The sequence below is a fragment of the Streptomyces sp. NPDC029152 genome (assembly GCF_055564355.1).
The window spans coordinates 332,909-389,403 of record NZ_JBVHWR010000004.1 but is presented as its reverse complement, the minus strand read 5'-3'; the positions used below and the strand labels follow the sequence as shown (position 1 = coordinate 389,403).

48 protein-coding genes (2 of these 48 running past the window's edge) are annotated in these 56,495 nt (G+C 74.0%); 28 read left to right on the top strand and 20 right to left on the bottom strand.

Annotation, left to right across the window (positions count from 1 at the left end):
* From paaD to ACZ4V6_RS11235, 6 genes are all read left to right on the top strand, one after another.
* A protein-coding gene (gene paaD / locus ACZ4V6_RS11260; RefSeq protein ID WP_467825625.1) for a 1,2-phenylacetyl-CoA epoxidase subunit PaaD crosses the window boundary here: on the top strand, positions 1–505 show its 3' portion. Its footprint begins 17 nt before the window's first position; the window shows 505 of its 522 coding nt (coding positions 18–522); its start codon lies off the left edge, out of view; its stop codon occupies positions 503–505.
* 8 nt (positions 506–513) lie between these two features.
* Entirely contained in the window at positions 514–1,647 is a 1,134-nt protein-coding gene (locus ACZ4V6_RS11255; protein WP_467825173.1) for a 2Fe-2S iron-sulfur cluster-binding protein, read from the top strand.
* 77 nt (positions 1,648–1,724) lie between these two features.
* The gene (locus ACZ4V6_RS11250; RefSeq protein ID WP_467825171.1) at positions 1,725–2,501 is read left to right on the top strand and encodes an SDR family oxidoreductase; all 777 of its coding nucleotides are present in this window, start codon (positions 1,725–1,727) and stop codon (positions 2,499–2,501) included.
* A 25-nt stretch (positions 2,502–2,526) separates the two neighbouring features.
* Positions 2,527–3,375 carry a tryptophan 2,3-dioxygenase gene (locus ACZ4V6_RS11245; RefSeq protein WP_467825169.1) on the top strand — a complete coding sequence of 283 codons (849 nt, stop codon included), beginning with the start codon at positions 2,527–2,529 and terminating at the stop codon, positions 3,373–3,375.
* Positions 3,365–4,213, top strand: coding sequence for an alpha/beta hydrolase (locus ACZ4V6_RS11240; protein WP_467825166.1), 849 nt, complete (start codon positions 3,365–3,367; stop codon positions 4,211–4,213). The genes ACZ4V6_RS11245 and ACZ4V6_RS11240 overlap by 11 nt, the downstream gene beginning before the upstream one ends.
* A complete protein-coding gene (locus tag ACZ4V6_RS11235; protein WP_467825163.1) occupies positions 4,210–5,469 on the top strand; it encodes a kynureninase in 1,260 nt (419 codons plus the stop codon). The genes ACZ4V6_RS11240 and ACZ4V6_RS11235 overlap by 4 nt, the downstream gene beginning before the upstream one ends.
* Before the next feature lie 232 nt (positions 5,470–5,701).
* Here the strand turns inward: ACZ4V6_RS11235 and exaC are convergent, their stop codons facing one another.
* The 5 genes from exaC to xylB all read right to left on the bottom strand — a co-directional run bounded on the left by exaC (position 5,702) and on the right by xylB (position 12,605).
* Positions 5,702–7,225: an acetaldehyde dehydrogenase ExaC gene (gene exaC, locus ACZ4V6_RS11230; protein WP_467825160.1), complete on the bottom strand. Its 1,524-nt coding sequence runs from the start codon at positions 7,223–7,225 to the stop codon at positions 5,702–5,704.
* Positions 7,226–7,359: 134 nt separating this feature from the next.
* On the bottom strand, positions 7,360–8,619 hold the full coding sequence (locus tag ACZ4V6_RS11225) for a GAF domain-containing protein (protein WP_467825157.1): 1,260 nt from the start codon (positions 8,617–8,619) through the stop codon (positions 7,360–7,362).
* A gap of 108 nt (positions 8,620–8,727) precedes the next feature.
* Positions 8,728–9,336, bottom strand: coding sequence for an N-acetylmuramoyl-L-alanine amidase (locus ACZ4V6_RS11220; protein WP_467825154.1), 609 nt, complete (start codon positions 9,334–9,336; stop codon positions 8,728–8,730).
* A gap of 371 nt (positions 9,337–9,707) precedes the next feature.
* Positions 9,708–10,919: an ROK family protein gene (locus tag ACZ4V6_RS11215; protein ID WP_467825151.1), complete on the bottom strand. Its 1,212-nt coding sequence runs from the start codon at positions 10,917–10,919 to the stop codon at positions 9,708–9,710.
* A gap of 240 nt (positions 10,920–11,159) precedes the next feature.
* The gene (gene xylB / locus ACZ4V6_RS11210) at positions 11,160–12,605 is read right to left on the bottom strand and encodes a xylulokinase (RefSeq protein ID WP_467825149.1); all 1,446 of its coding nucleotides are present in this window, start codon (positions 12,603–12,605) and stop codon (positions 11,160–11,162) included.
* 197 nt (positions 12,606–12,802) lie between these two features.
* Here xylB and xylA point away from each other — a divergent pair, with 197 nt between their 5' ends.
* Both xylA and ACZ4V6_RS11200 read left to right on the top strand, forming a co-directional pair.
* Positions 12,803–13,966: a xylose isomerase gene (gene xylA, locus ACZ4V6_RS11205; RefSeq protein ID WP_467825147.1), complete on the top strand. Its 1,164-nt coding sequence runs from the start codon at positions 12,803–12,805 to the stop codon at positions 13,964–13,966.
* A 110-nt stretch (positions 13,967–14,076) separates the two neighbouring features.
* Positions 14,077–14,520, top strand: a complete 444-nt coding sequence (locus ACZ4V6_RS11200) for an NUDIX hydrolase (protein ID WP_467825144.1) — start codon at positions 14,077–14,079, stop codon at positions 14,518–14,520.
* A 144-nt stretch (positions 14,521–14,664) separates the two neighbouring features.
* Here the strand turns inward: ACZ4V6_RS11200 and ACZ4V6_RS11195 are convergent, their stop codons facing one another.
* Both ACZ4V6_RS11195 and ACZ4V6_RS11190 read right to left on the bottom strand, forming a co-directional pair.
* Positions 14,665–15,978, bottom strand: coding sequence for an SWF or SNF family helicase (locus tag ACZ4V6_RS11195; protein WP_467825142.1), 1,314 nt, complete (start codon positions 15,976–15,978; stop codon positions 14,665–14,667).
* Positions 15,975–18,809, bottom strand: coding sequence for a DEAD/DEAH box helicase (locus tag ACZ4V6_RS11190; protein WP_467825140.1), 2,835 nt, complete (start codon positions 18,807–18,809; stop codon positions 15,975–15,977). The genes ACZ4V6_RS11195 and ACZ4V6_RS11190 overlap by 4 nt, the downstream gene beginning before the upstream one ends.
* A 289-nt stretch (positions 18,810–19,098) precedes the next feature.
* Here ACZ4V6_RS11190 and ACZ4V6_RS11185 point away from each other — a divergent pair, with 289 nt between their 5' ends.
* Entirely contained in the window at positions 19,099–19,281 is a 183-nt protein-coding gene (locus ACZ4V6_RS11185) for a hypothetical protein (protein ID WP_467825138.1), read from the top strand.
* 16 nt (positions 19,282–19,297) lie between these two features.
* Here ACZ4V6_RS11185 and ACZ4V6_RS11180 read toward each other — a convergent pair whose 3' ends face one another.
* Together ACZ4V6_RS11180 and ACZ4V6_RS11175 are read right to left on the bottom strand one after the other, a co-directional pair.
* Complete coding sequence (locus ACZ4V6_RS11180; protein WP_467825135.1) at positions 19,298–20,215, bottom strand: hypothetical protein; 918 nt, start codon at positions 20,213–20,215, stop codon at positions 19,298–19,300.
* Between the two features lie 139 nt (positions 20,216–20,354).
* Entirely contained in the window at positions 20,355–20,651 is a 297-nt protein-coding gene (locus ACZ4V6_RS11175) for a hypothetical protein (RefSeq protein ID WP_467825133.1), read from the bottom strand.
* 96 nt (positions 20,652–20,747) lie between these two features.
* Between ACZ4V6_RS11175 and ACZ4V6_RS11170 the strand changes: the two genes are divergently transcribed.
* Entirely contained in the window at positions 20,748–21,644 is an 897-nt protein-coding gene (locus ACZ4V6_RS11170) for an oxygenase MpaB family protein (RefSeq protein ID WP_467825131.1), read from the top strand.
* On the opposite strand, the gene ACZ4V6_RS11165 is transcribed toward ACZ4V6_RS11170, so the two are convergent.
* Entirely contained in the window at positions 21,630–22,154 is a 525-nt protein-coding gene (locus ACZ4V6_RS11165) for a PadR family transcriptional regulator (protein WP_467825623.1), read from the bottom strand. The two genes, ACZ4V6_RS11170 and ACZ4V6_RS11165, sit on opposite strands and share 15 nt — an antisense overlap.
* A 143-nt stretch (positions 22,155–22,297) precedes the next feature.
* On the opposite strand from ACZ4V6_RS11165, the gene ACZ4V6_RS11160 reads away from it, so the two are divergent.
* Positions 22,298–23,053 (top strand): alpha/beta fold hydrolase, encoded by a 756-nt coding sequence (locus ACZ4V6_RS11160; protein ID WP_467825128.1) that lies wholly within the window; start codon positions 22,298–22,300, stop codon positions 23,051–23,053.
* A 4-nt stretch (positions 23,054–23,057) separates the two neighbouring features.
* Here the strand turns inward: ACZ4V6_RS11160 and ACZ4V6_RS11155 are convergent, their stop codons facing one another.
* Positions 23,058–23,657 (bottom strand): class I SAM-dependent methyltransferase, encoded by a 600-nt coding sequence (locus ACZ4V6_RS11155; RefSeq protein WP_467825126.1) that lies wholly within the window; start codon positions 23,655–23,657, stop codon positions 23,058–23,060.
* Positions 23,658–23,809: 152 nt separating this feature from the next.
* Here ACZ4V6_RS11155 and ACZ4V6_RS11150 point away from each other — a divergent pair, with 152 nt between their 5' ends.
* The 5 genes from ACZ4V6_RS11150 (at position 23,810) to ACZ4V6_RS11130 (ending at position 28,914) form a co-directional block, all read left to right on the top strand.
* Positions 23,810–24,583 carry an MHYT domain-containing protein gene (locus tag ACZ4V6_RS11150; protein WP_467825123.1) on the top strand — a complete coding sequence of 258 codons (774 nt, stop codon included), beginning with the start codon at positions 23,810–23,812 and terminating at the stop codon, positions 24,581–24,583.
* Between the two features lie 69 nt (positions 24,584–24,652).
* Positions 24,653–27,283 carry a sensor histidine kinase gene (locus ACZ4V6_RS11145; RefSeq protein ID WP_467825120.1) on the top strand — a complete coding sequence of 877 codons (2,631 nt, stop codon included), beginning with the start codon at positions 24,653–24,655 and terminating at the stop codon, positions 27,281–27,283.
* The gene (locus ACZ4V6_RS11140; RefSeq protein WP_467825117.1) at positions 27,280–27,717 is read left to right on the top strand and encodes a roadblock/LC7 domain-containing protein; all 438 of its coding nucleotides are present in this window, start codon (positions 27,280–27,282) and stop codon (positions 27,715–27,717) included. The genes ACZ4V6_RS11145 and ACZ4V6_RS11140 overlap by 4 nt, the downstream gene beginning before the upstream one ends.
* Positions 27,718–27,739: 22 nt before the next feature.
* A complete protein-coding gene (locus ACZ4V6_RS11135) occupies positions 27,740–28,153 on the top strand; it encodes a DUF742 domain-containing protein (protein ID WP_467825114.1) in 414 nt (137 codons plus the stop codon).
* A gap of 155 nt (positions 28,154–28,308) precedes the next feature.
* Entirely contained in the window at positions 28,309–28,914 is a 606-nt protein-coding gene (locus ACZ4V6_RS11130) for a GTP-binding protein (RefSeq protein WP_467825112.1), read from the top strand.
* Between the two features lie 150 nt (positions 28,915–29,064).
* Here the strand turns inward: ACZ4V6_RS11130 and ACZ4V6_RS11125 are convergent, their stop codons facing one another.
* A complete protein-coding gene (locus tag ACZ4V6_RS11125; protein ID WP_467825109.1) occupies positions 29,065–29,493 on the bottom strand; it encodes a PPOX class F420-dependent oxidoreductase in 429 nt (142 codons plus the stop codon).
* A 106-nt stretch (positions 29,494–29,599) separates the two neighbouring features.
* On the opposite strand from ACZ4V6_RS11125, the gene ACZ4V6_RS11120 reads away from it, so the two are divergent.
* Both ACZ4V6_RS11120 and ACZ4V6_RS11115 read left to right on the top strand, forming a co-directional pair.
* Positions 29,600–30,013, top strand: a complete 414-nt coding sequence (locus ACZ4V6_RS11120) for a roadblock/LC7 domain-containing protein (protein ID WP_467825107.1) — start codon at positions 29,600–29,602, stop codon at positions 30,011–30,013.
* A gap of 187 nt (positions 30,014–30,200) precedes the next feature.
* A complete protein-coding gene (locus ACZ4V6_RS11115) occupies positions 30,201–31,214 on the top strand; it encodes a DUF6397 family protein (RefSeq protein ID WP_467825105.1) in 1,014 nt (337 codons plus the stop codon).
* 1 nt (position 31,215) lies between these two features.
* On the opposite strand, the gene ACZ4V6_RS11110 is transcribed toward ACZ4V6_RS11115, so the two are convergent.
* Together ACZ4V6_RS11110 and ACZ4V6_RS11105 are read right to left on the bottom strand one after the other, a co-directional pair.
* Entirely contained in the window at positions 31,216–32,082 is an 867-nt protein-coding gene (locus tag ACZ4V6_RS11110; RefSeq protein WP_467825103.1) for an acyl-CoA thioesterase, read from the bottom strand.
* Positions 32,083–32,101: 19 nt separating this feature from the next.
* The gene (locus tag ACZ4V6_RS11105) at positions 32,102–34,615 is read right to left on the bottom strand and encodes a DEAD/DEAH box helicase (protein WP_467825100.1); all 2,514 of its coding nucleotides are present in this window, start codon (positions 34,613–34,615) and stop codon (positions 32,102–32,104) included.
* A 157-nt stretch (positions 34,616–34,772) separates the two neighbouring features.
* Between ACZ4V6_RS11105 and ACZ4V6_RS11100 the strand changes: the two genes are divergently transcribed.
* The gene (locus ACZ4V6_RS11100; protein ID WP_467825097.1) at positions 34,773–35,567 is read left to right on the top strand and encodes a metal-dependent hydrolase; all 795 of its coding nucleotides are present in this window, start codon (positions 34,773–34,775) and stop codon (positions 35,565–35,567) included.
* Positions 35,568–35,638: 71 nt separating this feature from the next.
* On the opposite strand, the gene ACZ4V6_RS11095 is transcribed toward ACZ4V6_RS11100, so the two are convergent.
* The 4 genes from ACZ4V6_RS11095 to ACZ4V6_RS11080 form a co-directional block, all read right to left on the bottom strand.
* Positions 35,639–35,917: a type B 50S ribosomal protein L31 gene (locus ACZ4V6_RS11095; RefSeq protein ID WP_467825095.1), complete on the bottom strand. Its 279-nt coding sequence runs from the start codon at positions 35,915–35,917 to the stop codon at positions 35,639–35,641.
* Positions 35,918–35,980: 63 nt separating this feature from the next.
* Complete coding sequence (locus ACZ4V6_RS11090) at positions 35,981–36,451, bottom strand: DUF5709 domain-containing protein (protein ID WP_467825090.1); 471 nt, start codon at positions 36,449–36,451, stop codon at positions 35,981–35,983.
* A 354-nt stretch (positions 36,452–36,805) separates the two neighbouring features.
* Complete coding sequence (locus ACZ4V6_RS11085; RefSeq protein ID WP_467825088.1) at positions 36,806–38,587, bottom strand: ABC transporter ATP-binding protein; 1,782 nt, start codon at positions 38,585–38,587, stop codon at positions 36,806–36,808.
* Positions 38,584–40,440, bottom strand: a complete 1,857-nt coding sequence (locus ACZ4V6_RS11080) for an ABC transporter transmembrane domain-containing protein (RefSeq protein ID WP_467825086.1) — start codon at positions 40,438–40,440, stop codon at positions 38,584–38,586. Before ACZ4V6_RS11080 ends, ACZ4V6_RS11085 begins: the two co-directional genes overlap by 4 nt.
* A 219-nt stretch (positions 40,441–40,659) precedes the next feature.
* Between ACZ4V6_RS11080 and ACZ4V6_RS11075 the strand changes: the two genes are divergently transcribed.
* Positions 40,660–41,418 (top strand): hypothetical protein, encoded by a 759-nt coding sequence (locus ACZ4V6_RS11075; RefSeq protein ID WP_467825084.1) that lies wholly within the window; start codon positions 40,660–40,662, stop codon positions 41,416–41,418.
* A gap of 23 nt (positions 41,419–41,441) precedes the next feature.
* Here the strand turns inward: ACZ4V6_RS11075 and ACZ4V6_RS11070 are convergent, their stop codons facing one another.
* Entirely contained in the window at positions 41,442–41,915 is a 474-nt protein-coding gene (locus ACZ4V6_RS11070) for a MarR family winged helix-turn-helix transcriptional regulator (RefSeq protein ID WP_467825082.1), read from the bottom strand.
* A 123-nt stretch (positions 41,916–42,038) separates the two neighbouring features.
* Between ACZ4V6_RS11070 and ACZ4V6_RS11065 the strand changes: the two genes are divergently transcribed.
* Positions 42,039–43,841 carry an ABC transporter ATP-binding protein gene (locus ACZ4V6_RS11065; protein WP_467825080.1) on the top strand — a complete coding sequence of 601 codons (1,803 nt, stop codon included), beginning with the start codon at positions 42,039–42,041 and terminating at the stop codon, positions 43,839–43,841.
* Positions 43,842–44,053: 212 nt separating this feature from the next.
* Positions 44,054–44,812, top strand: coding sequence for an endolytic transglycosylase MltG (mltG, locus tag ACZ4V6_RS11060; protein ID WP_467825077.1), 759 nt, complete (start codon positions 44,054–44,056; stop codon positions 44,810–44,812).
* Between the two features lie 12 nt (positions 44,813–44,824).
* On the opposite strand, the gene ACZ4V6_RS11055 is transcribed toward mltG, so the two are convergent.
* Positions 44,825–45,904, bottom strand: coding sequence for an NAD(P)-binding domain-containing protein (locus ACZ4V6_RS11055; protein WP_467825075.1), 1,080 nt, complete (start codon positions 45,902–45,904; stop codon positions 44,825–44,827).
* A gap of 88 nt (positions 45,905–45,992) precedes the next feature.
* Between ACZ4V6_RS11055 and ACZ4V6_RS11050 the strand changes: the two genes are divergently transcribed.
* The 6 genes from ACZ4V6_RS11050 to ACZ4V6_RS11025 form a co-directional block, all read left to right on the top strand.
* The gene (locus ACZ4V6_RS11050) at positions 45,993–46,415 is read left to right on the top strand and encodes a secondary thiamine-phosphate synthase enzyme YjbQ (protein ID WP_467825073.1); all 423 of its coding nucleotides are present in this window, start codon (positions 45,993–45,995) and stop codon (positions 46,413–46,415) included.
* A 518-nt stretch (positions 46,416–46,933) separates the two neighbouring features.
* The gene (locus tag ACZ4V6_RS11045; protein ID WP_467825070.1) at positions 46,934–50,233 is read left to right on the top strand and encodes a DUF4132 domain-containing protein; all 3,300 of its coding nucleotides are present in this window, start codon (positions 46,934–46,936) and stop codon (positions 50,231–50,233) included.
* An 8-nt stretch (positions 50,234–50,241) separates the two neighbouring features.
* Positions 50,242–51,339, top strand: a complete 1,098-nt coding sequence (locus ACZ4V6_RS11040; RefSeq protein ID WP_467825068.1) for an ATP-binding protein — start codon at positions 50,242–50,244, stop codon at positions 51,337–51,339.
* Complete coding sequence (locus ACZ4V6_RS11035; protein WP_467825066.1) at positions 51,336–53,669, top strand: DUF5682 family protein; 2,334 nt, start codon at positions 51,336–51,338, stop codon at positions 53,667–53,669. Before ACZ4V6_RS11040 ends, ACZ4V6_RS11035 begins: the two co-directional genes overlap by 4 nt.
* Positions 53,666–54,826 (top strand): VWA domain-containing protein, encoded by a 1,161-nt coding sequence (locus ACZ4V6_RS11030; RefSeq protein ID WP_467825063.1) that lies wholly within the window; start codon positions 53,666–53,668, stop codon positions 54,824–54,826. Before ACZ4V6_RS11035 ends, ACZ4V6_RS11030 begins: the two co-directional genes overlap by 4 nt.
* Positions 54,823–56,495: the 5' portion of a hypothetical protein gene (locus tag ACZ4V6_RS11025; protein ID WP_467825060.1), read on the top strand. 286 nt of this gene lie beyond the right edge of the window; only the first 1,673 of its 1,959 coding nucleotides appear in the window; the start codon lies at positions 54,823–54,825; its stop codon lies off the right edge, out of view. Before ACZ4V6_RS11030 ends, ACZ4V6_RS11025 begins: the two co-directional genes overlap by 4 nt.

Here is a 56,495-nt window from a genome sequence, read left to right as displayed (position 1 = left end):
GCCCGCACCGGTCACAGCCCGCCGCTCCGCCCAGGAGGTGCGCGAGCGGGTGGCCGCGCTCCCGGACCCGGAACTGCCGGTGATCGGCCTCGGCGACCTCGGCGTGGTGGGCCGTGTCGCCCCCGGCGCCGACGGCGCGCTGGAGGTGGAGATCACGCCCACCTACCTCGGCTGCCCCGCGCTGCCCGAGATCACCGCCGCCGTGCGGGAGGTCCTGACCTCCTGCGGCCACCCGGACGGCCGCGTCCGGCACGTCCTGTCGCCCCCCTGGACGACGGACCGCATCACCCCCGAGGGGCGAAGCGCCCTCGCCGCGCACGGCATCGCGCCACCCGTGACCCCGGCGCCCGACAGCCCGGTCCCCGTCGCGCTGGGCGCCGTGCCGTGCCCGCACTGCGGCTCGAGGGCCACCCGGCCGCACAGCGCCTTCGGCCCGGCCCGCTGCCAGTCGGTGCTGTGGTGCACCGCGTGCCGCGAGCCCTTCCCCCACCTGACCGCGTTGTGAGGCACACCGTGGACACCGCCCCGCCCGCCCTCCTCGACGAGGCACCGGCCGGCCCGCCCCGCCGCTTCGGCTGGCACCCGCTGGACGTCCGCGAGGTCCGTCACCTGAGCGCCGACACGGTCGCCGTCACCCTGCACGTGCCCGCCGGCCTGCGCGATGTCTTCGCCCACCACCCCGGCCGGCACGTCGTCGTCCGGCACCGGCAGGCCTCCGGCACCGAACTGCGCCGCAGTTACTCGCTCTGCCCACCACCGCACGCCCCCTCGGCGCTCCGCCTGGTGATAAAACGCTCCGGCCCGGGCGGCTTCGGCGAGTACGCCACCACCCGGCTCGTACCGGGCGCGCGCCTGGAACTCTCCGCGCCCACCGGCGCCTTCGCCCTGCCGCGGCTGCCGGGCGCCCATCATGTGCTCCTCGCGGGCGGCACCGGCATCACCCCCCTGGCCCCGATGGCCACCCACGCGCTGCGCCGGGACCCGACCTGCCGCGTCAGTCTGGTCCACTCGGTGCGCACCTCCGCCGACGCCGTGCTGGCCGATGAACTGGCGCAGGTCAAGGACGAGTTCGTCGACCGCTTCACCGTCCTGCACGTGCTGACGCGGGAGGACCGGGGGATCGGGGGCGGTCCGCTCGCACGGCGGCTGGACGCGTCCGGAGTGCGCCGGCTGCTGGCCGCCGTGGACGCCCGGCCGGGCCCGGACACCACGTTCGCCCTGTGCGGACCGCCCGGCCTCGTCGCCACCGCCCGGCACGTGCTGGCAGGCCTCGGCGCGGATCCCTCGCTCGTCCGCTGGGAGCTGTTCACCGCCGAGGACAGGCAGCCGCCGGAGCCGGAGCCGGTCGGGCGGGCGCCGAGGGCGGGGGAGTACCGGGTCACGGCCCTGCTCGACGGGCGCCGCCGTGCCGCCACCGTCCTGCCGGACGACCCGGTCCTGCTCGACGCACTGCTGCGCAGCCACCCCGACGTGCCCTACGCCTGCCGGGAGGGCGTCTGCGGCAGCTGCCGCGCGAAGGTCGTATCCGGACAGGTGACGGCGGACGGCCAGCACGCCCTGGACGAACGCGACCGCGCCGCCGGCTACACGCTCGTCTGCCGCGCCAGGGCCCGCACTCCCGAGATCACCCTCGACTTCGACGCCTGATCGGCCATCCCGAGCACGTTCGGCTTCGACGCCTGATCCGTCAGCGTCACGCCACCCCTCAGCGAAGGAGACCCACGATGACCGCCACCGCCCGCCACACGGGGAAGACCGCCCTGGTCACCGGAGGCAGCCGGGGCATCGGCAGAGCCATCGGCCACCGCCTCGCCCGCGAAGGCGCCCTCGTCGCGGTCCACTACGGCCACGACCTGACGGCAGCCGAGCGGACCGTCAAGGAGATCCAGGCCGACGGCGGCCGCGCCTTCCCCGTCCACGCCGAACTCGGCGTCCCCGGCGACGCCGACACCCTGTGGTCCGCCTTCGACGACGCCCTGGCGCAGCAGGACGCCCCGGCGGGCCTGGACATCCTCGTCAACAACGCGGGCATCACCGTCCCCCGCCCCATCGCCCAGGTGACGGAGGCCGACTACGACCGCGTCTTCGCCATCAACGCCAAGGCGCCGTTCTTCATCATCCAGCGCGGACTGGACCGCCTGCGGGACGGCGGCAGGATCGTCAACATCTCCTCCGTCGCGACCCGCGTCGCCTTCCCGGCGATCGTCTCCTACACCATGACCAAGGCCGCCCTCGACCACCTCACCCTCTCCCTGGCCCAGGAGCTCGGCCCGCGGGGCATCACCGTCAACGCCGTCGCACCCGGTTACACCGAGACGGAGATCAACCCCACCCTCGCCGTCCCGGAGATCCGCCGCCGCTACTCCGAGGCCTCCACGTTCGGCCGGCTCGGCGACCCGGTGGACATCGCGGACGTCGTCTCCTTCGTCGCGAGCGACGACGCCCGCTGGGTGACCGGTCAGTGGATCGACGCCTCCGGCGGCGCCCACCTCGGTGTGTGACCCCTACGCACTCCTGGGAGATGTGATGAACGACCGCACGACCACCCTTGACGCACCGGCCACCGACTCCACCCTGACCAGCCCCTTCGAGGGCGCCAGCCCCTACGACACGTATGTGCACGCCTCGGTCCTCAACACGTTGCAGCACCCGCTCACCGAGGCCCCGGACGAGATGGGCTTCCTCGTCACCACCCAGGTGATGGAGCTGTGGTTCACCCTGATCGTGCACGAGTGGCGCACCGCCAAGGTCGCCTTCGCCAAGGACGACCTGCCCGCCGCCATGGACGCGCTGGTGCGCAGCCGCCGCGCGCTGACCGCTCTGAGCGGCGCCTGGCAGCCCATCGCCGCCCTGACGCCTGCCCAGTTCAACGGCTTCAGGGCCGCGTTCGGCCGGGCCTCGGGCTTCCAGTCGGCGATGTACCGGCATATGGAGTTCCTCCTCGGCGACAAGTCCGCCGGGCTGCTGCGCGCCCACCGCGGCGACCCGGCCGTCCACGAGGCGCTCACCGAGACCTACCGCGAACCGTCCCTGTACGACGACGTGCTCGCCTACCTCCACCGCCAGGGCCTGCCGGTCCCGGCCCATGTCCGCGAACGGGACGTGATCCGCCCCTACGAGGCAGACCCCGGCGTGGTGGAGGCGTGGAGGCACGTCTACGCCGGTCCGCAGCACCACCCCCACCTCGCCCTGGGCGAACTGCTCACGGACATCGCCGAACTCGTCACCCGCTGGCGGTTCGACCACGTCCTGGTGGTCCGCCGCGCCATGGGAGCCAAACCGGGCAGCGCCGGATCCGCCGGGCTCGCCTGGCTCGAACAGCGCGCGGCCCGGCCGGTCTTCCCCGAACTGTGGGAGGTGCGCGGTGACGTCTAGGCCGATCTCCGCCTTCGCGGCCGAGGAGGAGCGACGGGTCCTGAGCCTGAAGCCGGTCCTGGCCCCGGTGCACGGCCGCTACGGCGACCACCCCCACCAGTCCTACGACGCCTGGCCGTCCGAGGACCCGGACGCCCCGCTGGTGATTCTCCTGCACGGCGGCTACTGGCGCTACGACCGGCTGCACCTGACCCCCTTCGCGGACTGGCTGTCCACGCAGGGGTTCGATGTGCTGCTCCCGGGCTTCAGACGGTCCGGCGGTGCGGGCGGTTACCCCGAGACCTTCGACGACATCGCCCGCATCGTCGACACGCTGCCCGAAGGCCGCCCCCACGTCCTGGCAGGCCACTGCTCCGGCGGCCACCTGGCCCTGTGGTGCGCCGCCCGGGGCCTGCTGCCGCCCGACTCCCGCTGGTACACCCGCACCCTGCCGACGAGTGTGCTCGCCCTCGCTCCGATCACCGACCTCACCGCCACCCGCCGCGACCGCCTCAGCGATGACGCCGCCTTGCAACTCCTGGGCGGCGAGGAGCACTTCACGGCCCGCCTGCCCGAGGTCGACCCCCTCACCCTGCTGCGCGGCACAGGGGCCACGGGCGTGCCCACCGTGCTCCTGCACGGCGCCGCGGACGAGGAGGTCCCCCTCACGCAGTTCAGCGATTACGCGGCCGTGCACCAGGACCTCAGGACGGTCGTCCTGCCCGGCACGGGCCACTACACCCTCATCGAACCCGGGGCACCTGGCGCCCGCGCGGTCGCCGACACCCTCCGGGACATGGCGGCCGCCCACTTCCCGGCGGACGCCGGCCGCGCGGACGAGGAGGCCGCACACCGATGACCACCGCACCCTCCGCAACCGCCACCCTGCACGAGCAGGCCGCACGGCTGGACGCCGACGACACCCTGGCCGGCCTCCGGGCCCGCTTCCTGCTCCCGCCGGACGTCGTGTACCTCGACGGCAACTCCCTGGGCCCGCTGCCCGCCGCCGTGCCGGCGGCCCTGGACGACGTCGTACGGCGCCAGTGGGCGACCGGCCTCATCGGCTCCTGGAACGCGGCCGGCTGGTGGGAGGCGCCGCTGCGCGTCGGCGATGCCGTCGGAAGGCTCATCGGGGCGGCGCCGGGGCAGACGATCGTGGGCGACTCCACCAGCGTGCAGCTGTTCACCGCCCTCGACGCCGCCGCCGCTCTCCGCCCGGACCGCCCGCTGCTGGTCACCGACCCCGGGCACTTCCCGACCGACCGCTACCTCGCCGACGCGGTCGCCCGCCGCCGCGACCTGGAGGTACGGCACGTGCGTCCGGGGGACCTTCCGGACTTCCTCGCCGCCGAGGGCGAACGGGTCGCCGTCGTCAGCTACTCGCCCGTCGACTACCGCACCGGCGAGCTGTACGACATGCGGACGCCGACCCGGGCCGCGCACGACGCCGGGGCCCTGGCGCTGTGGGATCTGTGCCACGCCGCCGGCGCCCTGCCCCTGGACGTCGACGGCCTGGGCGTGGACCTGGCCGTCGGCTGCGGCTACAAGTTCCTCTCCGGCGGCCCCGGCGCTCCCGCCTTCCTCTACGTCGCCCGACGCCACCACACCACGCTGGAGACCCCGTTGCCGGGCTGGACCGGCCACGCCGATCCTTTCGCCCTGACCGACTCCTACACGCCTGCCCCCGGCATCGCCCGCGCCCGCATCGGCACTCCGCCGATCCTCTCCCTGCTCGCCCTGGAAGCGGCCCTCACCGCCTTCGACGGCGTCGACCTGGCCCGGCTCCGTACCAAGAGCCTGTCGCTGACGGGCTTCTTCCTGCGCTGCGCGGACGAACTCCTGACCCCTCTGGGCTTCACCCCCGTCACCCCGGCCGAACCCGGCCGCCGCGGCAGTCAGGTCACCCTCCGCCACGCCCACGCCCGCGGCCTGGCCGTCGCCCTCGCGGAGGTCGGGGTCATCGCGGACATGCGCGCGCCCGACCTGCTCCGCTTCGGCGTCAACGCCCTCTACACCAGCCACCGGGACATGCTCACCGCCGCAACGCGCCTGCACGACCTCACCGAAAAGGCCGACTACGATCCGGCACCGCCCACCCCGGGCCCGGTGACCTGAACGGGGCGGACCGGACGTGTGGTCAACACCCTCGGCGTCGCCGCGCACGAGCGGTTCCGGTGCCGGACCGGCGCCCGGACCGACCAGGGCGCCGACCGACGTCCGCCAGGCGGGCGCTGCTCCCGCCACGGGCACGTCAGGTGGACGAGGTGCGACGGCCGACGGCGTCGGTGTCCGGACGCGTCGGCGCGAGCACGGGCGACATCGCCTCCAGGCAACCCGACTTCAGGCTCTAGAAGAAGCCAAGTTTCTGAGGGCTGTAAGAACAAAGAATGTTCTTCGTCTGCTGGTAGTGCTCCAGCATCATCCGGTGGTTCTCCCGGCCGATCCCCGACTGCTTGTAGCCGCCGAACGCGGCGTGCGCCGGGTAGGCGTGGTAGCAGTTCGTCCACACGCGCCCCGCCTGGATCGCGCGGCCCGCGCGGTACGCGGTGTTCATGTCGCGGGTCCACACCCCGGCGCCGAGGCCGTACAGCGTGTCGTTGGCGGTTTCGATCGCGTCGTCGAAGTCGTCGAAGGAGGTGACCGACACGACCGGGCCGAAGATCTCCTCCTGGAAGATCCGCATGCGGTTGTGGCCCTCGAAGATCGTGGGCTGGACGTAGTAGCCGCCCTTCAGCTCGCCCTCGTGCTCGATGCGTTCGCCGCCGGTGAGGACCTTGGCGCCCTCCTGCCGGCCGATGTCCAGGTAGGAGAGGATCTTCTCCAGCTGGTCGTTGGAGGCCTGGGCGCCGATCATCGTCCCGGTGTCCAGCGGGTGGCCCGGTGTGATCAGCTCGGTGCGGGCGACCGCGGCCTCCATGAACTCGGCGTAGTGGCCGCGCTGGATCAGCGCCCGCGACGGACACGTGCACACCTCGCCCTGGTTGAGCGCGAACATGGTGAAGCCCTCGAGCGCCTTGTCGCGGAAGTCGTCGTCCCGCGCCCAGACGTCGTCGAAGAAGATGTTCGGCGACTTGCCGCCGAGTTCCAGGGTGACCGGTTTGATGTTCTCCGAGGCGTACTGCATGATCAACCGCCCGGTGGTGGTCTCTCCGGTGAACGCCACCTTCGCCACCCGCGGGCTCGACGCGAGCGGCTTGCCCGCCTCCGCCCCGAAGCCGTTGACGACGTTCACGACACCCGGCGGCAGCAGGTCCGCGACCAGGCTCAGCCAGAAGTGGATCGAGGCCGGGGTCTGCTCGGCGGGCTTCAGGACCACCGCGTTGCCGGCGGCGAGAGCGGGGGCGAGCTTCCAGGTCGCCATCAGGATCGGGAAGTTCCACGGGATGATCTGCGCGACCACGCCCAGCGGCTCGTGGAAGTGGTACGCGACGGTGTCGTCGTCGACCTCGCCGATCGAGCCCTCCTGGGCGCGGATCGCGCCCGCGAAGTAGCGGAAGTGGTCGATGGCGAGCGGGATGTCGGCCGCCAGCGTCTCGCGCACCGGCTTGCCGTTCTCCCAGCTCTCGGCGACCGCCAGGCGTTCCAGGTTCGCCTCCATGCGGTCCGCGATCTTCAGCAGGATGCCGGAACGCTCGGTGACCGAGGTGCGGCCCCAGCCCGGGGCCGCACCGTGCGCCGCGTCGAGCGCCCGCTCCACGTCCTCCGCCGTACCGCGCGCGATCTCCGTGAACGGCTGCCCGTTCACCGGGGACGGGTTCTCGAAGTACTGCCCGCGCACCGGCGGTACGTACTCGCCGCCGATGAAGTGGTCGTAGCGCGATGCGTAGGAGACGATCGCGCCCTCGGTGCCGGGCGCCGCGTAACGGGTCATCCTGATCTGCCTCCCTCGTCGTGCGCCGCCCGCCGTCGGGCAGCTCTCCGGGAGGTTAGGGAGCGCGAGGTTGCGGGGACGTTGCGTGAGAGGCGGCGGCCCCGGAGCGGTGTCCGCCGTTCACCGGCGGGCCGTCACCACGCGCGTGGCGCGGCGAGCTCGGACTCCAGCGCGGCGAGCCGGGACAGCACCGCGGCGGTGGGCCGGACGGAGGCCAGCGCACGCCAGACGTCCAGGTCGTCCTCGCCCCACGGCGCGTGCGCCCAGTCGGCCAGGAGGTCGGGGTCACGGCAGGCGATCAACGCGGCGCGCAGGTCGTCGGCGAGCCGACGCCGGTGCCGTGCCACCGCCGGGGCCAGGGAACCGGGCAGCAGGGGGCCGGCGTACGCCGCCGCGGCCGCCGTCACGCCACCCGCCCGCAGGCGGCGCTCGACCACGGCGGCGTCGGACTCGACGGGTACCGTGAGCCGGTACGGGCGGGAGGCCAGCACGTCCGGCCCCAGCACCCGGCGCAGGCGCGCCAGTTCGGCTCGCAGGGTCACCGGGGGCACCGTCTCGTCCTCGTACAGTGCGCACAGCAGTTCGTCACCGGTCAGGCCCTCCGGGCGGTGTGCCAGCAGCACCACGATCTCGCTGTGCCGCCGGCTGAGCCGGATCCTGCCGCCGCCGTGGCTCAGCAGTGCCTCGTCATGGCCCAGCGCGGTCAGTTCGGCCGTGCCGGCGGCGGGCCGCTCCGGCGTGAGCAGCGCCGGCTGGGACTCCGCGGCACGGGCCACGGCCTGGACGAAGCCCAGGCTGTGCGGATGCGCTAGCCCGTCCCCGCCCGTGATGTCCACGGCGCCCAGCACCCGCCCGGTACGCGGATCGTGCACCGGAGCCGCCGCGCACGTCCACGGCTGGACCCGCCGGATGAAGTGCTCGGCCGCGAAGACCTGTACCGGCCGGCCGAGGGCCACCGCCGTGCCCGGCGCGTTCGTCCCCACCGCGGACTCCGCCCACCGGGCACCCGGCACGAAGTTCATCCGCTCCGCCCGCCGCCGGGCGACCGGATGCCCCTCGACCCACAGCAGCCTGCCGTGCGCGTCGCACACCGCCAGCAGATGCTCGCCGTCGGCCGCGAACGCGCCCAGGAGTTCACGGAACAGCGGCATCACCCGTGCCAGCGGGTGCTCGGCGCGGTACGCGCCGAGGTCACCGTCCATGAGCTCCACGCTCGCGGTGCCGTCCGGGCCGACACCCGCCCGGACGGACCGCCGCCACGACTCCGCCACCACGGCGCGCACGGGCCGCGACACCGTGCCCGCCTCGGTGAACGTCTCGTGCGCGCGCCGTAGCGTCCGCGCGCGCTCGACGGGATCGGCCCCAGGTTCCAGAGCCAGCCATGAATCGGTCAACTCGGCCTCCCCGGAGAGCGGTACGACGGGGACATCGTCACTCCGTGGGCGGGCTCGGACAACCACTTCGACCGGCCCGATCGCCCGAACGTGGCCGTCCGCCGCGTGTCAGGCGAAGTTGACCAGTCTGATGTACCGCGTCCAGTCCCACAGCGGTCCCGGATCCGTGTGGTCGCTGCCCGGTACCTCGTGGTGCCCGATGATGTGCGCGCGGTCCCTGGGGATGTCGTACGTGGCGCAGATCGCCGCGGTGAGCCGCGCCGACTGCTCGTACAGGGCGTCGGTGAGGTACTCCGGCCGGTCCACCCAGCCCTCGTGCTCGATGCCGATGCTGCGGGTGTTGTAGTCCCAGTTCCCGGCGTGCCAGGCGACGTCGGACTCGCGGACGCACTGCGCGACGTGCCCGTCGGCGGACCGGACGACGTAGTGGGCGGACACCCGTCTGTCCGGATCGCGGAAGATGGAGAGCGTGTCGGCGTACGTCTCCTGCGTGACGTGGACGACCACGTGATCGACGGGATAGGTGAGGGGGCGGTCCGACCGGCTGTAGTTGGACGTGCTCGCCGGCTGCCACTCGGCGGACGGGTAGTCGGCGGCGGCCCGGGGTCGTGCGGCGGCTCGCGTACCGGACAGCAGTGCGGAGGAGACGGTGGCGAGCGCGGCGCCCTGCAGGAGCCGCCGCCTGGTCGGGGGAGATGTCGTCCTTTCCGTTTCCACGGGAGGACCGCCTTTCGTGGGTGGGGGTGCGCGGGTGGGGGTGCGCGGTGCCACGGCGCGGTGCCGTGTCGCGCACGGTGGCCAACGGCGGGGCGACGGCTTGGTTGCGAGGAGCGGGGCCGAACGCCGAGGGGCGGGCAGGAGGTCGCGGCGCCCTTGTACCGCGGACACGAAGGGCTTCGCGTGAACCACCGTACGAGGGAGTCGGGTTGGGCATAAGTACGCGTCGCGGTTCGGTGGACGACCGCGATGTTGTGGACACGGCGCTCACTCGATCGAGTGAGCGCCGTGGGCTCCGGGTACTGCTCTCCGGCCCTTGCCGCTCTGCGGCTCCTGCTGCTCCTGCCGCCCGCCGCCCGACGTGGCCGGTCTCAGGCCCGCTCGGCCACCGCGGCCGCCGGATCGTCCAGGACGCCCCGGATCACGGAGTGCGCCGCGCCGAGCAGCGGTCCCTGTGGACCGAGCTCCGACACGGAAACGGGGCAGGCGGGACCGGCCGTGCGCCGGGCCAGCTCGTCCCGCAGGGACGGCAGTAGCCAGGGCGCGAGTCCGGCCAGCGCGCCGCCCAGCACCACGCCCTCGGGATCCAGCAGGTTGACCGCTCCGGTCAGCGCGATGCCGAGCGCGGTCCCCGCCTCGCGCAGGGCGCGCCGTACGGCCTCGTCGCCCTCGGCGGCGCGCCCCGCGAGCAGCCCGACACGGTCCTCGACCGGTTCCACGCCGGCCGCGCGCAGCACCGCCCTCTCGCCGGCGTACTGCTCCAGGCAGCCACGCCCCCCGCAGGGGCACTCCGGCCCGTCCGGATGCACCGGCACGTGTCCCAGCTCGCCCGCGAAGCCCCGGGTGCCGCGCAGCAGGCGGCCGTCGACGACGACGGCCGCACCGATGCCGATCTCGGCGGAGACGTGCAGGAAGTCCCGCGGGGTGCCCTCGCCGAGCCAGAGCTCGGCGAGGGCACCGAAGTTGGCCTCGTTGTCCACGGCCAGCGGGACGTCGGAGGGCAGCAGCGCGCCGAGGTCGGCGTCGTGCCAGTCGAGGTTCGGGGCGTGGACGACGGTCCGTCCGTCCCGTGCCACGAGACCCGGCACGGCCACGGCCAGCCCGGCCGGCCACAGGCCCTCCGCCTCCGCCTCCGCGGCGACCGTCCGCACCAGGCCGGTGAGCTGCTCGACCACCGGCTCCAGCGAGCGGCCGCGATTGCTGCCGTACCGCACGGCCCGCGCCCGTACCCGGCCGCGCAGGTCGACCGCGCAGACCGCGAGGTGGTCGACGCCGACCTCCGCGCCGATCCCGGCCGGGCCCTTCGCGCTGACGGCGAGCGCCGATCCGGGCCGGCCCACCCGCCCGGGACGTTCGGGCCCCAGCTCCTCCAGCAGACCCGAGCGGATGAGTTCGTCCACGAGGGACGACACGGCCGCGCGCGTCAGCCCGATCCGGGAGGCGACGGCCGCCCGTGACAGCGGCCCCTCGGCGCCGACGGTGTGCATCACCCGGGAGAGGTTGCGACGGCGCATGCCCTGCTGGGTGTCCGGCAGGGCGCGCCCGGGGCGGGCCGGACGCGCTTCGTGCGGGGGTGCGGTCATGCCTCCGTCAGTCCTCGGTCGGTACGTGTGCGGTGCTCGGTCGGTGCTCGTCGGTCCTCCGGCCGGTCCCGGCCGCCCCTGGCCACGTCGTCGTCCGCGGACGACCGGTGGACGCCTCGGCCGGGGCCCGGCGCGGAGGCCGTGCCGGGACGGCCCCGTCGGCGCGCGCCCGGAGGCGTACCGCGGGGACGGCTCGTGACGGTGTCCGTCCGTGACGCCGCCGCCCGCGCGAGCACGTCGTCAGCGGGTGCCCCCGTCCCGCTCCAGGAGCGGCGCCGAGTCGGAGACTACCCCGGCGATCCTGGTCAGCGTCGCCTCGTCCCGTTCCACGGCGTCGAGCACCGGTCCGGCGGCCGTGTCCCAGCGCCGGGCGACGGCCGCCGGATCCTCCCCGGTGAGCAGGCCGGCCGCCTGCGCCGCGGCGCCGAGCGCCACCAGTTCCCGGGCCTCGGGGATCTGGACGGGACGCCCCGAGAGACGGCGCACGGTCTGCTGCCACGCCGTCCCGCGTGCGCCGCCGCCGATCAGCAGCAGCGGCGCGGAGGGGTCCGCGTCCGCGTCGAGGACCAGGTCGAGCGCGCCGAGCAGCGAGTGGACGGCGCCGTCGTACGCGGCCTGGAGCAGCTGGCCGGCGGTCGTGTCGTGGCGCAGCCCGTACAGCAGACCGGAGGAGTGCGGCAGGTTCGGGGTGCGTTCGCCGTCCAGGTAGGGCAGGAGGGTGACGTCCGTGCCGGGTTCGACGGCCTCCCGGTCCAGGCCCAGCAGGGCCGCCACGCGGTCGACGGCGAGCGTGCAGTTCAGGGTGCAGGCCAGTGGCAGCCAGTCGCCGCGCGCGTCGGCGAAACCCGCCACGGTGCCGGTCGGATCGGCGGGCCGCCGCTGTGACACGGCGTACACCGTGCCGGAGGTGCCGAGGCTCATCACCGGCACACCGGGGCGCACTCCGAGGCCCAGCGCGGCGGCAGCGTTGTCGCCGGTGCCGCCGGCGACCAGGGTGCCCTTGGCGAACGGCAGGTCGTGGCCGTCGCGCACGGTGCCGGCCGGTTCGCCGGGCCGGACGATCCGGGGCAGCAGCGCCGGATCGAGCCCCACGCGCGCGAGGGTCTCCGCGTCGTACGACTCCGTCCCGGACGCCCACCAGCCGGTGCCGGACGCGTCACCGCGGTCGGTGGTCCCCTCGCCGGTGAGCCGCTCGGTGAGGTAGTCGTGGGGGAGGCGCACGGCCTTGACGGCGCGGACCGCCTCCGGCTCGTGCTCGGCCAGCCAGGCCCACTTGGTGACGGTGAAGGAGGCGCTGGGCACGCTGCCCGTGCGCTCCGCCCAGGCCTTGGCCCCGCCCAGTTCCTCGATCAGGCGGCGGGCCTGCGGCGCCGAGCGGACGTCGTTCCAGAGCAGGGCCGGGCGCACCGGGTCGCCCGCGGCGTCCAGCGTGACGAGGCCGTGCTGCTGTCCGCCGATCGACACGGCGGCGGCTTCGCGGGCCGCGTCGCCGCACTGGTCCAGGGCCGCGCACAGGGCGTCCCACCACTGTCGCGGGTCGCTCTCGCGGCCGGCTCCAAAGGACACGGTGTGGGGCGCCTGGCCGCCGGCGACGACCCGGCCGGTGGCCGTGTCGACGACCAGCGCCTTGGTGGACTGGGTGGACGTGTCCACGCCGACGACGAGCGGACCCTCGGCTGCTGACATCGGACTACTCCCTCTTCCGGGACGGTGCGGCTCTGTGGCTCGGTCGCGTCCGAGCCGGGGTTCTGTGCGGACCGGGTCGCCTGGGACCCGGACGCGATCCGCCGGGAGGCACCTTGTTCCCTTCCCCGGACCGCGTGTGCATACTAATTTGTAAATCGCCATGACGAAATAGTCGCCAGCGAGCAAGGAGCCGTGGAATGAACTACCAGCCCACTCCCGAGGACAAGTTCACGTTCGGTCTGTGGACGGTCGGCTGGCAGGGCCGGGATCCGTTCGGGGACGCCACCCGTCCGGCACTGGACCCCGTCGAGTCGGTGCAGCGACTGGCCGAGCTGGGCGCGTACGGCGTCACGTTCCACGACGACGACCTGATCCCGTTCGGCGCGAGCGACACGGAGCGGCAGGCCACGGTCAAGCGGTTCCGGCAGGCGCTGGACGCGACCGGCATGAAGGTGCCGATGGCGACGACGAACCTGTTCACCCACCCGGTGTTCAAGGACGGCGCCTTCACCGCGAACGACCGTGACGTGCGCCGGTACGCGCTGCGCAAGACGATCCGCAACATCGACCTCGCGGTGGAACTGGGCGCCTCGGTGTACGTGGCCTGGGGCGGCCGCGAGGGCGCGGAGTCCGGGGCCGCCAAGGACGTGCGGGACGCGCTCGACCGGATGAAGGAGGCCTTCGACCTGCTGGGCGAGTACGTCACCGGGCAGGGCTACGACATCAGGTTCGCGATCGAGCCGAAGCCGAACGAGCCGCGCGGCGACATCCTGCTGCCCACGGTGGGACACGCCCTGGCGTTCATCGAGCGGCTGGAGCGCCCCGAGCTGTACGGCGTGAACCCCGAGGTCGGGCACGAGCAGATGGCCGGCCTGAACTTCCCGCACGGCATCGCGCAGGCCCTGTGGGCGGGCAAGCTGTTCCACATCGACCTCAACGGCCAGTCCGGCATCAAGTACGACCAGGACCTCCGTTTCGGCGCCGGTGACCTGCGTGCCGCGTTCTGGCTCGTCGACCTGCTGGAGCGGGCCGGGTACGCGGGGCCGCGGCACTTCGACTTCAAGCCGCCGCGCACCGAGGACTTCGACGGGGTGTGGGCGTCGGCCGCCGGCTGCATGCGCAACTACCTCATCCTCAAGGAGCGGGCCGCCGCCTTCCGCGCCGACCCCGCCGTGCAGGAGGCCCTCGCCGCGGCCCGCCTGGACGAGCTCGCCCAGCCCACCGCCCCCGACGGGCTCAAGGGCCTCCTCGAGGACGCCACGGCCTTCGACACCTTCGACGTCGACGCCGCCGCCGCCCGCGGCATGGCCTTCGAGCAGCTCGACCAGCTCGCCATGGACCACCTCCTCGGCGCCCGCTGAACGCTCCCGGGATCCGCTCCGGCACCCACCGCGCTCCACGGGGCGGGTGCCGGAGCGGACGGCGCCAGGGCCTCGTCGTCGCTGCCCGGGCGCCTGCGAGGATGACGGACATGACACAAGAGCGTGGAGTGACGGTCGCCCCGGGCTCCGGTGAGGGCGAGTCGCTCGCCGTCGTGGCGGCGGCGATCGTGCAACGGGGGCGGCTGCTGGTCGTGAGCAAGCGGGCCGCCCCCGACGTCTTCTACCTGCCCGGAGGCAAACCCGACGCGGGCGAGACGCCGTTGGAGGCCCTGGTCCGCGAACTGGACGAGGAACTGGGCGTCGAGCCGCGGCAGCCCCGCCTGCTGGCCCGCGTCGAGTCCGTCGCGGTCCTGGAGGGAGTGCCGATGCGGCTGACGCTCTTCGAGGCGCACATCGACCGCCCGCCCCGGCCCGCGGCCGAGTTGGCGGACATGAGGTGGATCTCCGGACACGAGGACGGCATCCGGCTCGCGCCCGCGGTCACCGACCACGTCCTGCCGCTGCTCCGGCAAGCCGGTTCCCTGGCCCCGTGACGGCCGGGACGGGGCCAGGACCCGGCTCGCGGCCCGGCGGGACACAGCCCCGCCGGGCCGCGTGGCGACCGTAGGGCACCGGCGTGCCTGCCCGACGCCCGCACCGCCGCGGCGGTCACGCGCACCGCCACGGCGGTCACGGCGTCACGGCTCGTCCCCGGCCGTGAGTGCCGCCGAGGCCAGGGCCGTCGCCGGGTCCCGGGCCGGGCCGCCCGCGGGGACCCAGTGGCCGCCTTCCTCGCGGAACGGCCACCAGCGGCCGTTCCGGTCCAGGCGGATCTGGTGCGGCGAACCGACGACGGTCCAGCGGTTGGCCCGTGCCCGCAGGGACGGCCTCTCGTCCCCGTCCCAGGTCGCGTCCAGCGCCGCACGCGCGCGGGAGAGCGTGTCGCCCCGCACCGTCCACTCCTCCTCGAGCACCGACAGCGCGGCCGCGCCTCCCAGCCGCCACGCGCGTACGGCGGCGGCCAGCGCCTCGTGGCCGCGCCCCGAGCCGTCGCCGAGACGCTCCCGCACGGCCGCCTCGGGGTCGCCCGCGGCCAGGCGAACGGCGTCCTGCGCGGCCGTCGGCTCCGCAGCGGCCGGCTGCCGGTCGTGTCCGGCGCGCAGGGCGTCGGCGAGCAGACGGTGCGCCTCCGCCGCGGTACGGGAGGCCAGGAAGGACAGCGCCGCCGGGTCGACACCGGGCGGCGGCGCCGCCTCGGTGTCCAGGGCCGGCGGTTCGCCGGGCCCGTCCGGAAGGAGGGGAGGCGGAGGCGGGGGAGGCAGCAGCTGCCCCGCCGCGTAGGCCTCGGCCGCGTCCACCCCCTCCGGCCGGGAGGCCGTCCCTTCGACGGGCGCGCCGTCGCGTGACTCCAGGGCGGACAGCACGGCGCTCTCGCCGCGCCCGCGCATCAGCAGCAGGACGAGGGGATCCCGGTCCAGCAGCCGCGCCACCTGGTAGCAGAGCGCCGCGGTGTGCCCGCAGTGGTCCCAGGTGCCGCAGTCGCACTCCGGTTCCAGGTCGCCCAGGCCGGGCAGCAGGTCGATGCCCGCCGACGCGGCGTCCTCGACCAGGTGCGGGGGCATCTCCCGGTCCAGCAGAGCCGCGACGTGGCCGGAGCGCTCGACCGCCATGTCGACGAAGCGGTCCCACTGCTCGTCGGACAGCTCCTCGAGCAGGACGTCGGCGCGGTGCGCCGTACGGTCCCGGTCCTGGACCACCGCCGTGATGCGGCCCGGCCGCACCGAGACGGCCCCGACCGCTCCCGCGCGCGCGAGACGCCGTCCCTCCTTCACCTGCGCGCCGTCCATGGCCGCGTCCTCCAGGGCCTTCAGCCAGGCCCGCCCCCACCAGGTCCGCGCGAATCCCCTGCCGGGCGAGGGCGGCAACGGGGCGAACGTCCGTTCCTCGCCGCGGCCGGCGCCGTTGTCGCCGCCGTCGAACCCGTCGCCGTCATCGCCGTCGTACCGAGTCATCGCACACCCCCGCGCAGGTCGACCAGATCGGCCAGTTCCGCGTCCGTCAGTTCCGTGAGTGCCGCCTCGCCCGTTCCCAGCACGGCGTCGGCCAGCGCGCTCTTGCGGTTCAGCAGGGCCGCGATGCGGTCCTCGACGGTCCCCTCGGCGATCAGCCGGTGGACCTGCACCGGCCGGGTCTGGCCGATGCGGTGGGCGCGGTCGGTCGCCTGGGCCTCGACGGCCGGGTTCCACCAGCGGTCGTAGTGCACGACGTGCTCCGCGCGCGTGAGGTTCAGCCCGGTGCCCGCCGCCTTCAGGGACAGCAGGAAGACGGGGACCTCGCCGTCCTGGAACCGCCGTACCAGCGCCTCCCGTTCGGTGACCGGCGTACCGCCGTGCAGGAACAGCGACGGCACGCCGCGGGCGGCCAGGTGCCGTTCGAGGATCCGTGCCATCTGCACGTACTGGGTGAACACGAGCACGCTCGCGTCCTCGGCGAGGATCGTGCCGAGCAGTTCGTCCAGGAGTTCCAGCTTCCCGGAGCGACCGGCGATCCCCGGACCGCCGGAACGGTCCTCCTTGAGGTACTGCGCCGGGTGGTTGCAGATCTGCTTCAGGCTCGTCAGCAGCTTCACGATCAGCCCCCGCCGCGCCATGCTGTCGGCTCCGGAGATCTCCGCGAGCGCCTCGCGCACCACCGCCTCGTACAGGCCCGTCTGCTCCGCGGTCAGCGACACGGGATGGTCGGTCTCGGTCTTCGGCGGCAGTTCGGGCGCGATCCCCGGGTCCGACTTGCGGCGCCGGAGCAGGAACGGCCGCACGAGCCGGGACAGCCGCTCCGCCGCGGCCGGGTCCTGGCCGCCCTCGACGGCCTGCGCGTAACGCCTGCGGAAGGTGCCGAGCCGGCCCAGCAGCCCCGGGACGGCCCAGTCCAGGACGGCCCACAGCTCCGACAGGTTGTTCTCCACCGGCGTGCCGGTGAGCGCCACGCGCGCGCGTGCGCCGATGGAACGCAGCTGCCGCGCGGTCTCCGAGTACGGGTTCTTCACGTGCTGGGCCTCGTCCGCCACGACCATGCCCCACTCCACGGCGGCCAGCCGTTCCGCGTCCAGACGCATGGTGCCGTAGGTGGTGAGCACGAACTCGCCGTCGGCCGGGTCCGTCAGGTCGCGCCGGGGGCCGTGGAAGCGCCGCACGGGCGTGCCGGGCGCGAACCGCTCGATCTCGCGCTGCCAGTTGCCCATCAGGGACGTCGGGCAGACGACCAGGGTGGGACCGGCGGCCGACGCGTCGGTCTGCCGGTGCAGGTGCAGGGCGATCAGCGTGATCGTCTTGCCGAGGCCCATGTCGTCGGCGAGACAGCAGCCCAGGCCCAGGGAGGTCATGCGGGCCAGCCAGTTCAGGCCCCGCCGCTGGTAGTCGCGCAGCGTGGCGTCGAGGGCGGCCGGCTGGGCGACGGCGTCCTGCCCCTCGGGATCGGCGATCCGCTCCCGCAGGGCCGCCAGCCATCCGGTGGGCCGCACCTCGACGCGGCGTCCGTCGACCTCCGTCGAGCCCGTCAGGGCGGCGGCGAGCGCGTCGACGGGCGTGACCTTGTGGTCCTGCCGGGCGCGGGCCCGGCGCACCTCCTCCGGGTCGACGAGGACCCACCGGTCGCGCAGCCGCACCACGGGCCGGCCGGCCTCGGCGAGCCGGTCCAGTTCGTCGCGCGTGAGCCGCTCGTCGCCCAGGGCGAACCACCAGTCGAAGGCGAGCAGCGCGTCGGCGGACAGGAACGACGGCCCGCCGTCCCCGAAGGCGGCGCCCGGCACCGGTTCGCCGTCGGGCGGTCCGACCTCCGCGCGGGTGGTGAGGTCACGGACCAGCTCCCGCGGCCAGTGCACGTCGACGCCGGCGCCGGCGAGCGCCCGGGTGCCCGCTCCGAGGAGCTCGGCGACCTCCTCGTCGGCGAGTTCGACGGCCTCCGGCACGGTGGCCGACAGCAGCGGGGCCAGCGGCGGCCAGGCCCGTGCCGCACGGCGCAGCGCGAGCAGGGCGTCCGTCCGCGCGCGCGTGCCGAACGCGTCGCCCACGGCGCCGGACCACACCTCGGCGGTGTCCGCGACGCGCGCGGGATCGCTCACGCTGTGCACCTGGGGCACGGCCCGGAAGGCCGGTGACGCGTCCCCGGAGGCGGCCGTCAGGTTCCGTACCTCGACGCGCAGCGACAGCCGCACGCCCGTGTCGTGTCCCGCGGCGACGTCGGCGGCCCAGGCGCGCAGCTCGGGCAGCTTCCGCGGCTCCGCCGCCGCGTAGGCGGGTCCGCCCGTCACCAGCGTGGCGGCGGGGGAGCGGGGCAGTGCGTCGGCGACGGCGTCCAGGAAGGCGCGCACCAGCCGTTCCGGGTCCGGCAGCCGGGGCGGCCCGGCGTCGCCCACCGGGACGGCGTGCGCCTCGGGGGGCATGGCGGCGGCGAGGTGGCGGACCCGTTCGGTGTCCCGCGCGTCCAGCGGGCCCGCGCGCCACGCGTCGTGGTCGGTCCCGGTCAGGCCGGGCAGCAGCAGTCCCCGTGCCACCAGGTGCAGGGCCTCCACGGCGACGGCGCCCCAGAACACGGCCGCCCGGTGGCCGGACGCGCCGGCACGCGCACGCGTGAGGACCGGCAGCGCCTCCCGCACCGGCAGCAGGACGGCGGGCGCGTGGACCGCTTCCACCCCGCCGCCGTCCGGTACCAGGACCGTCAGGTCCGTCACGGACGCCGAGGGGACGGGCGGCGGGTCCTCGCCGTCGGGCCGCCAGAAGGCGACCGTGCCGGTACGGGCCGGGTCGCCGGGCACGAACACGGCGCAGCACCGGGCGAGTTCTGACATGGAGGAGATGGTTGCGGGAAGGGCCGTCTGCGCAGCGATGACGTATTCCTCAAATTTGACTAGTGGAAGTCGCGGTCGCCGATTATACATGAGCTACGATGCTGCGGGTGCCGTCTCACTGTGTTCCGGGCCACTGCCGACGGGACGCCCCGAGTACGGTCACCGACGGCTTCTCGGGGTTGGACAAGGGTCAGGTCTCAGGGTCGTCTCAGGGGCGAGGTGCGGAACTGCGGGAAGCGCGGGCCCGTTTCCCGGACAGAGGCGGCAGTCGCCGCGAAGGAGGCGCACCATGTCGAAGAACGCCAAGATCGCCGCGGGGGGTGCGGCGGCCGGACTGATCCTGCTCATCTGGCTGCCCTGGTGGGCCGCCCTGCTGATAGTCCTCGGAGTCCCGGCCGCCGCGTACCTCACGCTGGACCCCTCGCAGCGGCGCAGGCTGCGCCGCGTCACGCGCAAGGAGCTCGGTCGCTGACGCGCTGACGCCCGGATCAGCCGGGCCGGACGGCCATCGCGTCGAGGGCGTCCAGCAGGCCGGGCAGCTCCGGGCCCCGGCCCACCGGCAGCACCTCACCGGGTTCCTCGTCCAGCAGGACGAAGGCGATGTCGTCGGTCCTGGCCACGAGGGACCAGCCGGGGCCGTCGGCGCGCAGGGTCCGCGCGTCGCCCGGCGCGAACGACGACCGGACCCGGCCGAGCGGCGGAGGCGTGTCGACGTAGGCGCGGGCCTCCGCGAGCACCCGCCGGACACCACCGTGTCCCGGTGCGCCGGCCGCGGCGCCGGCGGTCCCTGTGACGGCGTCGGTGTCTTCCGCGTCCGCGTTCTCCGCGTCCGCGTCCTCCGCGTCCGCCCCGCCCTCCCGCTCCGCACCGTCTCCCGGGCCGGCGTCCCCGGCCGGCGCCGGGAAGTCGGCGTCGTCGACCTGCTCCCGCCACCGCGCCCACTGGAGCGCGATCTCGTCGGCGCCCAGGCGCCGCTGGGCGGGCCCCCACACCGCGGTGTCCGGCGGGGCCAGCGGGGGCCGGCCGGACAGCTCGGGGTCGGGGTCGTGCGGCGCGGGCACGTCCGGGGCCGCCACGGCGACCGCGAGGGGCCAGCCGGGCAGGGCGGCGACGACCGTACGCTCGTCCGGCGACAGGTCGTACTCCATTCCGCAGTCCCAGGAGGCCACGGCGACGGCGACCAGCGAGACGTCGTCGATGACGACGGTCCACCGGGCGCCGTCCCCGTCCTGGCCGAGCACCAGCCCGTAGCCGTCGGCCAGCGGAGGGAGACCCAGCGCGGCGCACGCCTCCGGGTAGTCGTCGCCCAGCACACTCGGGAACTTCGCCGGTGTCAGCAGCACCGCGGTGAGCACATAGAGCGCATCGTCCGCGGCGGCGACGGTGTCCTCGTCCGTCCCTGCCATCCCAGCCTCCCCATCGGTTCGTCCAACGGCGCGCACCCTAGTGCGACCAGGAGGCCCTTGTCACGGGCTCCGCACCCGGCCGAGCTGCGGTTCTCCGGGCGGTCGGGGGCGAATCGACCGGATTCCGGGGCGGCGCGCGTCACACCGCCGGAAGCCCGAGCAGCGCACGGGCCACGTCCCGCGGCGACTCGCCGCGTTCCCGTGCGAGCGCGACGACCGCCCGGCACGCCAGCTCGTTCACCCCGAAGGACAGGGCCTCCGGCGACACCCACCCCGCCGCCTCGTCGATGCCCTCCTGGTCGTCGTCCGCACACGCCGAGACGTACGCGGCGGCCGCCTCGAACAGATTGTGCGAGCGCGCGTCCCTCTCCGACCTCCCCTCCGTGCGCCGGGTGCCGACCCATCCGCCCCAGACCTTGCGGGTCCTGCCGAGCATGCTGACCACCCTCCCCTGCCGATGTCATGGCTGATCGTTCATCTCCTGCCGTTCAACGTAGAGTTGAAGCCTCGACAGCAGAAGGGGACGGCCACCGTGAAGCGCTTCGAACGGCTCGAGGAGATCCGGCGGATGGACCCGTACCGGGACGCTTCGGAGATCTACCGGCTCTCCTCCGCCTACGAGTTCCCCTGGGACTTCACCCGCGCGCTCGAACTCGCCCTCTACCGCACCTACGCCGTGCCGAGCATCGGCCGGCTGCTGGCCGAGACGGCGGAACTCACGGACCGCCCCCAGAAGCGGTACGACGACACCGTGCTGCTCCTCGACGCCGTCGTCGAGCACGGCTTCGGCAGCGAGGAGGGGCGCACGGCGATCCGCCGCATCAACCAGATGCACCGCAGCTACGACATCACCGATGACGACATGCGGTACGTCCTGTGCACCTTCGTCGTGATGCCCAAACGCTGGATCGACGCCTACGGCTGGCGCAGGATGTCCGGCCACGAGACCGTCGCCTGCGCCGTCCACTACCGCACCCTGGGGCGGCACATGGGCATCAAGGACATCCCGGAGTCCTACGAGGAGTTCGAGGCCTTCCTCGACGCCTACGAAGAGGCCCACTTCGCGTGGGACGAGGGCGCGCGCCGGGTCTCCGACGCCACACTCGATCTCATGACCTCCTGGTACCCGCGTCCCCTCGCGCCCCTCCTGCGGGCCGGCACCCTCGCCCTGCTCGACGAGCCCCTCCTGCGGGCCTTCCGCTACGCCCCGCCGGCGCCCGCCACCCGTGCGATCGCGCGCCGCGCGGTACGGCTGCGGGGACGCGCGGTCCGCCTCATGCCGCCGCGGCGCGCCCCGCACCACGCCCGGCAGAACCGGGAGGTCAAGGGCTACCCGAACGGCTACCGGCTGGCGGACCTGGGCACCCGCCCGGCCCCCGGCGCGGCGGGCTGTCCCGTGCGCCACATCGGCACGTCAGCCGTCGAGTGAACCGATCGTCTCCCGCAGCCAGCTGAGTTCGGCGCGCGAGGTCGCCCGCGCGATGGTCAGCACGCCGCGCCGGAAGGGGTCGTCCAGTTCCTCCGCGCGCAGCGGCCGGTCACCGTCGTGGAAGAAGCTCGTGGGCTCCTCCAGGAAGGCCAGCCGACGGCGCAGCACGGCCGTCTGGGCGGCGGCGTCGTCCAGGTGCCGGAGGAAGGCGAGCACCGTGAACCAGCGGTTCTCGTCGGTGATGTCGCGCCGCGCGGGCTCCGCCAGCCGGCGGCGCAGTTCACGCCGACCCTCCTCGGTGAGCGTCAGGACGTGGCGTGGGGCGGCGACCGAGCCGGGCCGTGTGGTGCGCGCCAGCAGACCCGCCTTCTCCAGCCGCTTGATCGCGGGATAGAGCGTGCTCTCGGCGACGGGACGCACGTGTCCGGTCAGCGCGCCGATGCGCTTGCGCAGTTCGTAGCCGTGCAGTGGGGCGTCGTACAGAAAACCGAGGATGGCCAGCTCCAGCATGCCCGCATTCTCGCGCATGGCCGTTGTCCACCTGCCACCTCTTACCTCGGGCCACGGATACTCCGGTTCATTCATACATCGGTTGCGATGTATTCTTTCCCGGCGCGGGAACGCCGCGGTCCGCCCGACGAAGGGAAGACGGGATGAGGGAGACCGAGTTCGACGCCGGAGGAAGCCGCATCCGCTGGACGGAGACGCCGGGGGCGGAACCGGCACGGGTGTACGTGCACGGACTCGGGGCGATGTCGTCCGTGTACCACGCGCACATCGCGTCCCGCCCCGAACTCGCGGGCCGGCGCAGCCTCTTCGTCGACCTGCCCGGCCACGGCATCAGCGACCGGCCCCAGGACTTCGGTTACACCCTCGACGACCACGCGGGTGCGCTCGCCGCGGCGTTGGACGCGGCGGGCGTGACCGGTGCCGAACTGATCGCGCACAGCATGGGCGGCTCGGTCGCCGTCGTCCTGGCCCACCGGCGGTCCGAACTGGTCTCCCGCCTCGTCCTCGCCGAGGCCAACCTCGACGCCTTCCCGCCGCCGACCGCCGGCAGCAGCGGCATCGCCGTCCACGAGGAGGACGACTTCGTGCACGGTGCCCACGCGCGCGTGCTCGAGAACGTCGGCCCCCGGTGGGCCGCGACGATGAGGCTGGCCGACCCGCGCGCCCTGCACCGCTCCGCCGTCGGTCTGCGGCGCGGGTCGGAACCGGTGATGCGCACCCTGCTCGAAGGGCTGGACATCGACCGCGTGTACCTGCAGGGCGAGTTCAGCGGTGAACTGGCCGGCCGCGGGGCCCTGGAGGCCGCGGGCGTGTGCGTGGTGACCGTGCCGGGCGCGGGGCACAACGTCATGTTCGACAACCCGGACGCGTTCGCGGCGGCCGTCGCGGGACGGGTCTGAGCGGTCAGCCCTCGCGGACGGCCAGGGCGAGGAACCGGGCGTCCTCGTCGGCGTACGACGTCATGCGCCATCCGGAACCGGCCAGCAGCGGCCGGAGGTTGGGCTCGGCACGCAGATCGTCCGGGGTGATCCGCCGCCCCTGCCGTGCCGCGAGCGCCGCCCTGCCGATCGGATGGAACAGCGCCAGCACGCCGCCGGGACGCACGACCCGTGCCAGCTCCCTCAGATTGCCCGCCGGATCGGGCAGATGGGCGATCAGTCCCGCCGCGAACACCGCGTCGAGCGAGCGCGGGCGCAGCGGCAGCACGGCCACGTCGGCCAGCAGCAGCCGTCCGTCCCGGTCCCTGCCGGCCCGTACGGCGGCATCGAGCATGGCCGGGGTCAGATCGGCGCCGACGACCGTTCCCGACGGGCCCACGGCCGCCCGCAGCGGCGGCAGGGCGCGTCCGGTGCCGCAGCCCGCGTCGAGCACCCGGTCCCCCTCGCGCAGCCCCAGTGCGGCGACGGCGGCCGCGTAGGCGGGGCCGTCGTCGGGGAACCGGCTGTCCCAGTCGGCGGCGCGGGCCGCGAAGAACTCCTGGACGTGTGTGTGTTCGTCGCTCATGCTCCGGATGATCCCCCGACCGGCACCGAGGAAGTCACGGCGCACACGTTCGAGCCTGACGCGATCGTTCCACCGCCTCTCTGTGTCATATCCCGGCAGCTTTCGAACGCGCCCCCGTTGTGCGCCCCCGGCAGGACTAGCGTCCCGGGGCCATGGGACACCTGGACCACGCCGCCCTGGGCTGGCTGACCCCCGCGCTGTCGTACGCGATGGCCTGCACCGGCGCCGCCCTCGGTCTGCGCTGCACCGTGCGCGCCCTCGGCGCCACCGGGCGCCCGCGCCGCAACTGGCTGCTCACCGCGGCCACGGCGATCGGCACCGGCATCTGGACGATGCACTTCGTCGCCATGCTCGGCTTCCGGGTCAGCGGCACCGACATCCGCTACGACGTACCGCTCACCCTCCTGAGCCTGGTCGTCGCCGTGCTCGTCGTCTGCGCCGGCGTCTTCGCGGTGGGGTACGGCCGAGAACGGGGCCGGGCGCTCCTGCTCGGCGGGCTCACCACGGGGCTCGGCGTCGCGAGCATGCACTACCTCGGCATGGCGGCCGTACGCCTGCACGGCGACGTGAGCTACGACCCGGCGCGGGTCGTCCTCTCCGTCGTGATCGCCGTCGTCGCGGCCACGGCGGCGCTGTGGGCCGCGCTCGACATCAGGTCGCCCCTCGCGGTCACCCTCGCCTCCCTGCTCATGGGAGCGGCGGTGAGCAGCATGCACTACGCCGGGATGTCCGCGGTGAGCGTGCGCGTCACGCCGTCCGGCGAGCCCCTGCCCGGGGCCACGGCGATGCAGTTCGTCTTCCCCCTCGCCGTCGGGCTCGGCTCCTACCTGTTCCTGACCTCGGCCTTCGTCGCGCTGTCGCCGGCCGCGGGGGAGCGCGAGGCGTCCGCTTCGGTTCAGCAGCCCCTCCGGAGCCCCGCACGGTAGCGGCGGCCCCGGGCCACCGGTGGCCCGGGGAAACAGGCCCGCACCGATCCAGTCAGAAGCGAGGAGGCCATGCGCCCACTCCGTACGACCCCCGCGACCGGCGCCGGGGCGCCGCCCCCGCCGCCCGTGCGCGGCCGTCGCGCGCACGCCGGGCCACCGGCCGACGAGAGACCGGCGGAGCCCGCGGGCGAGGCACCGGACCCGGCCCCCGCGCGCGCGTGGCGCCGGCGCGTACGCCCGCGCACCGTGCGCGCCAAGGTCGTCTGTCTGCTGATGGTTCCGGTGGTCTCCCTCCTGGCCCTGTGGGCGTACGCCACCGTCACCACCGCCCAGGACGTCTCCCGGCTGCGCCGGGTGCAGCGGGTGGACGCCCAGGTCCGGGCGCCGGTGAACGCCGCCGTCGCCGCGTTGCAGGCGGAGCGGACGGCAGCCGTACGCCGCGCCACCGACCCGGCGGCGGTACCGGCCGGCGACTACGAGGCACTGTCCGCACGCACCGACCGGGCCGTGGGGAAGCTGCGGCTGGGCGAGCACAGCACCGTCGCCGACGGCGAGGAACTCCCCGTCGGTGTGGCACGGCGGCTCGAGGCGTTCGTCGGCGGTGCCGAGGGGCTGGGCCCGCTGCGCAGCGCCGTGCTCGAGCGCCGCGCGGACTGGAAGGAGACCCACCAGCGGTACACGACGGCCATCTCGGCGGCCTTCGGCGTGGGCGGTGCGCTGAGCGGTGCGCAGGACGCGGACCTCGGCTCCGACGCGCGCGTGCTGGTCGAGTTCGCCCGCGCGGGCGAGGCGCTGGCCCAGGAGGACGCCGTACTCGCCGGCGCCCGGCTCACCGGCGGCCTCGACGGCGAGCGGCTGCGGCTGTTCGCCGGTGCCGTCGGTGCCCGCCGTGCCCTCACCGGGGCCGCAGTCGCCGACCTGCGCGGTACGGAACGCGCCGCCTGGCTGGAACTCGCCGGCGGCGCCGCCTACACGAGGGTGGGCGTCGTCGAGGACAGGCTGCTGGGCGGCGGGGCGGGCGGCCGGCCGATCGAGGCCGCGGCACCCCGCGGCTCCTGGGACACGGCCCACGCGCGCGTGCGGGACGGCATGCGGGCCATCGAACAGGACGCCGGGCGGGGAGTCGCCGCCCGGGCCGATCCGTTCGCCCGGGGCGTGCTCACCCCGGCCGGGGCCGCCGTCCTCTTCGGCCTCCTCGCCGTCGCCGCGTCACTGGTCATCTCCGTCCGCATCGGCCGCGGCCTCGTGGTCGAGCTGGTGAGCCTGCGCGACAGCGCCCTGGAGATCGCCCGGCACAGACTTCCCGAAGCCATGCGCCGGCTGCGCACGGGAGAGGAGATCGACATCCGGGCCGAGGCCCCGCCGGGCGCACCCGCCGAGGACGAGACCGGGCAGGTCGCCGAGGCCCTCGGCACCGTGCACCGCGCCGCGCTGCGGGCCGCCGTCGAGCGCGCCGAGCTCGCCGGCGGGATCTCGGGGGTCTTCGTCAGCCTCGCCCGCCGCAGCCAGATCCTCGTCCACCGCCAGCTGAGCCTCCTCGACAGCATGGAACGCCGCTCCGACGACCCGAACGAACTGAGCGACCTGTTCCGCCTCGACCACCTCACCACCCGGATGCGCCGCCACGCCGAGAGCCTGATCATCCTCTCCGGCGCGGCCCCCGGACGCGCCTGGCGCATGCCGGTCCCGGTGACCGACGTCGTCCGCGCGGCGGTCTCCGAGGTCGAGGACTACGCGCGCGTGGAGGTACGGCGACTGCCCGAGGCGTCCGTCGTCGGCGCCGCCGTCGCCGACCTCACCCACCTCGTCGCCGAGGTCATCGAGAACGCGGCGCAGTTCTCGCCGCCCCACACGCGTGTGAGCGTGACCGGGGAACCCGTCGGGAACGGCTACGCGCTCGAGGTGGAGGACCGCGGGCTCGGCATGGGGCAGGAGGCCCTCGCGGAGGCCAACCGCCGCATCGCCCGGTCGGAGGCGTTCGACCTGTCCGACAGCGATCGGCTCGGCCTGTTCGTGGTCAGCCGGCTCGCGTCCCGGCACGGCATCAAGGTCCATCTGAGGACCTCGCCCTACGGCGGCACCACCGCCGTCGTCCTCCTGCCCACCGCCCTGCTGCACGACGGAGCGGCGGAAGGCTCCCCCGGGGACGCCCGACCGCCCCGTGCGCGGCCACCCCTGCCCTCCGGGGCGGCGCAGGACGAGGTGGCACAGGGGGAAGCGGCACGGAAGGAAGCGGCGGAGGGAGCGGGGGAGCCGAAGGAGCACCGGCTCGCGCGCGTGCCCGCCGGCATCCCGCGCCAGGAGCCCGCCCCCGCCGGCCGGCCCGCACCGGTGGCACCCGTACCCGCCGCGGTGGAGACCGCGAACACGAGTCGGCCCACAGGAGCCCCCACCTTGCGTCTGCACCCGGCCGCCGGCCGATCCCCCGACCGTTCCCCCGGCCGGACCGAGGGATCCGACGACCTTCCCCGCCGTGTGCGCCAGGCCGGCCTCGCCCCCCAACTGCGCAACGGGCGACCGGAGGAAACCGCACAGCCCCTCCCACCGCACGACCAGGACGAGCGCACCCCCGAGCGCGTACGCGACCGCATGGCGGCGTACCGCGACGGCTGGACGCGCGGGGGCGGCAGACAACCCGGCCGCGGAGTCCCGCCCGGCGCGACGACCGCCCGCGACACCAGCGAAGGAGACCCCGCATGACCCAGGACCCCCGCACGGCGCCCGACCGGCGGACCGGCGGACTCGACTGGCTGCTGGACGACATGGTCCTGCGCGTGAGCGAAGTGCGGCACGCCGTCGTGCTGTCGAACGACGGACTCGCCGTGGGCGCCTCGACGGGCCTCGGACGCGAGGACGCCGAGCACTTGGCCGCCGTCTCCTCCGGCTTCCACAGCCTCGCCAAGGGCGCGGGCCGGCACTTCGGCGCCGGGGGCGTGCGCCAGACCATGGTGGAGATGGACGACGCCTTCCTGTTCGTCGCCGCCGCGGGGGACGGCTCGTGCCTCGCCGTCCTCACCGCCGTGACCGCCGACATCGGCCTGGTCGCCTACGAGATGGCACGGCTGGTCAGGCGGGTCGGCGAGCACCTCTGCACGCCGCCGCGCGCAGCGGCCCGGCCGCCCGCCGCCGGATGACGGGGGAGGGTGGTCCGCGCAGATGACCGAGGACATGGCGGGCGGCGTGCCCGGCCGGCCGGGCAGCCGGTGGTACGACGACGAGGCCGTCCCCCTGGTCCGTCCCTACGCGATGACGGGCGGCCGCACCCGGCCGGGCCCCGCCGGAGTGCCGTTCGACCTGATCGCCCTCGTCGCCCTGGACCCGGGCGCGACCGCTGCCGGCCACGCCGCGCTCGGACCGGAGCACCGGGCCCTGATCGAGCTGTGCCGCACGGAGACCCAGTCGGTCGCCGAGCTCGCGGCCGGCGCGGACCTGCCCGTGGGGGTCGTCCGGGTACTCCTCGGCGACCTGGTCGAACTGGGCTCCGTGACCGTCAGCCGCCCCGTACCGCCCGCACGACTCCCCGACGAGCGCATCCTGCGCGAGGTGATCAACGGGCTGCGCGTCCTGTAGGGGCCGTCCGAACCGAGGAGAAGAGACCGCAGACCATGACAGCGAAGAGCGCCCACGACGACCCGCCCGCCCGCGACGCCCGCGCGCGTACGCCGAGGCCGCCGCACACACCCACGGCCGCCGGCCGCCGCCCGTACTCCCGAGAGAAGTGATCGATGGTCTCCGAGCACTCCGACGCCACCGGCGGCGACACGACCGCGCTGGCGTTGAAGATCCTGGTCGCCGGAGGATTCGGCGTGGGCAAGACCACCCTGGTGGGAGCGGTCAGCGAGATCAGGCCGCTGCGCACGGAGGAACTGCTCAGCGAGGCCGGACAGGGAGTGGACGACACCGGCGGCATCGACCAGAAGGTCACCACGACCGTCGCCATGGACTTCGGACGCATCACCATCCGGTCCGGGCTCTCCCTCTACCTCTTCGGCACGCCGGGCCAGGACCGCTTCTGGTTCCTGTGGGACGAACTCGCCCAGGGCGCCCTCGGCGCGGTCGTCCTCGCGGACACCCGGCGCCTGGAGGACTGTTTCCCGGCGGTGGACTACTTCGAGCACCGGCGCATCCCGTTCGTGGTGGCCGTCAACTGCTTCTCGGGTGCTCGCCGGCACGGAACCGACGACGTCCTGCGCGCTCTCGACCTGGACACCGGGACGCCCGTGGTGCTGTGCGACGCGCGGGAACGCGACTCGGGGAAGGATGTGCTGATCCGGCTGGTCGAGTACGCCGGGCGGATGCACACCGCCCGGCTGCTCGACTCCGTGCGATGACCGGCTCACCGCCCCCGCGGCGGACACGCTTCCGCGCCGGCGCACCGCCCCCTCCGCGGTGTCCCGCCCCGCCCCTGCTGCGGCGCACTGCCCCCTCCGCGGCGTCCCGCCCCGCCCCTGCTGCGGCACACCACCGCGTCCGGGGGCGGCTCAGTCCGCCACGGCCTTCTGCGCCACGACCTTGTCGACCGTGACGCGGACCAGGAGCTCTCCCGGTACGCCGTTGCGGGCCCCGAACTCCTCGGCGCGGTCCTCGCCCATGTACCGGGCCCCGATCCGCGCGGCCCAGTGCCTCAGTTCGCCGGAGTCCTCCACGATGCGCGCACGGCCCTGCAGCACCACGTAGTCGAAGGGCGGCCGGTCGTCGTCCACGCACAGGGCCACCCGGCCGTCCCTGAGCAGGTTGCGTCCCTTCACGGTGTTCTCGCCGGTGTTGAACACCACCTCGTTTCCGTCCAGCAGGAACCAGATCGGCGCCACATGCGGACTGCCGTCCGCGCGAACGGTGGAGAGCTTCGCCGTGCGGGTGCCGTGGGAGACGAACGCCCGCCACTCGTCGTCGGTCATCTTCTGTGCCATGCACCCATCCTCCTTGCCCGTGGCCCGGGTGTGGGGAAGGCTGGCGGGCAGATCCCCCGGGCAGGGGGAGACGAGGCATACGGGGACAACACGGGGAGAGCGGACCATGGCGCAGAAGCAGGGACTCGGCTGGCTGCTGGACGACCTGACCGAGCGGGTGGAACACGTACGGCACGCGCTGGTCCTGTCCAACGACGGGCTGGTGACGGGCGCGAGCACGGGACTGCGGCGGGAGGACGCCGAGCACCTCGCCGCCGTCTCGTCCGGACTCCACAGCCTGGCCAAGGGCTCGGGCCGCCACTTCGGGGCCGGCGGAGTACGGCAGACGATGGTCGAGTTCGACGACGCGGTGCTGTTCGTCACGGCGGCGGGCTCCGGCAGCTGCCTGTGCGTGCTCAGCGGGGCGGAGGCCGACATCGGGCAGATCGCCTACGAGATGACGCTGCTCGTCAACCGGGTCGGCGAACACCTCGACATCGACGCGCGGCAGCCGGACCGGAATCCTTCCATAGAACTTTGAAGAGCCCTGAAGAGCCCTGAAGGCCCCGAAGAATCCTGAAGAGCCCTGACCAGGCATTTCAAGGACCGTCGAACGGCAGGTGCGGAGTTTTCCACAGGCTCGTCACGGGTGGTGCGGCAGCGGCTACGGTTCTGTGCCAAGCGGCCGACGACGGCGTCGGCCGGCGCACTCCACGGGGGAGACGAGCATGTCCGCGAAGACCACCGGGACCGACAGCACGACCACCGCCGAACGGATCACCACCACTCGGGAGGACTCGGTCGCGCCGAGCCGGGCGGCACGGGAACTCGGTCTGAGGCGAAGCGAGTTCGACATCGCCGTGCATCTCGGACGCATCCGCACCGTCCCCGACGCCCGGGGAGGCGGACGGCGCGTGCCCCGTGCCGAGATCCAGCGGATCCGGGCGGAGGCGGGCTTTCCCGACGCCTTGCGGTCCGGCGTCCGGACGGTGGGAACGACGGACGGCGCGGCCCTGCTGAAGGTGACGAAGGCGCGGTTCACCCGTCTCGCCCGGCTGGGGCTGCTGGTGCCCACGGCGTTCTCCCTCAACCGCTACCGGGTCGTGGTCTGGAGGTATCTCGCCGACGACCTGGAGAAGTTCGCGGCCGACGAGCGGAACGCGGCGCTGCTGACGGGGCGCACGCCCCAGGGCCTGCGGGACCAGCTGGCGGAGGGGCTGGACCTGCGCCCCCGCAACTGGCGGGGCCGGTACCTCGAGCATCTGCTCCGCCGGACGGACGACCCGTGGGCCCGGGCGGCCGCCGTGGCCTCGCTGCTCGACCCGGTCGACGTCTCGGAGGTCGTCGAGGACCCCTACGAACGCTCCCACTTGAGCCGGTTCCGTCCGGCCCGGCCGGCCCACGGCTCACCGGGCTCCCCGGCCGCGCGGATCGCCGAAGAACTCATGACGGCGGACGGTCCGGACGAGATCGGCCGGCTCCGGTCCGACCTGGCGCGCGCCGTGCGCGCCGCGCGCCTGCTCCACCCGGCGCCACGCCCGGCCCCGCGGGAGCACCGGCACCGCCCGGTGCCGATGGCGCACGGGCGTCGCCGGACACCGGCGGCACACGGACATCGGGCCGCGCGCCCCGCCCTTCAGCCGGTGCCGGGCCCACCCGGCCCGGCACCGACGCGGCACCGGGCCGAGGACTCCGGGCGGATCCGCGGCCTGCTCGGCCGGCTCCGCCGCAGAAGGCCGTGACCTACAGGGACCGGAACAGCCCCTCCTGGACGACGGACACCAGCAGGCGCCCCTCCAGGTCGTAGATCCGCCCGCGGGCCAGTCCCCGCCCGCCGGTCGCGATCGGGGACTCCTGGTCGTACAGGAACCACTCGTCGGCGCGGAACGGCCGGTGGAACCACATGGCGTGGTCCAACGACGCCATGTCGAAGCCCCGCGGCCCCCACAGGGGCTCCACCGGGATCCGCACGGCGTCCAGGAGGGTCATGTCGCTGGCGTAGGTCAGCGCGCAGGTGTGCACGAGCGGGTCGTCGCCGAGCGGTCCGACCGCGCGCATCCACACCGCGCTGCGCGGCTCGGCGCCCTCGACCTCCTCGGGGGTCCAGCGCAGCCGGTCGACGTAGCGGATGTCGAAGGGCTGGCGGCGGGCCATCCGCTCCAGCTGCTCCGGCAGCGCACCCAGGTGCTCCCGGATCTCCTCGGTGACCGTCGGCAGGGACTCCGGGTCCGGGACCTTGCGCGCCGGCGGCAACTGGTGCTCGAAACTCCCCTGTTCAGGCTTGTGGAAGGAGGCGGTGAGCGTGAAGATCGTGCGGCCCTGCTGCACGGCGGTGACCCGGCGGGTCGTGAACGACCGCCCGTCACGGTCCCGTTCGACCTGGTACACGATCGGCACGCCCGGACGTCCCGGGCGCAGGAAGTACGCGTGCAGCGAGTGCACCGGGCGGTCGCCCTCCGTGGTGCGTCCGGCGGCGACCAGTGCCTGGCCGGCCACCTGGCCGCCGAAGACCCGCTGCAGGGACTCCTCGGGGCTGCGGCCGCGGAAGATGTTGACCTCGATCTGCTCCAGGTCGAGCAGGTCGACGAGGCTCTCGGCCGGATTCGTCATCGGTGGGTCTCTCCTGTGCTCACAGCTGGCCGACATCGGTGACGCGGACGACCGCCCGGCCCTCGGCGTCCGAGGCCGCGAGATCGACCTCGGCGCTGATGCCCCAGTCATGGTCGTCGTTCGGGTCGTCGAAGATCTGCCGCACGCGCCACAGACCGTTCCCCGGCTCCTCCTCGATCACCAGCAGCTTCGGGCCGCGGGCGTCGGGACCGGTACCGAGGTCGTCGTACTCGTCCCAGTACTTGTCCATGGCCTCGCCCCACGCGTCGGCGTCCCAGCCGGCGTCGCCGTCCATCTCGCCGAGCTCCTCCACCTGGTCGAGGGCGGCGAGTTCGACGCGGCGGAACATGGCGTTGCGGACGAGGACGCGGAAGGCGCGTGCGTTGGCGGTGACCGGACGCACCTGGTCGGCCTTCTCCTGGGCCTCCTCGGCGGTCATCACCTCGGGGTTGGCGAGCTGCTCCCACTCGTCCAGCAGGCTGGAGTCGACCTGGCGCACCATCTCGCCGAGCCACTCGATCAGGTCCTGGAGGTCGTCGGACTTCAGGTCGTCGGGGACGGTGTGGTCGAGGGCCTTGTAGGCGCTGGCGAGGTAGCGCAGCACGATGCCCTCGGTGCGGGCCAGCTCGTAGTGGGAGACCAGCTCCGTGAAGGTCAGCGCCCGCTCGTACATGTCGCGGATGACCGACTTCGGCGACAGCGGATGGTCACCGACCCACGGGTGGCTCCTGCGGTACGTGTCGTAGGCGTGGAAGAGCAGCTCCTCCAGCGGCTTCGGGTACGTGATGTCCTGGAGGCGCTCCATGCGCTCCTCGTACTCGACGCCGTCCGCCTTCATCGCGGCCACGGCCTCACCGCGCGCCTTGTTCTGCTGGGCGGCGAGGATCTGCCGCGGATCGTCCAGTGTGGACTCCACGACGGACACCATGTCCAGCGCGTACGACGGCGACTCGGGATCCAGCAGCTCGAACGCGGCCAGGGCGAAGGTGGAGAGCGGCTGGTTCAGCGCGAAGTCCTGCTGGAGGTCGACCGTCAGGCGGACGATGCGGCCCTCGGCGTCGGGCTGGTCGAGCTTCTCGACGATGCCGCCGTCCAGCAGCGAGCGGTAGATGGCGATCGCCCGCCGGATGTGCCGCAGTTGCTGCTTGCGCGGCTCGTGGTTGTCCTCCAGCAGGTGCCGCATCGCCGCGAAGGCGTTGCCGGGCCGGGCGATCACCGACAGCAGCATCGTGTGCGTGACCCGGAAACGGGAGGTCAGCGGCTCCGGCTCGGAGGCGATGAGCTTCTCGAAGGTGCTCTCCGACCAGGCCACGAAGCCCTCGGGCGCCTTCTTGCGGACGACCTTGCGCCGCTTCTTCGGGTCGTCACCGGCCTTCGCGAGCGCCTTCTCGTTCTCGATGACGTGCTCGGGCGCCTGGGCGACGACGAAGCCCTCGGTGTCGAATCCGGCGCGTCCGGCGCGTCCGGCGATCTGGTGGAACTCCCGGGCCCGCAGCGTGCGCACCCGGCTGCCGTCGTACTTGGTCAGTGCCGTGAACAGCACGGTGCGGATCGGGACGTTGACGCCGACGCCGAGCGTGTCGGTCCCGCAGATCACCTTCAGCAGCCCGGCCTGGGCCAGCTTCTCCACCAGCCGCCGGTACTTGGGCAGCATGCCCGCGTGGTGCACGCCGATGCCGTGCCGGACGTAACGGGAGAGGTTGCGGCCGAACTTCGTGGTGAAGCGGAAGTTGCCGATCAGCTCGGCGATCTTCTCCTTCTCCTCGCGCGTGCACATGTTGATGCTCATCAGCGCCTGCGCCCGCTCCACGGCCTGCGCCTGCGTGAAGTGCACGATGTAGACGGGCGCCTGCCGGGTCTCCAGCAGGTCGGTGAGCGTCTCGGTGAGCGGCGTGTAGCGGTACTCGTAGGACAGCGGCACCGGGCGGGTGGCCGAGCGGACCACCGCCGTGGGACGGCCGGTGCGGCGCGCGAGGTCCTTCTCGAAGAACGAGACGTCACCGAGCGTGGCCGACATCAGGACGAACTGCGCCTGCGGCAGTTCCAGGAGCGGGATCTGCCAGGCCCAGCCCCGGTCCGGTTCCGCGTAGAAGTGGAACTCGTCCATGACGACCTGGCCGATGTCCGCGTGCCTGCCGTCGCGCAGCGCGATCGAGGCCAGCACCTCGGCGGTGCAGCAGATGACGGGGGCGTCGGCGTTCACCGAGGCGTCGCCGGTGAGCATGCCGACGTTCTCTGTGCCGAAGAGCTTGCACAGCTCGAAGAACTTCTCGGACACCAGCGCCTTGATGGGAGCCGTGTAGAAGGTGACCTCGTCCCGGGCCAGCGCGGCGAAGTGGGCGCCGGCCGCGATCATGCTCTTGCCGGAGCCGGTGGGCGTCGACACGATCACGTTGGCGCCCGAGACCACCTCGATCAGCGCCTCCTCCTGATGGGGGTAGAGCGTGAGACCGCGCTCCTGGGCCCACGACTCGAAGGCTTCGTACAGGGCGTCGGGATCGGCGGTCGGCGGGAGCTGGTCGATGAGGGTCACGCCCCCATCTTGCCTGGCCCGGGCCGCGAGGGGGGAATCGGATGCCGGAACGAAGATCACGACCGCTACGCTGGGTCGCCGACGACGCGCCAGCGGACCCGGAGACGCACCCGGACAACTGGACAGCGGCACACGAGGAATGGGGCGGGCAACGGCGATGATGGGACCAGCACACTCACTGTCGGGCGCCGCGGCCTGGCTCGGCGTCGGGGCGGCGACCGCCGCGGCCGGACATCCGATGCCCTGGCCGGTGCTGCTCGTCGGGGCCCTGATCTGCGCCGGCGCCGCCCTCGCCCCGGACCTCGACCACAAGGCCGCCACCATCTCCCGGGCCTTCGGACCCGTCTCCCGGTGGCTGTGCGAGATCGTCGACAAGCTGTCGTACGCCGTCTACAAGGCCACGAAGAAGCGGGGCGACCCGCGCCGCTCCGGCGGGCACCGCACGCTGACGCACACCTGGCTGTGGGCCGTCCTGATCGGCGCGGGCTCCTCGGCCCTGGCCGTCACGGGCGGCCGTTGGGCGGTGCTCGCGATCCTCTTCGTGCACATGGTGCTCGCCATCGAGGGCCTGCTGTGGCGGGCGACCCGCGGCTCCAGCGCCGACGTGCTGGTCTGGCTGCTCGCCGCGACGAGCGCGTGGATCCTCGCCGGGACACTGGACGAGCCGGAGGGCGGCTCGGACTGGCTGTTCACCGCACCCGGCCAGGAGTACCTGTGGCTGGGGCTGCCGATCGTGCTGGGCGCGCTGGTGCACGACATCGGGGACGCGCTGACCGTCTCGGGCTGCCCGATCCTGTGGCCCATACCGGTGGGCCGCAAGCGCTGGTATCCCATCGGCCCGCCGAAGGCCATGCGGTTCCGGGCGGGCAGCTGGGTGGAGCTGAAGGTCCTGATGCCGGCCTTCATGGTGCTCGGCGGAGTGGGCTGCGCGGCGGCACTCGGCTTCATCTGAGGTGTCCGCCGGGTCCGGGCCGGGCCCGGCCCGGACGGGACACCGGCTTCCCGGACGCGCGCCCGGGCCGCTCAGCCGGCCCCGTCGCCGGAGCCGCCCTGTCCCTCGCCGGTCCCGTAGCGCCGCTCGAAGCGGGCGACGCGTCCCTCCGAGTCCACCGTCCGCGCCTTGCCCGTGTAGAAGGGGTGGCTCTCCGAGGAGATCTCCACGTCCACCACCGGGTAGGTCTCCCCGTCGTCCCACGCGATGGTCTCCTCGCTGGTCGCGGTGGACCGGGTGAGGAAGGCGTATCCGGCGGCGCGGTCGCGGAAGACGACGGGCCGGTAGTCGGGGTGCTTGTCCTGCTGCATGGCTGCTCCTCGTACGGCGCGGATCATCAAGGCGGCGGCGCGGGAACGCCGCGGCGGGTGGTGTCAGCCGGGCAGGGAGTCCTCGTCGACGATGTGCATCGCGGCCTCCTCGGCGGACGCCGCCGCGCCGTCGATGCCCACGTCGGTGGCGACCAGCGCCGGCTCCTCGTCCTCGTGCGTCCCCTCGTCGGGTGCCACGAGCCGGCCGGAACGGCCCGCGCCGACCTCGTTGTCCAGCAGTTCGCCGTCGGTACCCGCGGAGTCGCCCAGGCCGTCGCCGTCGGGGGCGGCCGGATCCGGCAGCTCCTCGGCGAGCCGCTGCTCCAGCGTCTCGCCCCGCTGACGCTCGGCGGCCGTCACACCGGTGTGCTCGACCGCCCAGGGGCGCTCGGGCGGGGACCAGCCCCGGTCGAGGGGGTCGTCGACGCCGTCGTACTCGAGGGTGTCCTCACCGTCGAGCAGCCCGGTGTCCTCCTTCTGCTCGGAACCGTCGGGCTGATAGACGTCATCTCCCCATCCGTCGGCGCTGTTCACGGGTACCTCCAGGGGGTGGGGGCCGTCCCCTTCTCACCGTGGACCGCGGCGGACCGCCGCGGCACGGGGCACAGGCGTCACCCGTCGCCGGACCACGCGGTTCCCGGGCCTTCCCCGAGCCGGTGCCTTCTCCCAGCCTTCCACCCCCGTTCGGGACCGCGCAACGGCACGGCCCCCGGCCGGGGCGGCTCCTCCGGCGCCTGTCCGGGAGCGCGGGGAACCGTGCGACCGGCCACGGACCACCCGCGGCCGCCGGCGACGGTCGAGCCCCACGGTCCCGCGCCCCTCGCCGCCCCGCCCGCCCCGCGGGGACCGGTGTGCCCCCGGGGCCGGGCGACGAGCGACGAGCGCCGGTCAGCCGTGCCACGACCGCCAGAGCGCCGCGTAGGCACCGTCCGCCGCGACCAGCTCGTCGTGACTGCCCAGCTCGCTGATCCTGCCGTTCTCGACGACGGCGATGACGTCCGCGTCGTGGGCGGTGTGCAGGCGGTGCGCGATCGCGACCACCGTGCGGCCGTCCAGGACACGGGCCAGGGACCGTTCGAGGTGGCGCGCGGCCCGCGGGTCGAGGAGCGACGTCGCCTCGTCCAGCACCAGGGTGTGCGGGTCGGCCAGCACCAGCCGGGCGAGCGCGATCTGCTGGGCCTGCGCCGGCGTGAGCGCGTACCCGCCGGAGCCGACCTCGGTGTCCAGGCCCTCGTCGAGCGCGCGGGCCCAGTCGTCCGCGTCGACCGCGCCCAGCGCCGCCCACAGCTCGGCGTCGGTGGCACCGGTGCGGGCGAGGCGGAGGTTGTCGCGCAGGGAGCCCACGAAGACGTGGTGCTCCTGGTTGACCAGCGCGACGTGCGAGCGGACGCGCTCGGCGGGCATCCTGGACAGTTCCGCGCCGCCCAGGGTGACGCTGCCGGCCCGGGGCCCGTAGATGCCGGCGAGCAGCCTGCCGAGCGTGGACTTGCCCGCGCCCGAGGGGCCCACCAGGGCCAGCCGCGTCCCCGGGGCGACCTCCAGCGAGACCTTGCGCAGGACGTCCACGCCCTCCAGGTAGCCGAAGTGCACCCGGTCCGCGTGCACGTGCCGCCCGTCCGGCGCCAGCGAGGCATCACCGGCGTCCGGCTCGATGTCCCGCACGCCCACCAGCCGGGCCAGCGACACCTGGGCCACCTGGAGCTCGTCGTACCAGCGCAGGATCAGCCCGACCGGGTCGACGAGCATCTGGGCGATCAAAGCGGCCGTGGTCAGCTGACCGACCCCGATCCACCCCCGCAGGACGAACACACCGCCGATCAGCAGGACGGAGGCGAGCACGGTCACGTGGGTGACGTTGATGACCGGGAAGAGCACCGACCGCAGCCAGAGCGTGTAGCGCTCCCAGGCGGTCCACTCCTTGATCCGGCGCTCCGACAGCTCGATGCGGCGGGCGTCGAGGCGGTGGGCCTCGACGGTGCGCCCGGCGTCCACGGTCTCCGCGAGCGCGGCGGCCACGGCGGCGTACCCGGCGGCCTCCGAACGGTAGGCGGAGGGGGCCCGGCGGAAGTACCAGCGGCAGCCGATCACCAGCAGCGGCACGGCGAGCAGCACCACCGGCGCGAGCGGCGGCGCGGTGACCGCGAGTCCGCCGAGCAGCAGCACCACCCACACCACGCCGATGGACAGCTGGGGCACGGCCTCGCGCATGGCGTTGCCGAGCCGGTCGATGTCCGTCGTGATCCGGGACAGCAGGTCGCCGGTGCCGGCCCGCTCCAGTACGCCCGGCGGCAGTCCGACCGACCGCACGAGGAAGTCCTCGCGCAGGTCGGCCAGCATCCGCTCGCCGAGCACGGCACCGCGCAGCCGCACCTCCCGCACGAACACGGCCTGGACGGACAGCGCCAGCACGAACAGCGTGGCGGTGAGCCCCAGGTGCAGCTCGCGGGCGCCGTCCGAGACGCGTTCCACGAGCCCGCCCAGCAGAGAGGGGCCCGCCATGGAGGCGACCACGGCGATGGTGTTGACGGTGACGAGCAGGAGGAAGGCCCGGCGGTGCCGGCGCAGCAGTTCGCCCGCGTAGGCGCGTACGGTCGCGGGGGCTCCGACGGGCAGGGTGCTCGCCGTCGTCGGGGCCGCCGGGTCGTACGACGGTGGCGCCACGCCGATCATGCCGTCTCCTCGATCTCTTCCAGTCGGTGCAGTGCGTCGCCGTCCAGCGGCTCGTCGAGACGGCCGCCGTCGCGCTCCGGCGCGTGCCCGGTCCGGTGTCCGGTGCGCCGCTCGGCGGTCTCCTCGTCGGTCTCGCGGGTGACGACGGCCCGGTACCGGGGTTCGGTGTGCAGCAGGTCCCGGTGGGAGCCCACCGCCGCCACCCGGTCGTCGTGCAGGAACACGACGCGCTCCGCGCGGTCCAGCAGCAACGGCGACGAAGTGAACACCACCGTCGTGCGCCCCGCGCGCAGGCCCCGCACCCCTTCCGCGATCCGCGCCTCGGTGTGCGAGTCGACCGCGGAGGTCGGCTCGTCCAGGACGAGCACCTCCGGGTCCGTGATCAGGGACCTGGCCAGGGCGAGCCGCTGGCGCTGGCCGCCGGACAGGGAACGCCCCCGCTCGGTGATGCGGGCGTCCATCGGATCGTCGGCGCCGAGCGACCCCTGCGCGAGCGCCGCCAGGACGTCCCCGCACCGGGCCGCGGCCAGCGCGTCCCCGGCGGCGACGGCGCCGGACGCGGGTACGTCGAGCAGTTCCCGCAGCGTGCCGGAGAGCAGCACCGGGTCCTTGTCCTGGACCAGGACGGCCGTGCGCGCGGAGTCCAGCGGCAGTTCGTCGAGCGGCACCCCGCCCAGCAGGGCCGAGGCGCCTTCCTGCGAGGGGTGCCCGCCCAGACGTTCCGCGAGGCGGCCGGCCGCGTCGGGGTCGCCGCAGACCACGGCGGTGAGCAGGCCCTTCGGCGCGAGCAGGCCGGTGGACGGGTCGTACAGGTCCCCGGCCGGCACCTCGGCGGCGCGCGTCCCGGCGGTGTCCGTGGCCCGCTCCAGCGCGAGCACGCGCGCGGCCCGCTTGGCGGAGGGGCGGGAGAAGGAGTACGCCATGGCGATCTCCTCGAAGTGCCGCAGAGGATAGGTGAGGATCATGACGGAGCTGTAGACGGTGACGAGTTCGCCGACGCCGATGCGGCCCTCGCGGGCCAGGTGCACGCCGTGCCAGACCACCGCGACCAGCAGCAGCCCCGGCAGCAGGACCTGGATCGCGGAGATCAGCGACCACATCCGGGCGCTGCGGACGGCCGCGCGGCGCACCTCCTGGGAGGCGCCGCGGTAGCGGTCGAGGAAGAGTTCCTCGCCGCCGATGCCGCGCAGCACCCGCAGCCCCGCGACCGTGTCCGAGGCCAGTTCGGTGGCGCGTCCCGCCTTCTCGCGCTGGACGTCGGCCCGCCGGGTGGCGCGGGGGAGCAGGGGCAGCACCGCGAGGGCCAGCACCGGCAGACCGGCCGCGACGACGATGCCGAGCGACGGCTCGTAGACGACCAGGCCGACGCAGACCAGCACGATGGTCACCGCCGCCGCGGTGAACCGGGACACGGCCTCCACGAACCAGCCGATCTTCTCGACGTCGCCCGTGGAGACGGCGACGACCTCGCCGGCCGCGACGCGACGGGTCAGGGCCGAGCCCAGCACCGCGGTCCTGCGGGCCAGCAGTTGCTGGACGCGGGCCGCGGCGGTGATCCAGTTGGTGACCGCGGAACGGTGCAGGAAGGTGTCGCCGAGCGCGTTGCCCACGCAGCACAGCGCCATGAGACCGCCCGCCGCGGCGAGCCGGGCGCCGGACCGGTCGACGACGGCCTGCACGGCGAGGCCGACGCAGAAGGGCAGCGCCGAGACGGAGGCGAAGTGCAGCAGGCCCCAGGCCAGCGACTTGAGTTGGCCACCCAGCTGGTTCCGGAACAGCCACCACAGGAATCGGGGACCCGAACGCGCGTCGGGCGCGCCCGGGTCGGGATACGGAAGGTCTTGGATCTGCATGACGTCCCAGGGGCTCGTGTCAGGGGGGTGCCGCGCAGCACGGCATCAAGAGGCTGCAAACCGTGAAAGGTTCGCGTCGCGGCGTGCCCAGAATCAAGCGGTTTTCCGCGATGGGGTACGAATCCGGCTGCGGTGCGTCGGAGAGGGCCGGCAGCCGGGGGCGGCGCACCGTCCGCAGCGGCCGGGAGCGTTCCGGGCGGCGAGTGCGACGATGGACCGATGCGAAACGGTGGAGCACGGCGTGCGGCGGCCGTGGTGATGGCGCTCGGGTCTCTGCTGGCGGCGCTGTCCGCCTGCGGCGGCGGGCCGTCCGGGCACGGCGCGAAGGCCGGTGCGAGCCGGCCCGCCGCCGGCGCGGCCGGCACGAGCGGTGTCCCGGCCGGCCCCACGCGGATCCCGGGTGTCGGCGACCGGTTGCGGCAGCGCATTCCCGCGCGGTCCCGTCAGGTCGTCGCGGTGTACGGCGAGGGCAAGGACTCCGCCGTCTCCACGGTCGTGCTGTACACGAAGCAGGGTTCCGTCTGGCACCGGGCCCGCAGCTGGGCGGCGCACAACGGCCGGAAGGGGTGGACGACCGACCACCACGAGGACGACAGGCGCAGCCCCGTGGGCGTCTTCACGCTCAGCGACGCGGGCGGCGTGCTCCCCGACCCGGATCCGGCCCCCGGCGCGGGGCTGCCCTACACACAGTCTCCCGCCTTCGCGGCGCCGCGCTCGTGGGCCAGACCGTACTGGCACGACTTCGACTACGTCATCGCCATCGACTACAACCGGGTCAAGGGCACGCCGCCGAACGACCCGACCCGTCCCGAGGGCGCGTCCAAGGGCGGTTCGATCTGGCTGCACATGGACCACGGCAGCGGCACGTCCGCCTGCGTCAGCCTCCCCGGGGCGGCGATGGAGTACCTGCTGCGCACGCTGGACCCGGACCGGCACCCCGTGGTGGTGATGGGGGACCGGGCGGAACTGGAGGCCTGACCGGCCGGGGGACGGCCCACCGCCTACGCCGCACCGGGCCCGCGTCCGCTCCCGGGTTCCGCACCGGGCCCGTCCACCAGGGTGTCCAGGAGGCCGCCGAGCACCGCGCGCTGCTCGTCCGTGAGCGGGGCGAGGATCTCCTCCGCGGCCAGTCGGCGTGCGCTGCGCACCTCCCGCAGGGCTGCGCGCCCGTCGTCCGTGAGCTCGATCCGGACCACCCGGCGATTGGCCGGGTCAGGGGCCCGGCGTACCTTCCCGGCCGCCTCCAGCCCGTCGACCAGCGTCGTGACCGCCCGCGGCACGACCTCCAGCCGCTCGGCGAGATCGGCCATGCGAGGCGGCGATCCGTAGTGCGCCAGGGTGCGCAGCAGCCGGGACTGGGCCGGTGTGATGCCGAGGCCGCGCTGTTCGAGATGGCGTTTCTGGACGCGGTGCACCCGGCGGGTGAGCCGCAGCAACTGCTCGGCGAGCGGGCCGTCGGGATCGGGGGCGGTCATGCGGGAACAATAACAGGACCACATTCATTGTGAGCATAGGTAACAATGAGCTGTGATCCGTCGTCCGCCGGGCCCGCGATCGGCGAAGCCCCGCCGGCCCTCCCGTTCCCCCCGTAGGAGCCCATGCACCCCGACCGTGAAACCAACTGGACGCCACCCGCCGACGCCGGGGAACAGCCCCGGCAGGTGCGTCGCATCCTGAAGCTCTTCCGTCCCTACCGAGGCCGTCTCGCGATCGTCGGACTGCTCGTCGGCGCCGCGTCGCTGGTCTCGGTCGCCACGCCCTTCCTGCTCAGGGAGATCCTCGACGTCGCGATCCCCGAGGGACGCACCGGCCTGCTGAGCCTGCTCGCCCTCGGCATGATCCTGGGCGCCGTCCTCACCAGCGTCTTCGGCGTGCTGCAGACGCTGATCTCCACGACGGTCGGCCAGCGCGTCATGCACGACCTGCGCACCGCCGTCTACGGCCGGCTCCAGCGCATGTCCCTCGCCTTCTTCACCCGCACCCGCACCGGCGAGGTCCAGTCCCGCATCGCCAACGACATCGGGGGCATGCAGGCCACCGTCACCTCCACGGCGACCTCCCTGGTCTCCAACCTCACCAGCGTGGTCGCGACGATCGTGGCGATGGTCGTCCTCGACTGGCGCCTGACCGTCGTCTCGCTCCTCCTCCTGCCGGTCTTCGTGTGGATCAGCCGCCGGGTCGGCCGGGAGCGCAGGAAGATCACCACCAGGCGCCAGAAGCAGATGGCGGCGATGGCCGCCACGGTCACCGAGTCGCTCTCCGTCAGCGGCATCCTGCTCGGCCGCACCATGGGCCGATCCGACTCGCTCACCCGCGCCTTCTCCGACGAGTCCGAGCGCCTGGTCGACCTGGAGGTCAGGTCGAACATGGCGGGCCGCTGGCGCATGGCCGTCATCACGATCGTCATGGCCGCCATGCCGGCCGTCATCTACTGGACCGCCGGCATCGCCCTCCAGTTCGGCGGACCGGACGTCTCCCTCGGCACGATCGTCGCCTTCGTCTCGCTCCAGCAGGGGCTGTTCCGGCCGACCGTGAGCCTGTTGTCGACCGGCGTCCAGATCCAGACCTCCCTCGCCCTCTTCCAGCGCATCTTCGAGTACCTCGACCTGCCGGTCGACATCACCGAACGGGACGAGCCCGTCCGGCTCGACCGGGTCAAGGGCGAGGTCCGCTTCGAGAACGTCGAGTTCCGCTACGACGGCAAGGGCGGCCCGGTCCTCGACGGCATCGACATCACCGTCCCCGCGGGCGGCAGCCTGGCCGTCGTCGGCCCGACCGGCGCGGGCAAGTCCACGCTCGGCTACCTGGTGCCGCGGTTGTACGACGTGACGGGCGGCCGGGTCACCCTCGACGGGGTCGACGTGCGCGACCTGGACTTCGACAGCCTCGCCCGGGCGGTCGGCGTCGTCTCGCAGGAGACGTACCTCTTCCACGCCTCGGTCGCCGAGAACCTGCGCTTCGCCAAGCCGGACGCCACCGACGCGGAGCTGGAGGCGGCGGCGCGGGCGGCCCAGATCCACGACCACATCGCCGCCCTGCCCGACGGCTACGACACGGTCGTCGGCGAACGCGGCCACCGCTTCTCCGGCGGGGAGAAGCAGCGCCTGGCCATCGCCCGCACCATCCTGCGCGACCCGCCCGTCCTCGTCCTCGACGAGGCGACCAGCGCCCTGGACACCCGCACCGAGGCCGCCGTGCAGGACGCCATCGACGCCCTGTCCGCCGACCGCACCACCATCACCATCGCGCACCGCCTGTCCACCGTCCGCAGCGCCGACCGGATCGTGGTCCTCGACTCGGGCCGCCTGGCCGAACAGGGCACGCACGAGGAGTTGCTGGCGCGGGACGGGCGCTACGCGGCCCTGGTGCGGCGGGACGCCCGACTGGAGCCGACAAGATGAAGATATGCCGGGTTTGCGGTGATGGGGAGGTTACCGTGCCCGCATGCAGATGAACACTCCGCGACGGAGCGCGAGGAGTCCGAGGGGCCTGAGAACCCCGAGATTCCCGAGAACCCCGGAGGTTCCCGGGACCGCCGAGGGGCAGGGTCGGGCTGACACGCCGGGGCCGCATCGCCCTGATCGCGGCCGGCGCCCTCGTCGCCGGAGCTGCTGTGACGGTGCCGCTGCTGATGACGGACGACGAGGGCGAGTCGCGGCCCACGTCCCTGGTGATCCCGGAGGGCCTGCGCGCGACCCAGGTCTACGAGGCCGTCGACAAGACCCTCGGCCTGCCCGTCGGCACCGCCAAGAAGTCCCTGGCCAGGGCCGACCTGAAGCTGCCGGAGGACGCCGGGGGCAACCCCGAGGGCTACCTCTTCCCGGCGGCCTATCCGCTCGGTGGGCAGCCGACCCCGGAGAGGCTGCTGGCGGCCATGGTGGACACGGCGAAGAAGAAGTTCCACGGCGCCCCGATCGCCGCGGGCGCCCGGCGCAACGCGCTGAACGTCTACCAGGCGCTCACCATCGCGAGCATCGTCCAGGCGGAGGCCGCGACCAAGGACGACATGGGCAAGGTGGCCCGGGTGATCTTCAACCGCCTGGAGCGCGGCATGCCGCTGCAGATGGACTCCACCATCAACTACGCCCTGGGCCGTTCCGCGCGCACGACGACCACCGAGGACACCCGGATCGACAGCTCCTACAACTCGTACCAGCGGATGGGCCTGCCGCCCACGCCCATCGGCAACCCGGGCGAGGGGGCGATGCGCGCCGCGATCGACCCGGCCCCGGGCGACTGGCTGTACTTCGTCACGGTCGAGCCCGGCGACACCCGCTTCACCGCCGACCGCGCCGAGCACGAGCGCAACGTCGCCGAGTCCGACCGCAACCGGCGCAGTTCCTCGCCCACGGCCGGTGCCGGGACCCGGTGATCCGGCGGGGCGTCACGCGGCGACCGGTTCCTCCTCGGCCAGCAGCCGCCTGATGTCCCGTACGGCCGCGCGTCCCGCCCGGTTGGCGCCGACGGTGCTGGCCGACGGCCCGTAGCCGACCAGGTGGACCCGCGGATCGGCGACCGCGCGCGTCCCCTCGACACGGATGCCGCCGCCCGCCTCCCGCAGCCGCAGCGGCCTCAGGTGCTCGATGGCGGCCCGGAACCCGGTGGCCCACAGGATGACGTCGGTGGACACCCGCCGGCCGTCGCCCCACTCGGCCCCGTCGGGTGTGATCCGGTCGAACATGGGCTGCCGGTCCAGCACGCCGGACTCCAGACCCGCGCGGATCGCGTCGTTGAGCGGCAGCCCGGTCACCGAGACCACGCTCTTCGGCGGCAGCCCCTGCCGCACCCGCTCCTCCACGAGCGCCACCGCCGCCCGGCCGGCGTTCTCGTCGAAGGGCCCCTCGCGGAACACGGGGGGCCGCCTGGTCACCCATGTGGTGGCCGCGGCGTAGGGGGCGATCTCCAGCAGGTGCTGCGTGCCCGACGCACCCCCGCCCACCACGATCACGCGCTGCCCGGCGAACTCCTCGGGCCCGGCGTACCGGGCGGTGTGCAACTGGCGTCCCCGGAAGGTCTCCTGGCCCGGGTAACGCGGCCAGAAGGGGCGGTCCCAGGTGCCGGTCGCGTTGATCAGCGCCCGCGTCGACCAGGTGCCGTCCGAGGTCTCCACGAGCAGCCGCCCGCCGCCGCCCTCGCGCACCGCGCGGACGTCGACGGGGCGCCTCACCCGCAGGTCGAAGGCGCGCTCGTACGCCGCGAAGTACTCGGCGACGACCGCGGAGGACGGCCGCCCCGGATCGGCGCCGGTCAGCTCCATGCCGGGCAGGGAGTGCATGCCGTGCACCTTGCCGTACGTCAGCGACGGCCAGCGGAACTGCCAGGCACCGCCGGGCCCGGGGGAGTGGTCGAGCACCACGAAGTCGCGCTCGGGCTCGAACCCGGTGCGGCGCAGGTGGTAGGCCCCGGCCAGTCCCGCCTGACCGGCTCCGACGACGACGACCTCGACCTCGCGTGTGCTGTTCACGTTTCTACCAACCTCTGACCCGCTCCCGGTCTTCCCGGCGACCCGCCGCTCTCACCCCTCACGCGCCGCGTGCGTCAGGATGGGGAGCATGTCAGACGCCTTCACCACCCGAGTCATCTCCCTCACCACCGGCTCCGCGGAGCGGGTCGCCGACATCACCGGTGACTGCGAGTCCTTCCTCCGCGAGGTGGCGGCCGGCCGGGACGGCCTCCTCAACGTCTTCGTCCCGCACGCCACCGCCGGGATCGCGATCATCGAGACGGGCGCGGGCAGCGACGACGACCTGCTGGCCGCGCTGCACACCCTGCTCCCGGCCGACGACCGCTGGCAGCACCGCCACGGCAGCCCCGGCCACGGCCGCGACCACGTCCTGCCCGCCTTCGTCCCCCCGCACGCCACCCTGCCGGTGATCGACGGCCGCCTGGAACTCGGCACCTGGCAGTCGGTGTGCCTGGTGGACACGAATCGCGACAATGCGAACCGTCACGTCCGTCTGTCGTTCTTCGGGTAGGGCTGTGTCTGTCGTCACCGCAGGAGTGAGTCCGGCCGCACCGGGCGAGAGAGCCCCAGCTCCGGGCAGGGCAGGGCGAGCGGTGCCGCGCGGCGATGTACGCCCGGGGAGGGCGTCACCCGCGAGGGACTCGGTGGGCCGGCTTCCTCCACGGCGGCGGCCGGAGCGTCGTCGCGCCGAGGTCCGAGCGGGGCAGTGACAGTCGCTCGTCGGCCCGCGGACCCGCCTCGCACAGCCGTGCCGGAAACCCCGTCGGCCTTCCGGTCGCACAGCACCTCGCCGGTGCCGCGATCGGTGCAGGGGGCGATCTGCGGGAAGGCAGTGCCCCGCACACCTGATGCAGGCCGAAAGCGCGAGCGGCACAAGAAAGTTGTTCGGGAGGGGCCGGGGATCCTGCGGTGCGGATGTGCCGCCGCCCGGGCGTGCGCGGGCCCGACCGTTGTCAGTGCCGGGGTCTAGCGTGATCGGTAACTGCTCATGAGGTGCCCGTGCAACGGGCGACGGGGAGGAACAGCGCCATGCACCAGGAAATCGCCGACGAGGACCGGTTCGAGATGCCCGCCGCCTGGCTGCGGGCCCTGCCCGTGCCCCGGGCCGCCGCGAAGCCGGCCGAGGACGCGGTGGAGAAGGCCGCTCGCCGCTACGCCCAGGAGGCGGCCTGGTTCGAGGAGATGTTCTCCTCCTCCGGCAGCGACCCGGAGCTGGTGAAGGAGGGCCGGGCCCACCGGGAGGGCAGTCCCTCTCCGCTCGGAGCCGCCGTGGAGATCGCCGTTGGCTGGCACTACACGATGGTGGACGTGCTCGTCGACGCCTGCGTGAGCGAACACGGCCTGCCGTTCGCCGCCCGTGCCGTCGTGGAGCTGGGATGCGTCGACCCCCATTACATGCAGGCGGGTTCCCGACGGTACGACGCGGCGCTGCGGAGGGCGACCGGTTACCGGACCTACTACGTGTGGGAGACCGCCGCCCGTGTCCGGGACCTGCTCGCGGCGGTCGACGAGGAGACCCGACGGCGGACCGTCGAGGCCCTCGCCGGCCTCCGGGACAGCGCCGAGCGCCGCATCGTGGTCTCCTACCTGGTACCCGAGGAGCATGCCTGGGTCGACGAGTGCTGCGACGGCCCGGTACCGAACGACTTCGCCCTGCGGCGCATGCTCCTTCTCTCCCTGTACCGGCCGGAGCAGATCGCCCGCATCGGCGAAGGAGCACAACTCGGCTGGAACGGCTGGAACCTCCCCCTGCTCGCCACCCTCGCGAACCGGCTCGGCCCCGCCGTCGGGTCCCTGCTGGAGGACGCGTTCGACGGAGCCTACGGATCCGACGGACACCGGGAGGTCGCGGGCTGGGCCGCCGAACTGCCCACCGACGACGCCTTCCGCCTGCTGCTGAAGAAGGGCGGCGACCGCAACGTCCGCCCCGCCCTGCTCGACGCCATGAACCGCTACCCGCGGCGGGCCCTGCGGCTGCTCTCCGCCGCCGCGGCGGGCGACAGCGAACAGGCCTCCCTCTCCCGGATGCTGCTGCCCCTGCACGTGGTGACCCACCCGGATCTCACGAAGGAGACGTTGCCCGCCCTGCCCGAGGCGTCCGCAGCCGTCGTCGCCCCGCTGCTGAAGCGGGGCGAACGGGACGCGGAAGCGCCTGCGGAGGCGCTCCCCGCCCTCCTGGTCGCCCCGCCGTGGACCCGGAAGCGCACCAGCCGCAAGGCCCGCGTGGCCCGCGACGTCCCCGGGGCGCCGCAGGCCGAGGTGGTCTGGAAGCCCGGGGAGCAGGAGGCCTGGGCGGCCACCGCCGTCGCCGAGACCCCCTGGTGGCGCGAGCACGACTGGTCCCGCGAGATCCAGCAGATGCAGCAGGGGACGTGGCGGGGCAACATCCACGCCGCCCGCCTCTTCGTCACCGGCCCCGAGGACGTCGTACGCCCGCTGCTCGACGCCTTCGCCCCCGAGCACGTCTGGGACACCGAGAGCCACCTCAGGCCCGTCGCCGCCCGCCACGGCCTGCACGCCCTGCCGATGCTGAGCCGGTTCGCCGCCCGCTACCCGGCCACCGCCTGCGGCCTGCTGCTGCCCTACCGCAGCGTCGAGGTGGCCCGGCAGATGGCCGAGTGGCTGGTGCGCCGCCAGTCGCTGAGGCCCACGGTCCTCGCCTGGCTCCGCCGCCACGGCCGGGCCGCGGCCGCCTTCCTCGTTCCCGACGCCGTCGGCCCGGCGGGCACGCCCCGCACCCACGCCGAACACGCCCTGCGGCAACTCGCCGCAGAGGTGGGCGCCGAGGCCGTGCGGGAGATCGCCGCCAGCTGCGGCGCCGAGGCCGGGGAGATCGTCGCCGACCTCCTCGCCGGCGATCCGCTGGAGGCCGCCCTCCCGGCGAAGATGCCGTCCCCCTGCACCTGGGCCGACCCCGCCCTGTTCCCGCAGATCCGGCTCACCGGCGGCCGCGGCGCCCTGCCCGCCGACGCCGTCCGCCACGTGACGACCATGCTGCAGATCTCCAAGCCCGGTGACGTCTACCCCGGCCTCGCCACCGTCATCGAGCACTGCGACGCCGGCTCCCTCGCCGAGTTCGCCTGGGCCCTCTTCACGACGTGGCGGTTCCACGGCATGCCGGCCAAGGACAGCTGGGCCCTCCACGCCCTCGGCCTCCTCGGCGACGACGAGACCGTCCGCCGTCTCACCCCCCTCGTGCGTGCCTGGCCCGGTGAGAACGCCCACCACCGGGCCGTCGAGGGCCTCACGGTCCTCGCTGCGATCGGCACCGACACCGCCCTGCGCCATCTGCACGGCATCTCCCAGCGTGTGCCCTTCAAGGCCCTCAAGAAGCGAGCCCGGGAGAAGATCGACGAGGTCGCCGAAGGGCTCGGTCTCACCACCGACCAGCTCGCCGACCGGCTGGTCCCCGACCTCGGCCTCGCCGACGACGGCAGCACCGTCATCGACTACGGCCCGCGCCGCTTCACCGTCACCTTCGACGAACAGCTCCGCCCCTGTGTCCGGGACGAGACCGGCAAGCTCCGCAAGGCCCTGCCGGCCCCGGGCGTCAAGGACGACCCGGAACTCGCCCCCGCCGAGCGCAAGCGGTTCGCCGCCCTCAAGAAGGAGGTCCGGACCATTGCCTCCGACCAGCTGCGCCGCCTGGAGGCCGCCATGGTCACCGGCCGCTCCTGGACCGCCGCCGAGTTCCGCGAACTGCTCGTCGAACACCCCCTTCTGCGCCACCTGGTGCGCCGCCTGGTCTGGCTCGGCGACGGCGACGGCACGGTGACCGCGTTCCGTGTCGCCGAGGACCTCACCCTCGCCGACGTCCACGACGACGCCTGGACCCTCCCCGCCGACGCCACCGTGCGCCTCGCCCACCCCCTCCACCTGGGAGACGAACTCGAGGCCTGGGCCGACCTCTTCGCCGACTACGAGATCCTCCAGCCCTTCCCGCAGCTCGGGCGCCCCGTGCACGCCTTCACCGACGCGGAGGCCGCCGGCCACCGGCTGACCCGCTTCGAGGGCGTCACCGTCCCCGTCGGCAAACTCCTCGGCCTCACCAAGCGCGGCTGGGAACGCGGCACGCCCGAGGACAACGGCGTGGAACGCTGGTTCTCCCGCCCGATCGCCCGCGACCGCCACCTGGTCATCGCCCTCGACGACGGCATCGCCGTCGGCATGGTCGACGCGTTCCCCGACCAGACCCTCGAGACCATATGGATCGACACCGCCCCCGGCGACTACTGGCGCAGCCACACCTACCCGCACCGCCTCGGCGAGATCGACCCCGTCATCGCCTCCGAGATCCTCGCCGACCTGACCGACATCACCGCCGAGTGAGCCCCGCCATGACCACAGTGAGCGACCCGCACCCGCCCCGCCTGCAGCGCCCGCCCGCAGAAGTGCGCCACGCCGGCGAACTCGCCGAGCTGCGTGCGGGGGACACCGACCCGCGGCCGCCCGGCTGGCAGCTCAGCCTCCGCGCCGCCCTCCGCTTCGTGGTCGGAGACCCCGAAGCCGGCATCAGCCGCAAGTTCGTCGGCAGCCCCTCGCTCGTCGAACGGGCCCTGGTGACCCTGGCCACCAACCGGGGCCTGATGCTCGTCGGCGAACCCGGCACTGCCAAGTCGCTGCTCTCCGAGCTCATCGCGGCGGCCGTCAGCGGCACCTCCACGCTCACTGTGCAGGGCGGCGCGGCCACCACCGAGGACCAGATCAAGTACTCCTGGAACTACGCCCTGCTGGTCTCCGAAGGCCCCTCCCGCCGCTCCCTGGTGCCCGCCCCCATGCTCCGCGGCATGGCCGAGGGACGCATCGTCCGTTTCGAGGAGATCACCCGCTGCCCCCTAGAGGTCCAGGACTGCCTGCTCTCCCTGCTCTCCGAACGCGTCGTCGCCGTCCCCGAACTCGACGGCGACGACGGCATGGTCTTCGCCCGCCAGGGCTTCAACGTCATCGCCACCGCCAACACCCGCGACCGCGGCGTCAATGAGATGAGCGCCGCGCTCAAACGCCGTTTCAACTTCGAGACGGTCTTCCCGATACCCGACCTCGACACCGAACTCGCCCTCGTCGAAGCCGAGTCCACCGCCCTGCTCCGCGAGTCCGGAGTCGAGCGGGCACCCGACCGGGACGTCCTCGAGGTGCTGGTCGGCACCTTCCGCGAACTGCGCGGCGCACCCGGCCAGGGCGACCGGCCCTCCGCAGTGATGAGCACCGCCGAAGCCGTCTCCACGGCCCACGCCGTCGGCCTGCGCGGCTGGTTCCTGCGCGGCGAGCCCGGCAACGCCGCCGACATCGTCTCCTGTCTCGCCGGCACCGCCGCCAAGGACAGCCCCGAGGACCTCGCCCGTCTGCGCCGCTTCCTCGAACAGCAGGCCCGCCTGCGCCGAGGCCCCCAGTGGCAGGCCCTCCACGAGGCCCGGCACCTGCTGGACCAACGATGAGCACCGCCCGCGTCACCTTCCTGGGGGTGCGCCACCACTCACCGGCCTGCGCCGGCCTCGTCCGCCGCACGATCCGCGAACTGCGCCCGGCGTACGTCCTGGTCGAGGGCCCCGCCGACATGAACGACCGGATCGGCGAACTGCTCCTCGGACACGAACTGCCCATCGCCGTCTTCAGCCACTACCGCGACACCGAACGGGTCGCCACCTCCTGGGCCCCGCTGTGCGCGTACTCCCCGGAATGGGTGGCACTCACCGAGGGCCGTGCCGCGGGCGCCGAGGTCCGGTTCATCGACCTGCCCGCCTGGCACCGCGCCTTCACCGACCGCCGCGACGGCGCAGCCAACCGCTACGCCGACGCCGAGGCCCGCTACAGCCGCGCCACCGAACGGCTCCGCGCCCGTCACCGGGTCGACACCGTGGACGCCCTGTGGGACCGCGTCGTCGAGATCGCCGATCCGGACGGCCTGCAGGACCGCCTGGACGCCTACTTCGCCCTGGTGCGCGGCGACACCGAGGCCGACGACGGGGACCGCGCCCGCGAGCAGTACATGGCCTCCTGGGTCCGTGCCGCAGTCGCACACGCCGGCAGCCGGCCGGTCCTGGTGGTGACCGGCGGCTTCCACCAGCCCGCCCTGCGCGCCCTCACCGCCGCCCCCGGCACGTCTCCGGGCGCGGAACCCGCCGCATGGCCCCCGGTGCCCGCCCCTCCCGAGGGGGCTACGGGCGGCAGCTTCCTGGTGCCCTACTCCTTCCGCCAGATGGACGCCTTCGCCGGCTACCAGTCCGGCATGCCGTCCCCCGGCTACTACCAGCACCTGTGGGACGAAGGCCCCGACGCGGCCGCGAAAACCCTCCGTCGCACCGTCGTGGAACGGCTCCGCGCACGCCGCCTCCCCGCCTCCACCGCCGCCCTGATCTCCGCCCACACCCTCACCGAAGGCCTCGCCGCCCTCCGCGGACACCCCCGCCCCGCCCGCGTCGACGTCCTGGACGGCCTCGCCGCCGCACTGATCACCGACGACCTCGACCAGCCGCTCCCCTGGAACACCGACGGCCCCCTGAGGCCCGGCGCCCACCCCGCCGTCGTCGAAGCGGTCGTCGCCTGCACCGGCGACCGCACCGGCCGCCTCCACCCCGACACCCCGCTGCCACCCCTGGTCCACCACGTGACCGCCGAGGAGATCCGCCTCGGCCTCGACGGCGACCGCACCCTCGACCTCGACCTCACCGACCCCCGAGGGCTCGAACGCAGCCGCTTCCTCCACCAGCTGCGCATCCTCGGCATCCCCGGCCACACCCGCCTCACCGGCCCCGACCACGGAGCCGACCCCCGCGACCACGAAACCTGGGAACCTCGCTCCCGCACCGGCCGCGACGCCGCACTGACCGAGGCCGGCGCCTACGGAGCCCGCCCCGACGAGGCCGCCGCAGCCCTCCTCGCCCGCCGTCTCCACGACACCGGTACAGCCGCCGACGCCGGGACCACCGCCGCCCTCCTCTTCGACGCCGTCCTCTGCGGAGCCGGAACCCTCTCCCGCGACCTCCTGGACGGCCTCGCCCACCGGATCCGTACCACCGCCGACCCCGGTCCCCTCGGGCGGGCCCTCGCCGTGGTCCTGGGCCTCTGGCGCCATGACCGCGTCTTCGGTACCGCCCGTGACCCGCTGCTCGGCACCGTCCTCGGCCACGCCGTCGACCGGCTCTTCCACCTGGTGGAGGGCCTCCACGGCGGCCCGCCCGGCGTCGACGTCCCCCGCCTGCGTGCCCTGACCGCCGCCCGCGACGCCCTCCTCCACGCCGCACCCGCCCTTGCTCTCACCCCGGAAACCGCCGCCGCGACCGCCGCCCGCATCGCCCGCGACCGGCACGCCCCCGCCGACCTGCGCGGCGCCGCCCTCGGCCTGCGCCGCGCTCTCGGAGCCCCGGCCGAACCCGCCGGCGAGGCCGAGGCGTTCGCCGTCGCGGCCGACCCCGCCGTCCTCGGCGACTGGCTGGCCGGCCTGCTCGCCCTCGCCCGCGAAGAAGTCCTGCGACCCGCCCCGAAGGGCGAACAGTCCCTGCTCGACACCCTGGACGGCGTCGTCACCACCATGACCGACGACGTCTTCCTCCACGCCCTGCCCGCCCTGCGCCAGGCCTTCGCCTTCTTCCCGCCCCGTGAACGCGAACGCGTCGCACAACTCCTCCTCGACCGCCGGAACCTGCGCGGCTCCGCCCGCACCCTGCTGCGCACCACCGCCGAGCCGCTGCTCCTCGCCCGTGCCGCGGCCCTCGAGGAACACACCGACCTCCTGCTCGACCGGCACGCCCTCGGAGCACCCCGATGACCCCCGACGACCCCCGCGCGGGACTGGAACGCTGGCGGCTGATCCTCGGCGCCCCCGCCGAACGCCGCACCGGCGGCCTCGACGGCCCGGACGCCGCCCGCGACGCCGCCCTCCAGTGGCTCTACGGCCGCGACGACGACCTCGCCCGCCGTGGTGAACGCCGCGGCACCGCCGACGGCCGGGAGGGCGGCGACGGCCCCTCCACGCTCGCCGTCGTCGACTGGCTCGACGACATCCACCGTCTCTTCCCCCGGGAGACGGTCGAACGCCTCGAGCGCGACGCCGTGGAGACCTACGGCATCGACGAGGTCGTCACCGATCCGGACGTTCTCCTCCGCGTGGAACCCAGCACCAGCCTGCTGCGGGCCGTGCTGCGCACCAAACACCTGATGGACCCGCAGGTCCTGGCCGCCGCCCGGCGCATCGTCGACGCCGTCGTGCGCGACCTGACCGAGCGGCTGAGGCCGGAGATCCGGCGCGCCCTCACCGGAGCCCGCTCCCGCCGCCCCAGCCGAATCCCCCGTGCCCGGAACTTCGACTTCAGGGCCACGATCCGCGCCAACCTCGCCCACTACCGGCCCGAGGACCGCCGCATCCTCATCGAGCAGCCGCACTTCCACTCCCGCACCCGCCGCCACATCGAGCAGTGGCAGCTGATCCTCCTCGTCGACCAGTCCGGCTCCATGGCCGGATCCGTGATCCACTCCGCCGTCACCGCCGCCTGCCTGTGGGGCCTGCCCGGACTGCGCACCCACTTGGTCGCTTTCGACACGCAGGTCGTCGACCTCACCTCCGACGTCACCGACCCCGTCGAACTCCTGATGAAGGTCCAGCTCGGCGGTGGCACCGACATCGCCCGCGCCGTCGACTACTCCGCCGGCCTCGTCGACAACCCGCGCCGCACGATCGTCGCCCTGATCACCGACTTCTACGAGGGCGGCGACGCCCACCGCCTGATACGCACCGTCCGCGACCTGACCGGACAGGGCGTCACCGTCCTCGGCCTCGCCGCCCTCGACGAGGAGGCCGCCCCCTCCTACGACCGCGTCCTGGCCGGCCGCCTCGCCGAGGCCGGCGCACACATCGGCGCCATGACCCCCGGCCACCTGGCCGAATTCGTCGCCGAGAGAATGGCCCACGGAGGACGAACGGCATGACCCGCACCGACCTGCTCGCCCTCACCCCCGACACCCTCGCCGCCCTCGCCAACCGCGGCCTGGTCAAACGCGCCGCCAAGGACCTCGACGCCGGAGCAGGCCCCGACCTGGACGTCACCGGCGACCACACCGTGCGCGGCCGCTTTCCCGACGGCACCGAGACCCGACTGCCGCCCGGCGTCACCCTGCAGGACGCCCGCTGCAGCTGCGAGGCCCACGGAGTCTGCCGCCACCGCATCGGCCTCGTCCTCGCCTACCAGCGCACCGCGACCGCGTCGGACACCCCGCCGCCTTTCACCGACTGGTCCCCCGGAAGCATCGACGACACCGCCCTCGCCGAGGCCTTCGGCCGTCCCGCCCTCACCGCGGCCCGTCGCACCCGCGACCGCGGCTACCGGGCCGTCCTCCACCGCCCCACCCCCGCCGACCCCGTTCCCGCCGCCGAACTCCCCGCCTGCACCGTCCGCTTCCCCGTGCCCCACCGCCCCGGCTTCGCCGTCACCGACGCCGCCGAGCCGCTGCGCGGCGCGACGGTCGTCCTCGCCGTCTGGGCCTTCCGAGCCGCCGACACCGAAGGCAGCGACCGAGTCACCGTCGAAGGAAAGGAAACAACCCCGGACAACGGCGACAGCTCCCACCGCGCGGCCATGGACCTCGTCGACGAACTCCTCGTCGACGGCGTCCCCCAGGCCGGCCCCGTCCTGGACGGAAACCTCCGCCGTGCCGCCGCCGCCCTCACGGCCGCCGGCCGCCACTGGCCCGCCGCGGCCCTCGAGGGGATCCGCCACCAGCTCGCCGAGCACGCCGTCCGCGGCGCCCGCCACGACCGCGAGACCCACGCCCTGCTCCTCGCCGAACTCCACGCCCGTCACCGCGCCGCCCCCACCGACCCCGCAGCCGTCCTCGGCACCGCCGAGACGGCCCGCACCGCCTTGCGCCGAGTCCGCCTCGTCGCCCTCGGCTGCCACGTCGGCGGCTCCGCCCGCGACCGCACCGCCGACGTCTTCTTCGCCCACCCCGATGCCGGTGTCGTCCTCGTTCTGCACAAACGCTGGGAGCTGCCCGACGGTCAGGCGCCCACCAACCGCGACCTCGGCTCCCGCAGGGTCCTCGGTACGAACCTGCGCACCCTTGCCGCCGCCAACGTGGTCAGCGAGGCCACCTCCCGCACAGCCGGCCGCGCCGTGGAGATCTCCCGCGGCCGGATCGCCACCACGTCCGTCACCCCCGTCGGCACCGCCTGGGACGACCTGCCGCCCGGGCTGCTGGTCACCGACCTCGCCGCCCAGTTCCCCGCCCCCGGCACCCTCCCTCCCCGCCTCGTCCGCCCTCGGGTGGAGGCCGAGTCCGTGCGCGTCCTCGCCGTCGCGGAGGCCGGACCCGTGCGGTACGACCCGGCCGCACAGCGTCTCGAAGCCGTCCTTCACGACCCGGCCGGCAACGAGGCCCTGCTGAGCACCGCGCACAACCCCCACTGCCCCGGCAGCCTGGACGCCGTGGCCGACGCCCTCGCCTCCGGCACCGTCGACCGGATCAGCGGTTCCCTCCGCCACGACCGGGACAGGGTCCTCCTCGCCCCTCTCGCCGTCCGCGCCCCCCGCGGCGTCCTCGTCCCCGACCTCGCCCCCGGCGACGGCGGCACCGCCCTCCCCGTCGCCCCGCGCCCCCC

Bases quoted from the DNA above. Each gene is read 5' to 3' on its own strand.
- ACZ4V6_RS11250 (WP_467825171.1), top strand. From the start codon at position 1,725: ATGACCGCCACCGCCCGCCACACGGGGAAGACCGCCCTGGTCACCGGA.
- ACZ4V6_RS11245 (WP_467825169.1), top strand. From the start codon at position 2,527: ATGAACGACCGCACGACCACCCTTGACGCACCGGCCACCGACTCCACC.
- ACZ4V6_RS11235 (WP_467825163.1), top strand. From the start codon at position 4,210: ATGACCACCGCACCCTCCGCAACCGCCACCCTGCACGAGCAGGCCGCA.
- exaC (WP_467825160.1), bottom strand. From the start codon at position 7,225: ATGACCCGTTACGCGGCGCCCGGCACCGAGGGCGCGATCGTCTCCTAC.
- ACZ4V6_RS11215 (WP_467825151.1), bottom strand. From the start codon at position 10,919: ATGACCGCACCCCCGCACGAAGCGCGTCCGGCCCGCCCCGGGCGCGCC.
- xylB (WP_467825149.1), bottom strand. From the start codon at position 12,605: ATGTCAGCAGCCGAGGGTCCGCTCGTCGTCGGCGTGGACACGTCCACC.
- xylA (WP_467825147.1), top strand. From the start codon at position 12,803: ATGAACTACCAGCCCACTCCCGAGGACAAGTTCACGTTCGGTCTGTGG.
- ACZ4V6_RS11200 (WP_467825144.1), top strand. From the start codon at position 14,077: ATGACACAAGAGCGTGGAGTGACGGTCGCCCCGGGCTCCGGTGAGGGC.
- ACZ4V6_RS11195 (WP_467825142.1), bottom strand. From the start codon at position 15,978: ATGACTCGGTACGACGGCGATGACGGCGACGGGTTCGACGGCGGCGAC.
- ACZ4V6_RS11190 (WP_467825140.1), bottom strand. From the start codon at position 18,809: ATGTCAGAACTCGCCCGGTGCTGCGCCGTGTTCGTGCCCGGCGACCCG.
- ACZ4V6_RS11185 (WP_467825138.1), top strand. From the start codon at position 19,099: ATGTCGAAGAACGCCAAGATCGCCGCGGGGGGTGCGGCGGCCGGACTG.
- ACZ4V6_RS11180 (WP_467825135.1), bottom strand. From the start codon at position 20,215: ATGGCAGGGACGGACGAGGACACCGTCGCCGCCGCGGACGATGCGCTC.
- ACZ4V6_RS11175 (WP_467825133.1), bottom strand. From the start codon at position 20,651: ATGCTCGGCAGGACCCGCAAGGTCTGGGGCGGATGGGTCGGCACCCGG.
- ACZ4V6_RS11165 (WP_467825623.1), bottom strand. From the start codon at position 22,154: ATGCTGGAGCTGGCCATCCTCGGTTTTCTGTACGACGCCCCACTGCAC.
- ACZ4V6_RS11160 (WP_467825128.1), top strand. From the start codon at position 22,298: ATGAGGGAGACCGAGTTCGACGCCGGAGGAAGCCGCATCCGCTGGACG.
- ACZ4V6_RS11155 (WP_467825126.1), bottom strand. From the start codon at position 23,657: ATGAGCGACGAACACACACACGTCCAGGAGTTCTTCGCGGCCCGCGCC.
- ACZ4V6_RS11150 (WP_467825123.1), top strand. From the start codon at position 23,810: ATGGGACACCTGGACCACGCCGCCCTGGGCTGGCTGACCCCCGCGCTG.
- ACZ4V6_RS11145 (WP_467825120.1), top strand. From the start codon at position 24,653: ATGCGCCCACTCCGTACGACCCCCGCGACCGGCGCCGGGGCGCCGCCC.
- ACZ4V6_RS11140 (WP_467825117.1), top strand. From the start codon at position 27,280: ATGACCCAGGACCCCCGCACGGCGCCCGACCGGCGGACCGGCGGACTC.
- ACZ4V6_RS11135 (WP_467825114.1), top strand. From the start codon at position 27,740: ATGACCGAGGACATGGCGGGCGGCGTGCCCGGCCGGCCGGGCAGCCGG.
- ACZ4V6_RS11130 (WP_467825112.1), top strand. From the start codon at position 28,309: ATGGTCTCCGAGCACTCCGACGCCACCGGCGGCGACACGACCGCGCTG.
- ACZ4V6_RS11125 (WP_467825109.1), bottom strand. From the start codon at position 29,493: ATGGCACAGAAGATGACCGACGACGAGTGGCGGGCGTTCGTCTCCCAC.
- ACZ4V6_RS11120 (WP_467825107.1), top strand. From the start codon at position 29,600: ATGGCGCAGAAGCAGGGACTCGGCTGGCTGCTGGACGACCTGACCGAG.
- ACZ4V6_RS11115 (WP_467825105.1), top strand. From the start codon at position 30,201: ATGTCCGCGAAGACCACCGGGACCGACAGCACGACCACCGCCGAACGG.
- ACZ4V6_RS11110 (WP_467825103.1), bottom strand. From the start codon at position 32,082: ATGACGAATCCGGCCGAGAGCCTCGTCGACCTGCTCGACCTGGAGCAG.
- ACZ4V6_RS11100 (WP_467825097.1), top strand. From the start codon at position 34,773: ATGATGGGACCAGCACACTCACTGTCGGGCGCCGCGGCCTGGCTCGGC.
- ACZ4V6_RS11095 (WP_467825095.1), bottom strand. From the start codon at position 35,917: ATGCAGCAGGACAAGCACCCCGACTACCGGCCCGTCGTCTTCCGCGAC.
- ACZ4V6_RS11085 (WP_467825088.1), bottom strand. From the start codon at position 38,587: ATGATCGGCGTGGCGCCACCGTCGTACGACCCGGCGGCCCCGACGACG.
- ACZ4V6_RS11080 (WP_467825086.1), bottom strand. From the start codon at position 40,440: ATGCAGATCCAAGACCTTCCGTATCCCGACCCGGGCGCGCCCGACGCG.
- ACZ4V6_RS11075 (WP_467825084.1), top strand. From the start codon at position 40,660: ATGCGAAACGGTGGAGCACGGCGTGCGGCGGCCGTGGTGATGGCGCTC.
- ACZ4V6_RS11070 (WP_467825082.1), bottom strand. From the start codon at position 41,915: ATGACCGCCCCCGATCCCGACGGCCCGCTCGCCGAGCAGTTGCTGCGG.
- ACZ4V6_RS11065 (WP_467825080.1), top strand. From the start codon at position 42,039: ATGCACCCCGACCGTGAAACCAACTGGACGCCACCCGCCGACGCCGGG.
- ACZ4V6_RS11050 (WP_467825073.1), top strand. From the start codon at position 45,993: ATGTCAGACGCCTTCACCACCCGAGTCATCTCCCTCACCACCGGCTCC.
- ACZ4V6_RS11045 (WP_467825070.1), top strand. From the start codon at position 46,934: ATGCACCAGGAAATCGCCGACGAGGACCGGTTCGAGATGCCCGCCGCC.
- ACZ4V6_RS11040 (WP_467825068.1), top strand. From the start codon at position 50,242: ATGACCACAGTGAGCGACCCGCACCCGCCCCGCCTGCAGCGCCCGCCC.
- ACZ4V6_RS11035 (WP_467825066.1), top strand. From the start codon at position 51,336: ATGAGCACCGCCCGCGTCACCTTCCTGGGGGTGCGCCACCACTCACCG.
- ACZ4V6_RS11030 (WP_467825063.1), top strand. From the start codon at position 53,666: ATGACCCCCGACGACCCCCGCGCGGGACTGGAACGCTGGCGGCTGATC.